Source organism: Synechococcus sp. WC10meta (assembly GCF_047461475.1).
Genome location: NZ_JANSHF010000012.1, coordinates 1 through 54,942, shown reverse-complemented (window position 1 = coordinate 54,942; position 54,942 = coordinate 1). Strand labels below are relative to the sequence as shown.

Below are 54,942 nucleotides of genomic sequence, written 5' to 3'. Positions count from 1 at the left end.
TGAGGTAGAGGGACTCCATAAGACTTAGCTGACCCAACTCCCCCTAGCTTAACATTTCTTAGCATCTTCTGCTGGGACAACCACCTGGGGCATCAGTTGCTCAACCAATAGGAGCAGCGTGTTGGCCACAGAAGCCGGCTCTTGAGCATTTAAGGTCGTGTGGGGAATTGAGCCGTCTTGGTTGTTCAGGATCAGCAAAATGTCTTCCGGATCCCAGGCATTGGGGTGATCGACGTGGGTGATCCCAATAACTGAGGGAGCATGGGTTCTGGACCTCATAAAGGCTTGAATGGCCTGGGCATTGCGAAACTGGCCAGGCAGGTGGGCAGGCACCAGAAGAACGTAGCCATGAGCGCGCTGGATTAAAATATCCCACATAAAGCTAAAGCGGGCCTGGCCGGGCGTGCCGTAGAGATGCAGCCACATCTCTTCTTCCTCTTCGCCAATTCTCAGGCGGCCAAAGTCCATGCTGACCGTTGTGCTTTGCTTTAGCTCTGCCACCTCATCGGTGGCCTTGCAATCGGTATCGACCACCTCTATCTCGCTGATGGTGCGAATAAAGGTGGACTTTCCAGCGCCCACGGGCCCGGTGACAACAATGCGGAGAATATTGTCCATGGTTAGCTTCCCCCCACGAAAGACCAGCCCGCTCAAACCCAATTGGTTAGGAAGAAGCTAAACTGCTAGCTCCGGTAGCGATCAAGCGTTTAAACAAGGCCTCGCTCATACCCGTTTCCTGTTGCACAGCGTTGTAGGCCACCTCAAGGTAGGCTTGCTCAATAAAAGAAAGGTCGATCATACAAACTTTGCCTAGGCTCACCCGCAGTTCCTCGGGCTTACCTTCCTTGACTAGCCGACGACTCACCTCCCGAACCACTGTGGCCATGGCGGGCACCACATGCTGAGGGCCAATGCCAACGCGCACGTGAACTAGGCCAATTTTCCAGCGGCGATCAGCGTACTGGGGGCCCCAGTTGTCCATGCCTGTAAACATTTCCCTAAACCACTCGGCAAAGGTCTGGCCCAGCCGCTGCCGGTTGTGCTTGGCTATCACTGCCGCCATCTCAGGGTCGCGATCCAGGTAGTTGTAAAAGGTATCCGACATCTCTGCGGCAATGCTGCTGCCCCAGTCGGCATTTTGCTGCAAAATCTTCTTATCTTCATCCGTAAATTCGGTACGCGAGATCAAGACTTGCAACAGCTCCAGAGGTTTGATGGCCATAGTTCCCTCAAAATCAGGTCAAAGTCAAACTCAGCCTATCTACTTCATGGCTTCCGCAATGCTTGCCGCAGATCGCTTCATCTCCAAAAACAGCAAGCCCTGCTTTACCTCATCGCTAGCAATCGTCAGCAAGACAGCATCGGGGCCGCAGCGGGTTAAAACTCCATATCCCTTTTCTCCCTGCACAAAGACCCTCTCTATAGTTCCACGACCCAGCTCTTTCCCAATCCTCTCCCCCAGAGCAAGCATGGCAGCAGACATGGCAGAGGTTCTTTCCTCGTCCATGCCTACGGGCAGTGCGGATGCCAATGGCAACCCATCGGGAGTGACCACAGCCGCTCCTTGAATTCCTGGCGTGCTGGAAATGTAGTTCTGGAGAATTGCCTGCAAAGAGGATAAGTTAGCCATGCTTTCTCTCCTTGCTTTGTTATCTTCCCGCCTATTTGCTGATGCTCCTGTCTGATGCAGAAGATACTGCCACAAAACTACTTATCACGGACTGCCTTCAGCAAAGTAGCCAGTCGCGCAACCAACGAGGGCTTGACCTGGCCGCTTCCCTCCGAGAAAGAGGGTAGCTTGGCGCTCAGCTTTTCCTTCGCCGTTTCCAAGTTGCCTGCTACCCCTGTCAACTGATCTGAAGCAGGCAAAGAGGGAGCAATAGCCGCTGGGCTCTCACAAGGGCTGATGAGTCCCAGCTTGGCCAAGCGAGCACAGGCATAGCGAACTTCCAGAAGATCTGCACCCAAAGCCCGGGCCACGTCAGTTAGCCTGCGCGAAGGCGAAACCTGCTCTAGGATCCCCCACTCCAAGGCAGAGAGCTTGTACAAGGGCAGCTCGGTGCTGGTGCGCCAGAAGTAGCTATCTGGTTGGGGCAAGTCTTCTTCCGGACGCTGATCCCACTTGATCTGCTGCAGCGCTTCTAGAACTGCAGCGGTGGCACTTTTGCTCAAGCCCGTCATCTCTCGATAAGGCATGGGTACGCCGGTCAGGAAACTGAACTGCCCCGCTTCCAGGGCAAAGAGGCAGTAGAGACCCACCTGGAGCTGATGGCGAAAGAGCTTGGCCAAATCTGCAGGCGAGATCAACCCCTGCCGCTGTAAACAGCGCCCCAAAGGCTCTTGCGCACCACAGAAGGAAGCCAACTTTTCCACGACCCGATCGCTAACAAGAGCGGAACGGGCTAACAAACTCTCTAAGCGGTGCTCCTCTTCGGGGGGCAGAGTAGCAATGACCCGACCTTGATAAAACCAGATTTTGTAGATGCCGTTTGGGGCCCAGATGGAAAGTTGCCCTGTTTTGCTGCCCCTTTCAACTAGCTGCAACAAGTCAGGCAGAGGAAATTCCCGGAGGTCTCCGACTATGGCCATGGCCAGCCTCCTTCGCGCAGTGTTTTAGGGATCCCCGCAGCCCATCCTATTCTCGACCAAATATTTTTCCCGGACAACTGTGCAGTCGCGGAAAAGGCTGACTTTCCCGCTACCCGACCTGGCAGCAGTTACACTGAATCCCGAGTCGTTGACTCGACCAGCTATTTCTCGCGAATGCTCCTAAGAAGCATGGAGAGGCGGCTGACCAAGGAGGGCTTAACCGGCTCCCTTGTCTCTCCACGGTTATTTGCTCCCGAAGCCTTAGAAGTGCCCACCAGAGAAGGCTGAGGCATAGCTATTGGGCCTTCACAGGGAGCGATGAGTCCAAGCTTAGCTAAGCGCGCGCAGGCATAGCGCACCTCCAACAAATCAGCCCCCAATGCCCGCGCTAGATCAGCTAGCTTGCGGGAAGGAGAGACCTGCTCCAAGATCGACCACTCCAGCGGCGAAAGCTTGTATAGAGGAAGCTCAAGGCTGGTGCGCCAGAAGTAGCTATCTGGTTGGGGCAAGTTTTCTTCCCGACGTTGATCCTGCTTCAGCTGCTGCAGCCCTTCCAAAACTACGGCCGAAGCCTCCTTGCTTAAGCCAGTCATCTCTTGATAGGGCAACGGTACGTTGGGTAAGAAGCTGAACTGGCCCGCTTCCAAGGCAAAGAGGCAGTAGAGCCCCACTTGCAGTTGATGGCGAAAGAGCTTGACCAAATCTACAGGGGAGATCAACCCTTGCTGCTGCAGGCAACGCCCCAGAGGTTCCTCCAGACCCCTGGCAACCAACTGGCTAATCACCTGGCTATCCACTAGCCTAGAGCCAGTCAGCAGGTTTTCCAAGCGATGCTTTTCTTCAGGGGGCAAAGCGGCAATCACCCGGCCTTGATAAAGCCAGATGCGGTAGATACCATTGGGCGCCCAGACAGACAATTGCCCCGATTTCTTACCCTTCTCCATCAAATGCAATAGGTCGCTCAGGGAGAATTCCTGAAGATCCCCTAGCATTGCCATACTTTTACTCCCCTTGCCCCTCTAGGATCAGTTTCTCCAGTATTTTCACGGATCTTGCTCTGTTAGGCAAAAAACCAAAGAGTGCCCTCATGGGCTAGTCTGGACTTAATCATAAGCCCAGGTTGCAAAAGATTAAAGCTGATACACTTTTTAGTCAGAGTTAGTCGAACTTGCTAAATTTTCCTAACTTGTATGCAGCAGTTGCTATGTCAGAAGCTCGGTAAAAACTCGGAAGATTAACAAATATTTAACAATCAATGTTCGGTTGTTCGCAGCCTCTAACACTTTTTAGCTGTAGCTACTCGAAAATTCACGGGGCACAAATGTTCTCCTCAAGAGAATCGAATTGAGGGTTACACTGAGGGAGCTCAAGGCCATGAGACCCCCAGCCATTGCCGGGCTCAGGCCAATGCCAAAGGCGGGCAGGAGCACCCCTGCTGCCAGCGGGATCCCCAGCAGGTTGTAGCCAATAGCCCAGAGGAGGTTTTGCTGGATCTTGTGAAAGGTGGCGCGGCTGAGACGGATGGCTTCCACTACGTCCCAGAGGCGGTTGCGCATGAGGATGATATCGGCAGTCTCCAGAGCGGCAGCAGTAGCAGAGTGCAGGGCAATGCCCACATCGGCCTGGGCTAAAGCCGGTGCATCGTTGATGCCATCGCCCACCATGGCAACTCTCTGGCCCTGAGCCTGCAGATCTCGGATGACTTGAGCCTTGTCGGCTGGCTGCACCTCGGCGATGACGCGGATCCCTGGCACCTGCAAAGCTTGGGCCACCTGGTGAGCCACCTCGGCTCGATCCCCAGTCAGTAAGACCACCTGTAGGCCCATTTTCTGGAGCTGTTGCAGCGTTGCCTGGGCATCAGGCCGCAAGGGATCCTGGGCCGCCAGCAGCCCTGCCAGGGATCCCTCTACAGCCACGCCCACCACCGTTTTGCCAGCTTGCAGCAACACCTCGGCTTGGGCCTGCGCTGGAGGGGAAATCGGGATCCCCAGGGTAGCCAGCCCCTCGAGGGAGGCCAAGATAACCTGCTTTCCTTCCACCCGCGCCGAGGCTCCCACTCCCGCCTGGGTGTAAAACTCGTCGGCAGAAAGCAGGGGCAGTCCTTGCTCGCGGGCGGCTCCCAGGATGGCTTGGGCTAGAGGATGGCAAGTGCCGCTTTCCACGGTGGCCGCCAGCTGCAGCAGCCGAGCCGGATCCAGGGAGGGGTCGAGGGCAAGGCAATCCGTCAGGTGCGGATCCCCCTGGGTGAGGGTGCCGGTTTTGTCGAAGACGACTGTTTGCAAGCGGTGAGTCTTCTCCAGGACGTCGCCGCCGCGGATGAGCAGTCCCCGCTCCGCTCCCAGGCCGGTGCCTACCAGAATGGCTGTCGGCGTGGCCAATCCCAACGCACAGGGGCAGGCCACCACCAGCACCGAGATGGCCAGCTTAAGGCTGAGGAGCAGGGGAGTTGAAGGAGGGGGGTGATCCCCCAGGTGCAGGTAGGAGTGGAGGCCAACTCCCATCAGGATCTCGCTTCCCCAAAGAGGGATCCCGATCCAGTACCAGAAGGCGAAGATGAGAAAGGCTAGCGCCACTACGGCGTAGGTGAAGTAACCGGCCACCCGGTCGGCCAGGCCCTGGATGGGGGCCTTGCGGGCTTGGGCTTCCTCCACTAGCCGGATAATCTGAGCCAGGATGGTGTCTTTCCCAGTGCGCGTAGACCGACACAGCAGCACTCCCGATTGGTTGACCGTCCCGGCCACAACCGGATCCCCTGGCTGTTTGAGCACGGGTAGGGATTCCCCGGTGAGCATGCCCTCGTTGACCATGGCCTGGCCGGCAATAACCTCCCCATCCACCGGGATCTGTTCGCCAGCGCGCACCTGCAGCCAATCCCCTACCTGGACTTGTTCAATGGGGCACCATTCTCCCTCCTGGGATACCCAGTCGGATCCCAGCCCTTTCTGGGCTCGCAGCCGGCGAGCTGAGGTGGGACACAGGCTCACCAAAGCCTGCAAACTGCTAGCAGCCCGCAGACGGCTCTGCTGTTCCAGCGCCCGTCCCAGCAAGATGAAGCTGAGCAGCATCACCGGCTCGTCGAAGAAGCACTCCCAACCCACCTGCGGGGCCAACAGCCCCACCAAACTGGCCAGGTAGGCGGATCCGGATCCCAGGGTAACTAGCGTGTTCATGTTGGGAGCTAGCCGCCGCGCCGCCCGCCAGCCGTCCAGGACAATGCCCCGAGCTGGGCCAAGAAAAGTCAACGTCGCCAACCCCCAGTGCAGCCAGACGTCGTTGAGAACGGGCAAGCCCAAACGGGTGAACAGATCCAGGTGGCTAGCGGCAGAGACAAGCAGCAAAAAAGCGGCGGCGAGGGCCTGGCGAATTTGGTCTTGGGTTTGCCGCCGCTGCCGGGCCAGGGGATCCGCGGGCGCGTCCAGGGCCTTTTCGCCCGCTACCAAGGGGGCCTGATTTTGGGGAAAAGTGCTGGGAAACCCCGCCTCTGTCAAGATCCGGGCCAGCTGTTCTGGGTCAGGCTGGATCCCGGGGGCAAATTCCACAAGGGCCGACTCGGTAACCAAGTTAACCCTGGCCTTGACCACTCCAGGCTGGCTTAGGAGCAGCTGCTCAACGGTCCGGACGCAGCCAGCACAACTCATCCCCCCTACTTGGAGCAGCAGGGATCCGTTCCCAGCCAATCCTAAAGGCCTATCCTCCACAGCGGGCTCGGCTAGCTGGGTTTCTTCCCCAGGGTGCGGCGCCTCTGCAGGGGCCATTACAGGGACTCCCTCGACCTCGCTTTTTGGCGCCATCGGCAAAATCAGGAATGAGGGGTACTCTCCCCATCCTAACGCTGGGATCCCCGCCACTACCCCCTTTGAACTCGCCGCTCAAACTCCTCGCGGGTGGCATCCACCAGTTGCACTGCCTCTGGATAGAGATTGGGGTGGTTTTGCTTGAGCCAACTCAGGAGGCGCGCCAACTGGGCTGTGCAGAGATCCAGATCGGCCTGAAAGATCACCGCCGCCGCCATGTGCTGGGCATACTCAGGCGGGTGGCCTCTTTGGGTTAGCTCTGCAGTCAGAGCAGCCAGGGCCTGCTGACGAATCGAGGGCAAGGGGCCTTCGGGGGTGGACATGGGCAAGATCCCCTAGTCGGCGGAATAGCGGCGCAGGGCCAGGGTCACGTTGTGCCCCCCAAATCCGAAGGCGTTGACCAAGGCCACGTCAACAGCCATCTGCCGCGCCTTATGGGGGACAAAGTCCAGCCCTTCGCACTCGGGGTCGGGGTTATCCAAGTTGAGGGTGGGGGGAACCCAGCCGTGGTAGATGGCTAGGGCCGTCGCTACGGTGGCAATGCCGCCTGCTCCCCCCAACAGGTGGCCGGTCATGGACTTGGTGGCGCTGATGGCTAGGCGAGGGGCATGCTCACCAAAAACTGCCCTGATGGCTTGCACCTCGGCAACATCCCCCACAGGCGTGCCGGTGGCATGGGCGTTGATGTGCTGCACCTGGTCAGGCTGGATCCCAGCATCTTTAAGGGCTAGCCGCATCGCACGGGCGGCACCTTCGCCAGCAGGAGCGGGGTTGGTGATGTGGTGGGCGTCGCAGGTGAGGCCGTAGCCGACGATCTCGGCATAGATCTTGGCGCCGCGGGCGCGAGCATGCTCCAGCTCCTCCAGCAGCAGGATCCCTGCCCCTTCCCCCATGACAAAGCCATCCCGATCCCGGTCAAAGGGCCGGCAGGCCTGCTCCGGGGCATCGTTGCGGGTGGAAAGAGCTTTCATGGCGCTAAACCCGGCCACCGACAGAGGAGTTACGGCTGCCTCCGTACCCCCCGCAATCACAGCCTGTACCTCTCCCCGCTGCAGGAGCCGGAAGGCATCACCAATGGCGTTGGAGCCGGAAGCACAGGCTGTTACCGTACAGAAATTGGGCCCCTTGGCGCCAAAGTGAATGGCCACGTGGCCTGCTGCCATATTGGCAATCATCATCGGCACCATAAAGGGGCTGCAGCGATCTGGCCCTTTCTGGAGATAAATGGTCTGCTGCTCTTCCAAGACCCGGATGCCGCCGATGCCGCTGCCCAGCACCACCCCCACCTGCTCAGCATTGAGATGGGTAATCCGAAATTGGGCATCCTCTAGGGCCTGCTGAGTGGCAGCCAACGCCAGGTGGACAAAGCGGTCAGTGCGCTTGACATCCTTGCGATCTAGGTAGTCGAGGGGATCAAACCCCTTCACCTCCCCCGCAATGCGGCACTCGTGGCGGGAGGCGTCGAAGTGGGTAATTGGCCCAATGCCAGAGCGCCCTGCCAGCAAGCCCTGCCAAAACTCAGCAGGAGAATTGCCAAGCGGGGTTATTGCCCCCAGCCCCGTGATGACGACGCGACGCTTGGAGGGGAGTGGAACGGACATAGGAGCAAGGGCAGGATCTGTAGACAACGCTAAATCAGGGGAAGGTCCCCATCCTCCCGCAGGTTAGGCAGCTTTCTTCTTGGAGAGGATGTAGTTGACGGCATCCTGCACAGTGGCAATGCCCTGAGCGTCCTCATCGGGGATCTCTAGATCGAACTCCTCCTCGAAGGCCATGACCAGCTCGACTGTGTCGAGGCTATCAGCCCCTAGGTCGTTCTGGAAATTGGCTTCCAGGGTTACTTTGTCGTCTTCCACTCCTAGCTGCTCGGACACAATCTTGCGAACACGCTGGTAAACTTCCTCGGCGCTCATCCTTGGAACCCTAGAGTCTCTTAGCTATGGCTATCGAAGCACCCCCTATTGTATCGGAGAAGGGCTCTCCTCTTGCGGGAGCTCTACCCGCTTTTTTGGCCGCAGAGGGGGGAGGTGGCTTTTCCGGTTCCAGAAAGAGCAGCTAGGATAGTCAACTGCACCTCAAGTTGGCTTCTCAAGGAGAACCTGCTTCCATGCCGCGCGCTTACGAAACGATGCTGATTGTGCGCCCCGACCTCTCGGAGGAACCCCTCGCCCAACTCCTTAGCGAACAGGAGTCCCTCTTGCGAGAAAACGGGGCAACTGAGCTAGAAATGACCAACCGTGGCAAGCGCCGCTTCGCCGGGTTTGAGATGAAGAAGTTTAAGGAAGGACTGTACATCCAGGTCAACTACAAGGCCGAGCCGAAGACAGTGGCCACCTGGGAGAAGAATCTGCGCATCAACGAGAACGTCCTGCGCTACATGACCCTGCGCCTGGATTGAGTCGACAGAATCCCGGCCAGAGCACAGACTAGAAATATAAGGCCCTAGCAAACTTCCCGTGGCTTTGTTATGAACTCGATTGTTTTGATGGGGGAGGTAGCGAGCGAGCCAGAGCTGCGCTACACACCTGACAACTTGGCAGTTGCCTCTTTGCTCTTGCGCTTCCCCAGCTTGCGCCCAGAGGAGCCGCCCTACCAGGTGCGGGTTTCCTCTTTTGGGGAGCTGGCCCAGCGGGTGGTGGATACCTGTCGGGTGGGGGATCAGATCACGGTAGAGGGTCAGCTGCACATGAATGTGGTGGAGCGAGATGGACGCAAGGAAAAGCTGGCGGAGATTACTGCCCGCCGCATTCATCAACTCAGCTCTGCTCGCGTTCTCTCCCTCACCGAGATGGGCGAGTCAAGCGGGGAGCCTGGGGAAGAAGATGCTGCCCCTCCGCTCAACCCAGACGAGGTTCCGTTCTAGCCCTAGGGATCTCCTACTTGGCTAGGTAAGGGGGTTTAGGTTTCGCCCGCCCCCCAGGAGGATAGGTTGCTCCTTATTGCCAAGAGAGACTCATGCGGTCGAGGAAATCGGTATGTTCAAAAGGATTCTGGTGGCAGTGGATCGGTCGGAGCTGAGCGAAGGGGTATTTCAAGGGGCTCTGCAGGTGGCAAAAGCCATGCAGGCCGAGATGATGATCCTCCATGTTCTGTCTCAGGAAGAGCCCGGTGCCCCAGAGCCCCCTATGATTCTGGGCATGGATTACAGCTCTGCTCTCAGTGCCGAGCTGTGGCAGTCCTACCGGGAGCAGTGCGCCATTTTCGAGCAAAACCAGATGAACTATCTGCGCTCGCTGGCGGAAAAAGCGACTGAGGAGGGAGTTCGGGCTGAATGCAACCTCAGCTACGGCAGCCCTGGCCGGGTTATCTGCGACTTGGCCCGCTCCTGGAAAGCCGACCTCATTGTGGTGGGTCGCCGTGGCTACTCTGGGCTAAGCGAGCTATTTTTGGGCAGCGTCAGCAACTACGTGCTCCACCGCGCCCCCTGCTCAGTTCTCACCATCCAGGGGGAGACCCTGAAGAAGGGATCCCAGCCCCAGGCAAACCAGGTGGCTGCCCCGCCCTCCTAGGGCGAAGCGGTGGGGGTTGGCGTTCCTTCCTCTGCCCCTTTCTCCTCCAGAAGACGCTTGACTTCTGTTTCAATGCTGTTGAAGGTGCTAAGGTCAAGCACGGCGATATCGGGCTGGCGGCTGCTGCGAGCGTAGGCCCGCAGGCCAGCAGAGCTTAGGCTCAGGGTCAAAGGCTCCTGCTCCGTCTCAGGCTTGGGTGCAATGTCAAGGGTAAGGTCGGGAGCAGCTAGGGCCTTTTGAGCCTCGGGATCGGTTGCGGGCACGAACTCCTTGGCGCGGGCAGCGTTGAGGCTGGCAAAGAGGGAGCTGAGGTTGACTACCTGGCCGGGCCGTTCTGGGTTTTCCCAGCGCACCTCCAGGGATCCCTTCTCCTGGGGCAGAGGGTTGAGGGTAACTCGCTCCTCCAGCAACTCCAGGGTAACTTGACCTACCTGGTTGGGGTTGAGGCGGGCGAGGCGGTGATCCCGCAGCTCCTCTAGGTCAGCGCGGAGGATGTCGGCAGTGCTGGTGAGGAGGGTAGCCACCGCCGGGTGCTCAGAGGTGATGACGTACACTTGGCCCTCTTTTTCCGAGCCCAAGGCTACGCTCAGGGTTTTGCCGTCCTTAAGCTCAACGGTTAGCTGGGCAGAAGGCTGCTCCAGACCATAGGAAGCTAGCTCCGTCTTGGTTTCAGCCGGAAACTCCACCGCTTGCAGGCGAGACAGCGTACTGAGCAGACGGTCGACATTGAGGTCATCAGCAGGCAGCACCCGGGGCTCGACGATCTGCCAAGTCTCTTCCTGCCGCTGCAAACGGACAACCTCTGCCTCGGCTAGTTGCACTTGGAGAGACTTCACCGCTGCCCTATCAAAGCTCAGCAGGGTTTTGTCCCGCAAAGCCAAGAGGGAAGGCAGCAGGGATCCCTTTTGGCTGCTGGCAAGAAGCACTACTTTTCCCCCTTCGGGCTGGGCGTAGAAGCCGGAGCCGTCGAAGTTGTCATTGCCGATGGCCAGCCGGTAGGGCTCCCCTTCTTTGGGGAAGAGGGCAATCTGCTGGCGCGGCTGATCCAGGCCAAAAGCAGCTAGATCGTTAGCTTCCTCCAAGGTTAGCTGAGGCGTGAGGCGGGAGAAGGTGTTGAGCAACTGCTCCACCGGGAAGTCCAGCGCCGCTGACTGGATAGGCTGGCGGATGCGCCAACGGGATCCCTTTTCTCCTTCCGGGGTCCGCTCCAGGAGGATAACTTCTGGCTGGCTGTCTTTCTGCTGGCGGATCTCGATGCGGGCAATGGTGTCGGGGGCAAAGTGGAAGAGCCGCGCCCGCTCCGCCTGCTGCTGCTGGCGCAGTTGCTGAAAGCTGTCAAGGAGGAAATACCCCAGAAGAGCAGCCACTGCCAAGCCCAAGAGAATCCAAGTGCTGCGCTTGAACATGCTTGTCCTCCTCCCGCTCTACCGCCTTTGCCACCAGAGCACAGCTCCCGATCCCAACGCCACCAGCGGCAGCAGCACTGTTGATCCCAGGATCAGCCAGCGGAAGTTTTGTTCCGTCAACGTGAGACGGCGGTCGGTAATGGACTTGGGGCGGATGGAGATTTGTTCCGTTCGCTCAGCAAGCCAGTTGAGGGTGTTGAGGAAAAGATCGCGGTTGCCCTGCTGCCGCAAGTTGCCGTTGAGGGCAAAGTTGACATTGCCAACCACCACCAAGCGGGCCTCTGGCGGCGCCTCCTGGGATTCTGACTCCTTCTTCTCGCTATCTAGGCGGCGGGTTAGGGCTACGCCGAGGGTTAGGGGGCCGGGCTTGTCTTGATCTGGCTCAAACTGCAGCGGGCCGCCTTCCAGATTGGGGCTGGTTTCCCCCCAACTCTGGGGGCTGCTGCGCAGCAGAGGGGTGGCTTGGATCCCTTGCCGCTCCTGGGTTTCCACCGAGCGAGCTAGAGGGAAAAGGGTCATCAGCCGCTGGGCAGCTAGCGGGGCAGTGATGGGGTGATCCCCGTAGTCCGTAACCAAGGCTACAGCTGGCCCTGTCCCCAGAAGCTGGCTGATGCTGCTGACCTCCAGGATGAGGTCATCCTTTAGAACCACGCCCCACTCTTGCAGCAAGGGATCCAGGCCGGCATCCACCCGCGGCCCAATCAAGACCAGCAGCCGCCCTCCCTTGGCCAGGTAGTTTTGCAGCTTCTCCACCTCGCCAGGAAACAGAGCCCGCTGCGGCCCCGCCAACACCAGTACATCTGCCTCCTCGGGGATCTCGGCCTGGACAAGGTTCAAGGTCTCTACTCGATAGCCCTCCTGCTTGAGAGCTGCCACCGCCTGGGCCAGGGTTGGGGTGCCCTCTCGAGCTTCCAGGCTTACTTCCCCATGTCCCTGGACAAAATAGGCCACCACCTCGCCGCGGTTGACCACCTTGGCCAGCACCGGGGTGAGCTTACTCTCCAACTCAGGGGCGGGTGGCTGGGGCAGTTGCTGGCGGCTGTTTCCAGCTTCCACCACCAGCGTGTTGTTCTGGGTTACCTGCAGCCGCTGGACGGTGAGAGGATCGCGGTTGGGATCGACAAACTCAAACTGGAAGCGGTCGGGGTTGAGGCGGCGGTAGCGCTCCAGCTGTTCCCGCAGGTTGGGATCGGGAGCGGTGGTTACCGCCCAGACTTTAACAGGTTGCGCCAGTCCCTGCACCAGTTGCCGGGTCTGAGGCGACAGGGTAAACAGGCCCTCCTCGGTGAGATCCAGGCGCAGGTCGTAGCGCACCGCCACCACATTCACTAGCACCAGAATGACGGCCATAGCCGCCACCGCCACCAGGATGTTGGCGTTGGTTTGAGTAGAGCGCAGGCCCAGGAAGACGCCGACTTCCCGTTGGTGGGTGAGGCCCCACACCACCACTAGGGCCAGGCCTGCTACCAGCAGGCTCAGCGGCACAGCCGTCCAGCCCGTGAGGATAGCCCCCACCACTAGCCCAATGGCGATGACGCCCAGCCCAAGGATCCCCGTCCAATCTGCAAGTACCCGCCAATCCTTCATCGGCGCACGCCTCCCAGGACAACCCTAGCTCTGCTGCCAGCGCAGGCTTTCCACCGCTTGCACCGTGGCAAATAACCCCAGCAGGATGATGCTGAGGAAAAGGACGATGCTACTGCTGCTGAGGATCCCTTGCACCCAGTTGCTGTACTGCTGCAGCAGCGAGACATGCCGCAGGGTAGCGGCAATCCACGTGTTTTCCTGGCCCGCTGCAGCGTCGATGACCCAAAGCAGCAGGATGAGCCCAAAGGTGGCCACTGCAGCAATGAGGGTGCTGTCGGTTAGGGAAGAGATGAACAACCCCAAAGCCATGACGCTGCCGGCCAGCAAAGCAAGCCCCACATAGCCCATCAGGGTTAGGCGGTAGTCCACTGCTGGGTTAGAACTGCTCAGCACCAGCACGTGGTAAACCAGCGGCGGCAGCAGCAAGGTAATGAAGAACACCCACACCGCCAGCCACTTGCCCAGGGCCACCTCCAGGTTGGTAATGGGGGAAGTGGCCAGCAGCTCCATGGTGCCCCGCCGCCGCTCTTCGGCATAGGAGCTCATGGTGAAGATGGGCAATAGAAATAAGGAAAGGGTGCCCAGCAGATTGAGAAACTGCTGCGACAGGATGGTGGCAGCATCAAAAGGGTTCTCCTGGCCAAACTGGGCAAACAGATCCACCTGCTGGGAAAAATTGATGACCCGCACCAAGATGTTGACAAAGAAAAACCCCGCCAGCCCCCAAAACACTGCCGCCACCACATAGGCAATGGGGGAGGTGAAGTAGCCGCGCAGCTCTTTGCGGAAAATGGCAACCACGCCGTTCATGCCGCTTCCTCCAACGCGCCTGCTGCTTCCTCTTGGGTGGTGAGCTGCAGGAAAATTTCTTCCAGAGAAGCCTGAGGACGGCCAATCTCGTAGAGGTCGATCCCTGCCTGCACCAGAGCCCTGGCCACCTCTGGGATCCAGCCCTCTGCGGAAGCATTGCTCTTGAGCTGCAGCTGCCAGCGAGGGGGATCCGCGGCCAAGGGCTGTACACTTACCACCTCCACGTGCAGCAGGTTCTGCAGGGCTGCTCGAATGGCCGCTTCCTCGGCTGCCCCCACCACCAGCTTTGCCTGCTGCCGATCCTGCAACTGAGCCGTCAGCTCAGCGGGCGTGCCGACAGCCGCCACCTGGCCGCGGTTGATAATCACCACCCGGTCGCAGGTCATGCTTACCTCCGGCAGGATGTGGGTGGAGAGGATGATGGTGTGCTCTCCTGCCAGGCTTTTGATTAGGTTGCGCACTTCGATAATCTGCTTGGGATCCAGCCCAATGGTGGGCTCGTCGAGGATGATCACCGGCGGGTCGTGCACCAGAGCTTGGGCCAGGCCCACCCGCTGCTTGTACCCCTTGGAGAGCTTGCGGATAAGGGTGTGGCGCCTGTCTTCCAGACTGCAGCGGCGGATGACCTCGTCTACTCGCCTAGGTCGGTCACCGGCACTGACCCGCTTGATCTGGGCCACAAAGTGCAGGTAGGCCTCCACCGTCATATCGGGGTAGAGGGGCGGGTTTTCCGGCAAATATCCAATGCGCTGCCGCACCGCCATCGGGTTTTCGTGCACATCAAACCCAGCCACCCGCGCCGTTCCTTCCGTAGCAGGTAGATACCCTGCCAAAATGCGCATCGAGGTGGTCTTGCCAGCGCCGTTGGGCCCCAAAAACCCCATGATCTCGCCGGCATTGACCTGGAAAGAAATATCGCGGATGGCGGTAAAGCGGCCGTAGGTTTTGCTGAGGTGCTCCACTTCAATGGCAGCTCTGGCTACTGGAGCCGTGGGTAAACCGGTCATTGGCGCTTCCTCGCCTAGAGAGTTAGCGGCAGTTGTTGGCCTAGAAGGCCTAAGGCAGACGCCGAGGCCATCTGCAAACTTAGCATAGCGACGCTCAGCAGGAGCACAGGGGATCCCCATCCCCCTTTTGGTGGGGACTCAAGGCGCTAGGGATCCCCACTCCTCCAGCCCCAAGACCCGGCTCTCCCCAGGGCGGGCCGCTACCACCTCCCCAATGGGGAAGGCTTCGGGGAGCAAGGACCTCACCCGATTCTCCTCCTCAGGAGGGATCACCAGCACGTAGCCCACCCCCAAGTTGAAGGTGTTGAACATCTCCAAGGTTTCCACCTGGCCCTGCTCCTGCAGCCAGAGAAACTCCGGCGGAACTTGCCAACTGTGGGGCTCTATCCGCGCCGCCTGGTCAGGAGCCAAACAACGGGGCAGGTTTTCCGGGATGCCGCCGCCGGTGATGTGGGCCATGCCGTGGAGCTTGACCCCTGCTGCCTGGAGTTTCTGCACTGCCTGGACATAGATGCGGGTGGGGGTGAGAAACACCTCTGCCAACGGTCGATCCCAGCCAGGGGGTTGGTAATCCCAAGGCCAGCGCCGCTCGGCCACAATGTGCCGCACCAGGCTAAAGCCGTTGCTGTGGAGGCCGCTGCTGGGCAAGGCCCACAGCCGATCCCCCAACTGCACCCGCGCCGTGTCTAGGATATCTGCCTTGTCCACGATCCCGACACAAAATCCTGCCAGGTCGTACTTTCCAGGCAGGTAAAATCCCGGCATCTCCGCCGTCTCCCCTCCCAGCAGTTGGCATCCGGCTTCCTGGCAGCCCGCTAAGATGCCATCGATGACTTGCCAAAGGGCTTCCAGCTCCAGCTTGCCAGTGGCAATGTAGTCCAGGAAAAACAGCGGCCTGGCTCCCACCGTCAGCACATCGTTGACACACATGGCCACCAGGTCGATGCCGACGCCGCGGTGCTGCCCCCACTGCTGGGCAATCTCCAGCTTGGTCCCCACTCCATCGGCAGCGGCAACCAGCACCGGGGCAAGGTAGCCCTTTGGCAACTCAAACAAGCCGGCAAAGCCGCCAATGCCCCCCAAAACTCCTGGGGAACCTGCACCAAACCGCTCAACGCGCTCCCGAATCCCTTGGACAAAAGCGCGTCCGCGAGCGATGTCAACCCCTGCTGATCGGTAGTCCAAGATGCCAAAAGGCCTTGTGATAACTGGGCTTGGGCTTTTGCGCCTGGGCGGGCAAACCCGTCACCTCAAAAATCCATGGTACATTAACTTCCGTTGTTTTAACCCTCGCGTTGGAAGTTGGACGAGTTGAAGAGGAGCGCGGCCTCATGCGAACTCAAAAATGGCTCGGACAGGGACTGGCTCCTGCCCCCAAGCTGGGCTTGGTTAGCTGTCTCTGTGTCACAGCCTTGAGCTGGCCCATGGGCCTGCTGAGTGAGGCAAAGGCCCAAGCGTCAGCCCGCAGGGGATCCGCCCCCACCCACACAACTTCGCTCTCCCCTACCGCCGATCTGGTCTTTGCTCCCCAGTCCAAGGCTTCCCTTCCCGCAAAACTTGGCACCTTGAACCTGCAGGACTTTTCCCCTCAGGCAAGTTTCTCCCCGCTACCTGCAGAGCCTATCCTCAAGATTGGCGAACAGCGGCAGTCTGCTCTTCAACCCATTGCCACCCTCTACTCCTACGCAATGGACGGGCGGCAGGCAGTAACCGTCTATGTGCGGGACTTGCCCATCGTCACCTTTATCGACCACCCTCGCTTGGAGCCGCCGCTGCTCCGGGCCAGTTCTCTTGTGGCCCAGCTCAACCAAATGGCGCAGGGATCCTTGAAAGACACCACCATCACCCTAGCTTGGACGGAGTTCCAAGGCGGGGATCCCCTCTATGCCGTTCAGGTCAACGACCAGGAACTGTTGCGCATTGACGAGGGCGTGCTGCTGGTGGATAGCCAACGCCCAGTGGATACCGCCCTTTTGGCCGCCAATCGGCTGCGCCGGCTGTTGCTGGATGCCCCTCCTCTCCCCGCTCCCGCCTTGCCGCAGCTTGCCACTCTACCTGCCAAGGCCGCTGCTCAGCCGCCGCAAAGGACAGCTCAGCAGGGTCCCCTTTTCACGGTCGAGCGAGTGCAGGAAGGGATCGCCTCCTGGTACGACCTGCACCCCACTCGGCAGGAGATGACGGCAGCCCACCCTACTCTGCCCTTCGGGACCGAGGTGCGGGTAACCAACCTGAAAAATGGCCGCCAGGCAGTGGTGCGCATCAACGATCGCGGCCCCTTTATCCCAGGTCGGATCATCGACCTCTCCTTGCGGGCGGCAGAAGCCCTGGGCATGGTCCGCGCAGGACTTGCCCCAGTGCGCCTGGAAGTGCTGCGGCGCCGCTAGAGTAGAGGCGAAGGTAGCTCAGTTAGTGGAACATGCTGCTGACGGAGCTATCTTCGTGGATACGCCAGATGGCTTCCCCTAGGACACTGGCCACCGAAAGGATGGTGAGGCCGGGAAACTGCTTCTCTGGAGGAACAGGAATGGTGTTGGTGACAATCACCTCTTCAAAGAGGCCACCCCGCAGGCGTTCAATAGCGGGATCGGAAAAGACGGGATGGATGGCACAGGCGTAAACTGCCTTGGCTCCTGCCTTGCGCAGCAACTTTGCCCCTTCAGAGATAGTGCCCGCCGTGTCGATCATGTCATCCACAAGGATGGCAATCTTGCCCCGCACGTCGCCGATGAGGTTCATGACCTCCACATCGTTGTGGGCCTGGCGGCGCTTGTCAATGATGGCTAGCGGAGCTTCCTTGAGTTTTTTGGCAAAAGCCCGAGCCCGGGCTACGCCGCCCACGTCAGGAGACACAACCACAATGTCTTCCTCCAGCAGGCCCTTTTCCTTGAGGTAGGCCTGAAGAACCGGCTGGGCATAGACGTGGTCAAGGGGGATGTCGAAGTAGCCCTGGATCTGGGCCGAGTGCAGATCCATGGCCAGCACCCGGTGGGCTCCCGCCTGAGTAATCATGTTGGCCACCAGCTTGGCGGTGATGGCTTCCCGCCCTGCAGTCTTGCGGTCGGCGCGGGCGTAGCCGTAGTAGGGCAAAACGGCAGTGATCTGGCGGGCAGAGGCGCGGCGGCAGGCGTCAATGATCACCAACAGCTCCATGAGGTGATCGTTGACTGGGCGGCAGGTGGGTTGGATTAAGTAAACATCAGCGCCGCGAATTGACTCCTGGATTTGAATGTACAGCTCGCCATCGGCAAAGCGCTTGCGCAGGATTGGCCCTAGATCCAAGCCCAAATATCGAGCTACCTCCTGGGCCAGGGCTGGATTGGCACTGCCGGAAAATATCTTCAGTCGGTTGCTCTCAGAAACAGGCGGCAGCGGGGAGGGACGAAGAAAGGGGGCAGAGCGAACCACAGATCGGTGTTGAACTCGTCCGTAGTAGCGCCCGAAGGCATGCTTCGCTATCGTAGCATCAGCTTTTCCCCCCTCAGCAACTAGGTTGAAGTCCCCCTAGGATGGAGAAAGTTTGCAGGGAGGAAAGCCATGCCTTCACTTGCCAATCAGGTGGTGCTGATTACGGGGGCCTCTGCCGGCATTGGGAAGGCCGTCGCCCTGGAAGCAGCCAAACGCGGAGCTTGCCTGGTGCTAGCGGCCCGCCGCGCGAAGCTGCTGCAAGAGGTCAAAACCTTGGTGGAGAAGCACGGAGTAGAGGCGCTGGCAGTGCCCACCGACATGGCCGATACCGCCCAGGTGGAGGCGCTGGCCCAAAAGGCCCTAGAGCACTTTGGCCGAGTGGACATCCTGGTCAACAACGCCGGCTACGGCCAAATGGGGCCCGTGGAAGAGGTGGATGTGGCGGCGATGCGGCGCCAGTTTGAGGTCAATGTGTTTGGCCTGCACGCCCTTACCCGCGCCCTCTTGCCCCAAATGCGGGAACGGGGCAGCGGCCGCATCCTTAACCTCAGCTCCGTGGCTGGCCAGATCTCGATGCCCTTCAGCGGCGTCTACAACGCCACCAAGTTTGCCGTGGAGGCCCTCAGCGATGCCTTGCGGGTGGAAGTAGCTCCCTTTGGCATCAAGGTTATCGTGATCGAGCCGGGGCCGGTGGCCACCGAGTTTAGCCGCGTGGCTGAAGAGACCTTTGCTGCCGTTGTCAATCCCAACGGCCCCTACAAGGCCATCTTGGGCAAAGCTGCCGAGCTGGCCCGCTCTTTTAACAGAATGGCCTGGCCAGTGGAAAAGGTGGTAGAGCCGATCCTACGGGCCATGACCGACCCTCATCCTTCCGACCGCTACACTGCTTTTACAGGCGGCAAGTTGGCTCTGGGGCTGATGCGGCTAATGCCGGCCGCTCTAGCTGACGCTATGTGGCGACGTGTCTATGGCCTCCCTCTCTCGGCCCCGGTGCCCGCTAGGGCAAAGGAACCTACTGCCGCCGGGATCCCCTAGCCTCTGTGGGGTTGTGCCTGGTAGGAGCAAGAGGTTAAGTTTGTTAAAGGACTTTTAATGATGGGGTGTCCTTCTTCCTTATGAACAAGCTGCTTTCCCCCCAGCGCTGGTTGATGGCTCTTGTGCTGGGCTTTTGTCTCTGGCAGGGCTTTAGCCTAGATCCTGCTCACGCCGCCTTGGCCTCTGCCCTTACCTACGACCGCTTCTTGCGCTATGTCGAGGAGGGGCGCGTTACCGATGTGCGCCTTCTAGACAACAACCTGGTGGCAGAAGTTACGGCTATTGATCCCCAGACGCAGCACTCCACCCGCTATCGGGTCAACCTACTGCCTACGACTGTGCCGCAACTGGTAGACCGCCTTACTGAGAAGGGGATCGAGGTGACGGTGGTGCCTAGCCGCGATGGCAGCGCCTTCTGGGCCATTCTAGGCAACCTGGTGATTCCCCTGATGCTTCTAGGGGGCCTGTTCTTACTCCTGCGCCGGGCAGGTGGGGGAGTGGGTGGCCCTGGGCAGGCCATCAACTTTGGCAAGTCGCGGGCACGCTTCCAAATGGAAGCCAAAACTGGTGTTACGTTCGACGACGTAGCCGGGATCGATGAGGCCAAAGAGGAGCTGCAGGAGGTGGTCACCTTCCTGAAGAAGCCGGAGCGCTTTACGGCCGTGGGGGCAAAGATCCCCAAAGGTGTGTTGTTGGTGGGGCCCCCGGGGACGGGGAAGACCCTCTTGGCCAAGGCGATTGCCGGCGAGGCAGGAGTGCCCTTTTTCAGCCTTTCCGGCTCCGAGTTTGTGGAGATGTTCGTCGGCGTGGGGGCCTCGCGGGTGCGAGATCTCTTCAGGAAAGCCAAGGAAAACGCCCCCTGCATCGTCTTCATTGACGAGATCGACGCCGTGGGTCGGCAGCGGGGAGCTGGCATTGGTGGCGGCAACGACGAGCGCGAGCAAACCCTTAACCAGTTGCTGACGGAAATGGATGGGTTTGAGGGCAACTCGGGTGTCATCGTTATTGCCGCAACCAACCGTCCGGATGTGCTGGATGCGGCTCTCCTGCGGCCTGGACGCTTCGACCGCCAGATCACGGTGGATCGACCCAGCTTTAAGGGCCGCTACGAGATCTTGCGCGTGCACGCCCGCAACAAGAAGCTGGCGGAAGAGGTCAGCCTCGAAGCTATTGCCCGCCGTACCCCTGGTTTTGCCGGCGCTGATCTGGCCAACCTGCTCAACGAGGCGGCCATCCTGGCGGCCCGTCGCCAGCATAAGGCCATCACCAACCAGGACATCGACGACGCCTTCGACCGCATCACCATCGGCCTGACCAAGCCGCCGCTGTTGGACGGGAAGAGCAAGCGCCTGATTGCTTACCACGAGTGCGGCCACGCCCTGTTGATGACCCTCTTGCCCCATGCGGATCCGTTGAACAAGGTGACCATCATCCCTCGTTCTGGGGGTGCCGGCGGTTTTGCCCAGCAACTGCCCAACGAGGAGCAGATTGACTCCGGCATGTACAGCCGCGCCTGGCTGTTGGATCGGGTGGTGGTCGGTTTTGGCGGTCGGGCAGCGGAGGAGATTGTCTTTGGCTACTCGGAAGTGACGACGGGGGCCAGCAACGACCTGCAGCAAAACACCAACCTGGTGCGGCAAATGGTGACCCGCTTTGGGATGTCCGAGTTGGGGCCGCTGATGTGGGATCCACCCAACAACGAAGTCTTTTTGGGCGGCGGCTGGATGAACCGCGTCGAGTACTCCGAAGATGTGGCGGCTAAGATCGATCGGCAGGTGCGGCAAATCCTGGAAAGCTGCTACCAGAAAGCCAAGCAGATCCTGCTCGAGCACCGCGCCCTGCTGGATCGTCTGGCCGACACCTTGGTGGAGCGGGAAACCCTGGATGGGGACGAGTTTCGGGCCATTGTGGCAGAGTACGTTCCCATTCCCGAGAAGATTGGCTTGCCCAGCCCAAAGACAGCCTAGGGATCCCCTCTGACTGCCGAATGGACTAGCTTAAGGGGGTAGTTGTCGGGGTCGTGGCCTGGCAACTGCCCTTTTGAGTCGGGTTCTCTCATGCGCTCTTTTCCGTCTGCTCTGCCAGCTCATCTTTACCGCTGCCTCAGCTGTGGTCAGGAAGGGCTGAGCCTGCCGCCAGCGCGGGAGCCAGGATTTGCTGTGGATCGGGTTTACTGTTCTCGCTGTGGCCAGGTTTACCCCATCCTCCCTTCCGGGGCAGTGGATTTTCTAGCCACCTCGCCAGCGCTGTCCCTCACTCCAGCCCAAGCCATTGCCCATCTGCCCGGCTTTGCCTGGGGCTACGACCGCCTCTGGCGGCCCTGGGCCCTGTCGCTGTTGTCGGGGGAAAGCTTTGGCAGCGAGCGAGAAGGCCAATTGCTGGCCGAGCTGGTGGGAGAGGCAGATCCGGTCTTGGACCTAGGCACGGCAGGAGGGTACTGGAGCCGCCTCCTCCTAGCCAGGGATCCGCAGCGGACGGTGATTGGTCTGGACAATGCGGCGGGGGTGCTGGCAGAGGCAGCCCAACAAGCCCAGCCCCAATGGCAGCACTACAGCCTGGTGCGGGCGCGGGCGGAGCAGCTTCCCCTGGCCTCTGGAGCCTTTGGGGCAGTAATTAGCGGCGCCACCTTAAACGAGGTGCCGTTGGATCCCTGTCTGGAGGAAGTGGCTCGCATCTTGCGTCCCGGAGGCGTCCTGGTGTCCATGCACAGTCAGCAGGTTCAGGGGTGGGGGCAGGTGGTGCAGCGCTGGCTGGAGACGACAGGACTCCGCTTTTTCTCTGCCGATGAGCTGCGCCAGCACCTGGAAGCAGCAGGGCTGCAGTTGGAGCGCTATCTCAGTTTTGGCTGGGTAGCTTTTGTGCAGGCGGTGCGCCGCTAAGGGATCCACTCCAGGCCAACTCCAAAGCTGGATTCCCGCGCTAGGGTGGAGTGGCGCAGGCTGTAGCGGGCAGCAAGACGAAAGGAAGGGCTGATAGCGTAGGCAGCTGTAAGCTCCGCCAGGGTGACCTGGACTTCTCCTGGCTCCTGAGGGGTCAGCCAGGTGTAGCTGGCGGTTAAGTCGGCAGCTTGGAGAGCTAGGGACAAGACAACGAAGGCCCCATAGCTCACACCCCTGAGGCGGCGGTTCTCTTGTTCCAATTCCAAGGCGCGGTAGCCCAGTTGGGGGGCTAGATTGAAGCGGGATCCCATAGGGGCAAGAAAGTAGCGCACCTCTAAGCCGTACTGGCGGACTACTGGGTTCTCAGAAGATTGGCGATAGTCGCCGCTGAGGGTGAGGCGATCCCCCAAGCGCAAGTCCTGCAAGGCAATTCGCCACGCAGAAGCCGACTCAAAACCCGCCTGCAAACGGGTGGGCAAAGCGGGAGTATTGCGGATTTCTTCCAGGAGATTGGGCGGGCCTTGCAGCCAGCGGCGCAACACGGGGCTATCGATTTGGCCCTCCAGCCCCAAAGTATCTCCCTGGGCGGTTGAGGTCAAATTGGCCCAGGCTGGCCACCGGGGCATCAGTCCAGCTCCAAGGAGCAACACACCCAAGCAAAGCCCTCTGCCCACTTCCCCCCTCCCTGCCAGCCCCACCTGGCCGAAAACTATTTGTTTCGGCTGTTGGCCATGATCCGCAGCCGCTGCGACAGGTTTTGCAGTTGCCGCTCAAGTTGCAAATCTTCCCGCTGCAACTGACTAATTTTTTCACAGCTATAGAGAACGGTGGTGTGATCTTTTCCACCAAAGTAGTCGCCAATTTTGGGCAAGCTGAGACGGGTATGTTGGCGCATCAAAAACATGGCGATTTGACGTGCATGACTGACGTCCCGCCTGCGGGAAGATCCCAATAAGCTCTCTCGGTCGATGCCAAATTCCTCACAGACTACATCAACAATCATATCGGGAGTAATTTCCTTGGGTTCGCTGGGAGGGTTGAGGATGGGCCGAATCGTCTCTACACTCATCGGCAAGCCAGAAATGGAGACGTAGGCAACGGCCCGGATGAGGGCACCCTCCAGCTCGCGGATGTTGCTGGTGTAGGTGGTGGCAATATATTCGATGACCTCCAGCGGCAAGCTCATCCCCTCATACTCAGCTTTTTTCTTGAGGATGGCCATACGGGTCTCGATGTCGGGCGGCTGAATTTCTGCAATCAAGCCCATTGAAAACCGAGAACAGAGCCGCTCCTGCAGCCGCGGGATTAGATGAGGGGAGCGGTCGGCGGCCAGCACAATCTGCTTGCCCGATTCATGGAGGGTATTAAAGGTGTGAAAAAACTCCTCCTGGGTGTACTCTTTGCCCTCAATAAATTGGATGTCGTCCACCAACAAAATATCCACATCTCGGTACTGCTCCCGAAAAGACTGCATACTGTCTCGCCGGATGGCGTCGATGAGATCGTTGGTAAAGCGCTCGGTGGACACGTAGAAGACCTTAGCCCGGGGATTGGCCTCTAGCTGGTAGTGGCCGATTGCCTGCATCAGGTGAGTTTTGCCTAGCCCTACGCCACCGCAGAGAAACAGAGGGTTGTAGGCCCGCCCCGGCTTGTCAGCCACGGCCAGGGCTGCAGCATGGGCCATGCGGTTGTTGGGGCCGACCACAAACCGCGAGAAGGAATACTTGGGGTTGAGCTCTGGTGCCCGCATAGGTAAGCTGCTGCCCCCCTCCAGCCCCCGAGGAACAGAATCCGGGAAACTGCCAGCGCAGTAGGAGCTTGGCCTCTCAACTGTCGAAGGAGGCTCTTCCGCAGCCAAGGCTTGGGGAGCAACGGAAAACTCTACCTGCAAAGGGATCCCTGCTACCCGCTGCACCACCTCGGTGATGGTAGAGGCATAGTGCTTCTGCAGCCAGCCTCGTGCCCATTCGCTGGGAGTGGAGATGGTGAGGCGGTTGCCCACCAACGACTCAGGCCGTGCTGTTTTGATCCAAGCCTCAAAGGTTGGCCGGCTGAGCTGCACTTGTAGATGGCCCAGAGCCTGATCCCAGAGCTGATCTAGGGAGATATCCACGCCACACACCCAGAGCGACACACCACAAACCCCGAGAGCTAAGCAGTGCCTCCACTCTCGGGATTCCCAATTTAACTGCTTGGCGTGGGGCCTCCAATCTACCCATTTTCCGATAGGTTTGCTAGCATGGCTTCTCAGTGACTGTCTTTAGGTGAACTGGATTGCCCCCTCGCCAGCCGCGGTGGGCTGTGTTGAAGTTGCGAGTTAGTTTCTCACCATGCCTCAGCGTACCCTTCGTGGCACCAATCGCAGACGCATTCGTGTTTCTGGGTTTCGAGCCAGAATGCGCACCCCAGGTGGGCGGCGAGTCTTGAAGCGGCGGCGGGCCAAGGGGCGTTATCGCCTGGCTGCTTGCTGAGGCACCCAACTCCCCTGCTAGAGGCACAAGCAAGTGTTAACTTGGGGTGGGATCTGGGAGCCGCCACCATGCTACCTGCTCCTTATCGCTTGCGGGATCGGCGGGCATTTCAGGCACTTTACCAGGCAGGTCAGCGGCGTTCCACGGCGGGCTTGACCCTGCTGTTTCAGCCAATGCCGGCAGGAGGTGAAGGGATCCCTAGCCAGGTGGGGCTGGCGGTTAGCAAAAAGGTAGACAAGTCGGCGGTACGGCGAAATCGGCTGCGACGTCGCTTACGGGAGGCCATACGGCTTCTCTGTCCCCAGCTAAAGCCCGGCTATCAGCTGCTGTTTATCCCCAAGCCCAATTTGCTTACCTACAAGTGGCCGGAGCTGCAAGCAGAGGTGCGCTACCTTCTCCAGAAGGCCGATTTACTCGCTAGCCCAGAGGCGAATTCCTAGGGGCTTGGGTGGGCAGGCTGGGCTACTGCTACTGGCTGTCCTAGAGAGCAGAGTAACCCCTTCCAGGAGATTTTGGAATGCCAGCTCTTCGACCTATGCCCGGTGTAAACCGGCGCAGTCGTTGTTGCCGAAAACTATGCTCTGGCTGAAGTCTCAGCCAGGGATCCCAATCCGCTAACACCCGCCGTATTTGCAGGCAATGTTGTCGGTCAACTGCCCAATGGCACTGAAGTGCAGGTCATGGTCGCCGATACCCTGGTGCGATACCTCCGTTGGGGTGCAGAGGGATCCCTTGCCGAAGCAGCGCTGGCCCACTTCAACGAGCTTGCCATCAACCGGTTTTGTGCTCTGAAAATGGTGCTTGACAGGCACACTGAAGAGGTGCGTCGTCAGGTATTGCAGCAAGCCATCGCAGCAGGGATCCATCCTCAAGCCCGGACACACTTCGAGCAGGAAATTGCCCAGAGCAAGACTCTCTCCCCTACTCTCAAGACCTGGAAAACGTTGAATCAGAGCCAAACCAGACTGAGACTTTATAAACTTAGAGCCAGGGCTCCCAATTGCTTCCTATTGCCCTTCAGCAGGGGGTTATTCTGGAATCCAGTTTTGCATGGGAATGTCCAGTTCATGCCATGACGGCCTTGACGCTCAATCTCAGCCCCTTGATGACTCTGACGCGAGAGGATTTTATCCGGCTATGTGCGGCCAATCCTGAGCTAAAGCTAGAGCGCACTGCCCGAGGAGAGCTGGTGATCATGTCCCCCACTGGCGGTGAAGTTGGCCACTGGAATGCAGAGATCACCACAGAGCTAACCCTCTGGAATCGCCAATCAGGCCGAGGCAAAACCTTTGATTCTTCCACGGGGTTTTCTCTGCCCTCAGGCAGCGACCGCTCTCCTGACCTGGCCTGGATCCCGCTGGAAAAGTGGGAGGCTCTGGATCCCCAGACCCGCCGGGGATTCTTGCCCCTGTGTCCTGACTTTGTGGTGGAGATCCTCTCGCCCACCGATTCTTGGGTTCAAGCCCAGGCCAAGATGCAGGAGTACTTGGACAACGGCTGTCGCTTGGGGTGGCTTTTGGATCCCAAGGCCAAGCGGGTGATGATCTACCGGGCAGGACAGGCGCCGGAGCTAGTGGAAGACCCAGAAACCTTGTCGGGAGAAGACGTGCTCCCCGGCTTCACCCTGCCCATCCGCAAAATTTGGTCTGCCGAGAGCTAAGGGATCCGCAAAAGGGGAAACAACTGGTAGTGTCTTAATGGCTTAAAAAACAAGCATTTGGCCCTGCCGACAGGGTGGAGCAGATTGCCCAGGGTTTATCCTATTCACAGCATCTGCAAACAAGGGCGGGCCACCATGAAGGGGTTTACGCGGGCAATTCGGGTGTGGGGCACGGTCGTGGCGCTCAGCGGAGCCCTTCCTGGCAAAGTGATGGGACAGCCAGGCTTGCCGCCGGTGCCGGTCGTCCCCTCTGTTGAGGAGCCGAGAGTCGATCCAGTTCCTCCGTCCCCAGAGGTGTCCCCTGCTTCCAGGATACCGGCCGCTTCCCCGCCAATGGGCCAGGATCTGCGCTACCTGGTGAAGTTGTTCATCAACGAGTCTTGGCAAGCGGGCAAGCAAGCTGCTGCGGTCAACTACAACGACCTCTACAGCCGCCTGTTGACCCGCACCTACAGGGATCCCCGCCCGCCTATCGAAGTCGAGTACGAGCTGATTCGAGAGATCCTGCGCGAATACGGGGATCCCGCCGATCGCTTCTGGGATCCGCAAAGCTTTAGGGACCTGCTCAGCCGTCCTCGCCCACCTCTCCAGGCACGTCAGATTGGCCCGCGCCAGGTTTACTTAGCGGTGCCGGAGCTCACCCCTGCCACTGCCCAGCAGATCCGCCAAGCCCTCTACACTCAGGATTACAGCCAGGGCATTGTCCTCGACCTGCGCGGGTCGGTGGGCTATGACCCGCAAGTGATAGCGGATGTGGCGCGCCTATTTTTGCCTCGCTCCGTGCAACCGCTGCTGGTTACCGAAGACCGCTTTGGTCAGTCCACCCGCTGGAACAGCGAAAACCTGCCGCTAGCGGCCGGGATCCCCTTGGTCGTTCTTGTCGACGGCAACACCCGCCAGGGGGCCACCCTCCTGGCAGCTCAGTTGGGAGCTAGCGGCAACACCGTTATTGTGGGACAGACCGCCCAAGGCAGCGAGCGCCAGACCCGCTTCTTTGCCCTTCCTTCTGGCGCAGCGGTGGAGCTGGCCGTGGCCACCTGGAAGACCGGCGATGGACGCTCCTTAGCCCAGGGCTTGGTGCCCCTGCAAAAGGTAGAGGGAGATGAGGACGCTTGGCTAAAGGCCGCTCTAGAGGCCCTGGCCCTACCCCCCCGCCAGCCCAGCCCCCCGCCCCGCCCCACCGTCCTGGTTCAAGAGGGCCGCGTCGGTCGCTTTGTCCTGGGCATGGATACCCGCAACGTCGACACCCACCTTTTGGGCAACGTGGATCTCATCCCCGCCGAGTCACGGGCCAACGTCTTTCAGCCCAACAGCGACCTGAAGATCTTCTACTTGCAGGACTACATCCTCTTTGCCTACCGCCGTCCGGGCGTCCTCAATAGCTTTTTTGCCGACCGCATCTACACCACCCACCCCGAAGCCATGACTGGCGAAGGGATCCGCATCGGCTCCACCTACTCGGAAGTCATTGCCACCTACGGCGGCCCCGGGGAAAATGGCTACAACGAGGTCGTGCCCTATCCCAAAGGGAGCCGGGAATACCTGCGCGACGACCGCTACTATGTCAACTACGACGCCCTCGGCCTGTCTTTTGCCTTTGCGGTGGGCTCTAACCGGGTTACCGCCATTGGCCTGTTCAAGCCGGGGAGTTGAGAGAGCAAAAAGTTAATCGATTGTTAACCTTTTTGTCAAAGGCCCTCAACACCAGCCGGAGCAATGGGGTAAATTAGTGCAGCGGCCCCGGAAGAGGGGTTTTTGTGCTGTTTACATTACCGACTGGGGGAGAAGCCTTTGGCAAACGTTGTAGTTGTTGGTGCCCAGTGGGGCGACGAGGGAAAAGGGAAAATTACCGACCTCCTCAGTGAAAAAGCCCATGTGGTCGTCCGCTACCAAGGCGGCGTCAACGCCGGCCACACCGTGGTGGTGGGGGGCCAGACCTTTAAGTTGCACCTCATTCCCTCTGGCATTCTCTATCCCGATAAGCGCTGTGTCATCGCCAGCGGCACGGTGATCGATCCCGAAGTCTTGCTGGCCGAGATCGACCAGCTGCACCAATTGGGGATCTCCACCCACAACCTCTACATTGCCGAAACGGCCCACGTAACCTTGCCCTACCACCGCCTCATCGACGTGGCCGAAGAAGAGCGGCGCGGCATCTACAAGCTGGGCACCACCGGGCGAGGCATTGGCCCCACCTATGCCGACAAGGCCGAGCGCATGGGCATCCGCGTCGTGGACTTGATGTACCCCGACCAACTGCGGGAGCGCCTCAGTTGGGCCATTCCCTACAAGAATGTTTTGCTGGAGAAGATCTACAACCTGCCCCCCTTAGATCCCGAGCCGATTATCGAGCAATACCTGGCCTATGCCGAGCGGCTGCGCCCCTATGTTACCGACGCCGCCCTGCTTCTCACCCAAGCCATTGAGGAGCGGCAGAACATCCTCTTTGAAGGGGCGCAGGGTACGCTGCTGGACATTGACTATGGCACCTACCCCTACGTCACCTCCTCCCATCCCATTGCCGGCGGCGCCTGCGTGGGGGCTGGAGTTGGCCCCACCAGCATCGACCGGGTGATCGGGGTAGCCAAGGCTTACACCACCCGCGTCGGCGAAGGCCCCTTCCCCACCGAACTGAAAGACGAGATTGGCGCCTATTTGCAATCTGCCGGCGGCGAAGTCGGCACCACTACCGGGCGGCAGCGGCGCTGTGGGTGGTTTGATGGCGTCATCGGGCGCTACGCTGTGCGCATCAACGGCCTCGACTGCCTGGCCATCACCAAGCTGGATGTCCTGGATGCTCTAGACGAGATCAAGGTGTGTGTAGCCTACGAGTACCAGGGCCGTGAGATCCACCACTTTCCCAGTGACGCTCGGGTCTTTGCCCAGTGCAAACCCATCTACAAAACCCTGCCCGGCTGGAGGTGCTCCACCAAAGGCTGCCGCTCCGTTGAGGACTTGCCCCCCGAAGCCTACGACTACCTGAAGTTTTTGGCCCAGTTGATGCAGGTGCCGATTGCCATTGTCTCGCTGGGGGCCAGCCGCGACGAGACCATCATTGTCGAGGATCCCATCCACGGCCCTAAGCGCGCCCTGCTCTACCCCAACGGCAGCAAGCAGGTTCACGCCCTCATGCCGGACTGAGGCTCGGCGGCTAGTCCCCTGGGGAGCACTGCTTTGGCAAAGCCAGCCCCAGCTTGGGCCGCTCCAAGGGGTCGAGGGAACCCTTGGAGTTGCCGCTACTGCCCCACCAGGATCCGCTAAGCTCAAAGGTAGAGATTGCTTGCCCTGTCTTCTGGTCTTCCCATGGCTGCTCCCACCTACTCCATCATCACCTTCGGCTGTCAAATGAACCGGGCTGACAGCGAGCGCATGGCCGGGATCCTGGAGTCGCTGGGGTATGTGCGCGCCGAAGACGCGCTGCAGGCGGACTTGGTTCTCTTTAATACTTGCACCATCCGCGACAACGCTGAGCAAAAGGTGTATTCCTACCTGGGCATCCAGGCGCAGCGCAAGCGGAAAAACCCCGCTATCAAGCTCATCGTGGCCGGCTGCGTGGCCCAGCAGGAGGGAGAGCGGCTGCTGCGCCGCGTCCCCGAGCTCGATCTAGTCATGGGCCCTCAGTACGTCAACCGCCTTGGGGATCTGCTGGCCCAGGTGGAGGCCGGCAACCAAGTGGTGGCCACTGAGCCCGTCGAGATCCCAGAAGACATCACCAAACCCCGCCGCGACAGCCGGGTAACAGCCTGGATTAACGTTATCTACGGCTGCAACGAGCGCTGCACCTACTGCATTGTGCCGCTGGTGCGGGGACGGGAGCAATCGCGCCAACCCCAGGCCATCCGCGCCGAGATGGAGGACGTAGCCCGAGCTGGCTACCGCGAGGTAACCCTACTGGGGCAAAACATCGACGCCTACGGGCGGGATCTGGATCCCAAGACCAACTTGGCCAGCTTGCTGCGCTTTGTCCACTCAGTGGAAGGGATCGAGCGGATCCGCTTTGCCACCAGCCACCCGCGCTACTTCACGGAAGAGCTCATTGCCACCTGTGCCGAGCTGCCTAAGGTGTGCGAGCACTTCCACATTCCCTTCCAGGCCGGCAGCGACGAAGTCCTCAGGCGGATGCGGCGCGGCTATACCCAGGAGCGCTACCGCCAGCTCATCCAGCTCATCCGCCAGTACATACCTGAAGCCACCATTAGCGCCGATGCCATCGTTGGCTTCCCCGGCGAAACAGAGGCCCAGTTCCAGGAAACCCTGCAACTGGTGAAGGATATCGGCTTCGATTTCCTCAATACCGCTGCCTACTCCCCCCGCCCTGGCACGCCAGCAGCCGAGTGGCCCGACCAAGTGCCGGAAGAGGAAAAAAGCGATCGCCTGCAACGACTCAACCGCCTGGTAGCCGAGGTGGCTGCCGCCCGCAGCGCTCGCCTGCTGGGCCAGGTGCAGGAGGTGCTGGTGGAGGGCCCCAACCCCAAAAATCCTCGCCAAGCTATGGGACGTACCCGCGGCAACCGCATCGTTTTCTTCGACGGCGATCCTGAACAACTGCTGGGATCCCTGGTGCCAGTGCGCATCACCGCCACGCGGGCCTTTTCCCTCAGCGGCGAGATTGCCAAGCCTGGGGAAGAGAAACCCCAAGCCGCAGAACTTGGGGCTTGCGCCTAAGCCCACGACGAGGATTGAACTCGTGACCTCCCCCTTACCAAGGGGGTGCTCTGCCACTGAGCTACGTGGGCGGCATGGTGGGCCGAGTTGGATTCGAACCAACGTAGGCGTAAGCCAGCGGATTTACAGTCCGCCCCCTTTAACCACTCGGGCATCGACCCATAGACGCTGGTCCTCCATGGTAGCAGAAAAAAGAGACTAATGCCCAGGAGCAATCTCTGCCCAGGGGGGTAGAGGGGATCTCCCCGAGGCCAAACTGGAGAGAAAACTTGGTAGGGTGGAAGACAGTCTTTTAGCTGGCAACTATGGTTTCAACCCTCGGCACGCCCCCTTCTGTGGTTTCTCCCAACCAGTCGCTGCAGCCGTTAACCAGCCGCGTCAATAGCCAGGGCCACCTGGAAATTGGCGGCTGTGACGTGGTGGAGCTCGTGCGCCAGTTTGGCTCCCCCCTCTACATCCTGGACGAATGGACCCTGCGGCAGGCCTGCCGTCTCTATCGCGACAGCTGGGCCCGCTGCTACGCCGGCAGCTATCGGGTGTTGTATGCCACCAAAGCCTGGAGCTGCCTGGCCATCTGCGCCTTGGCGCTGCAAGAAGGGCTAGGTCTGGACGTGGCCTCTGGCGGCGAGCTGTACACCGCCCTGCAAGCAGGGGCCAAGGGGGAAGATCTCTACCTGCACGGCAACGCCAAGTCGGCAGAGGAGCTAGCCATGGCCCTTGAGGTAGGCTGCACTCTGGTGGCAGATAGCCTCCACGAGCTGCAGCAGCTGGCCGCTCTGGCCACCCCTGACCGGCCGGCCCGTCTGTTGGTGCGGGTTAACCCTGGTATTGACGTCCACACTCACGAGTACATCCGCACCGGCCAAACCGACAGCAAATTCGGCATTGGCCAATGGCAACTGCCGGAGGTGTTTGATTTTCTGGCAGCCCATCCCCAACTGCACTGCGTCGGGCTCCACGCCCACATTGGGTCTCAGATTTTTGACCTGCAAGGACACCGGGATCTGGCAGGAGTGCTGGCCCGCATTTGGCAGCAAGGGCTAGACAGAGGTCTGCCCCTTCAGGAGCTCAATGTGGGCGGCGGCCTGGGGATCCGCTACGTCGAGTCCGACGATCCCCCGTCTATCTCCGAGTGGGTGGAAGCGGTGGCCACGGCAGTGCAGCAGAGTTTCACCGCCGCCGGGATCCCACTGCCCAAGGTGCTCTGCGAGCCTGGGCGCTCTGTGGTTGGGCCAGCGGCGGTAACCGCCTATACCTTGGGGGGCAAGAAGTGGATCCCGCCCAGCGACGACCTTCCCGAAGGCCGCCTCTATGTCACCATCGACGGCGGCATGTCTGACAACCCTCGGCCTATCACCTACGGGGCCCGCTACACCGCCCTCTTGGCCAACCGCCCCGAGGCCGAGGCCACCCAGCGGGTGACAGTGGCCGGCAAACACTGCGAGTCGGGAGATGTGCTCTTGAAAGATGTGCTTTTGCCCAACCCAGCGCCCGGCGAAGTCCTAGTTGTGTTGGCCACTGGGGCCTACAACTACAGCATGGCCTCCAACTACAACCGCTTTCCTCGGCCAGCAGCGGTGCTGGTTAACCAAGGGAAGGCCCAGTTAATCCTGCGGCGGGAAACTTATGCCGATTTAATCCGTCTGGATATCCTACCAGAGCAGTTACGGCGCTAGGGGGCTGCCCCAACCTGCCAAGGGGGATCTAGCCCGCTGGTCTCAACAGGGAAGAGCTGGAGGCCAGGGAGGAGAGCAATGGTAGGCTGGTCAGGGAACCAAAGTCCAGCAAGATTCTCACTGCAGGACAGCGCAGGCAGAAGGTCTGGAGCACGAGGGGAGCGTGAACGGGGTTTTTCGGCATGCGGGCGGCCTTATGGGCTTGGCTACAGCAATTTAACCCTCTCAGCCTCTTGGACGGGGCTCTGGCTGTCCTGCTCTTGGCTTTGGCCCTCTATTCCACCCGCAAGAGCCGGGCTGGTGTCCTACTGCGGGGATTTACGGTACTGTTGGTACTTTACCTGGCCTCAGCCTCGCTGCCGCTGGTGCACCTCATCTTGGATCGCCTGCTCCTGGCTGCGGCCGTGGCCATGGGGGTGCTCTTTCAGCCGGAGCTTCGGCAGCTCTTGGAGCAGTTGGCAAAGACCATTCCCCTGGAGTGGTCAGATTCGCCAGACGAGGAGGAGGAAGATTCTGAGGAGGGCTTGGTGGAGGAGGTGGTGCAAGCGGTGCGGGAGCTCTCCCAAAGTCGAACGGGGGCTCTGATTGTGATTGAGCCGGATCAGCCCATTGACTCGCGGGTGTTTACGGACAAGGGGGTCTCCCTTCAGGCACGAGTATCGCGGGAACTCTTGCAGACGATTTTTCAGACCTCGACCTTGCTCCACGACGGGGCAGTTCTTATCCATCGGGATCGCATTCGGGCAGCAGGGGTAATCCTGCCAGTCTCGGAGCGGCCTGCTGGGAGGCACCTGGGCACACGACACCGCGCCGCCATGGGGATTACCGAGCAAGCCAATTGCTTGTGTATCGTGGTTTCAGAGGAAACTGGCTCCATTTCTCTAGCAGAGGGTGGACGCATCGAGCGCCCCCTGACCAGTGCCAGGTTACAGGAGCTGCTGCTGGAGCGGCTGCGCCATTCCCGCCAAGCCAAAAAACGAGAGGCTCCTCTGGGGAAACTGGGGATCCACCCTTGGGTTTGTAACGGACTGTTGGGCTGGGGGAGATCCCTGATTGAACTGGCAAAACGCTTTCGCAAACCTAAGAAAACGCTTCCCAAAGGATAACCTCCATGACCCTTTCTCCTGCTCATCTTCTGCAGTTGCCTGCCGATCTCGATCCGCAGTTGTTACCCCGCCACGTGGCCGTGGTGATGGATGGCAACGGGCGGTGGGCGCAAAAGCGAGGGCTTCCTCGCAGCGTCGGCCATCAGCGGGGGGTGGCGGCCTTGAAGGAGCTGGTTCGCTGCTGCCACGACTGGGGGATCCCCCTTCTGACCGTCTACGCCTTCTCCACCGAGAACTGGGGCCGCGCCCGCGAAGAGGTGGATTTTCTCATGACCTTGTTTGAGCAGGTGCTGTGGCAAGAGCTCGAGGAAATGATGGAGCAAGGGGTGCGCCTCCAGTTTGCTGGCCAGCTATCAGCCCTGCCCCCCTCTTTGCAGGAGGCCATTGGGCAGGCAGTGGAGTGTACCCAGCACAACGAGAGCCTTTGCTTGACGGTGGCTCTCAACTACGGAGGAAGGCAAGAGATTCTGGAGGCTTGCCGCTCCATTGCCACCCTGGTTCAGCAGGGACTGCTGCAGCCGGATCAGATCGACGAGGCCCTTTTCTCCCAGTTTCTCTACACCAACGGCCTCTCGGACCCTGACTTGTTAATCCGCACCAGTGGCGAGATGCGCCTCAGTAACTTCTTGCTCTGGCAGATGGCCTACACTGAGCAGTACTTCACCCCCATCCTTTGGCCAGATTTTGACCGCGCTGCTTTTCACCAGGCTCTGCTCAGCTACCAGTCGCGCCAGCGACGATTTGGCAAATGAGAAAACCCCCACTTCTAGAAAAAGGTGAGGGATGAGAGCTCCTTTAGGCGGCACTAGCGCAAAAAGCTGGTTACCAGCCACATCAACCCAAACGTCATCCCCACCAACAGGATGCCAGGAGCATCGCCGCCAGTAAGGGGCAAAGCAAGGGCATAGGCCAACGCCAGCCCCAGGATCAAGGCTGCCAGCGCTAGGAGGAAAGAGCGAAGGAAGCGGCGTTCCTTGCGGTACAGGAAATAGGTAGAGGTCATCAGCCCCAGCGCTAGTTGTAGGGAGGGATACTCTTCAGGGGAGAGGACAACCCAACCCAACAACCCTCCCAAAATCGCTGCCGGCCAAAGGACAGCGGCTACCGAAGGAGTGTCCAGCCAGCGACTCTTCTGGACGGGGCGGGGTAAATTCAACGCTGGCTCAGGAGGAGCAGTGCGCTGTTCAGCGTAGCGAATGCGATCCGGGACAGGGATCTTGCCCTCTTTGCGCAGGCGCAGGCGCTGCATCAGAATGGCGTCGTAGGCTTGTTCCACCCGCTCCTGCTGCTCTTCATCGGCAGCCAAGCTGGCCAGGAGCCGTGCTCGCGCCGACTGGATCTCCTCAAAAGAGGCTTCTTCACTGACCCCCAGCACTTGATAGGGACTCATCTCAGCCATGGCGACCAGTCTTGTAACTCTCTATCACCTTAACCTAGCCGCCAATTCAGGAAGGGGTTGGGGAGCTGGCTCGGAAACAGAAAGGAGCACCGCCCGCAGCGATTGGGCCACTTGCTCAACTGCTGCTTGAGTGGTGGCTCTGCCAAGGCTAAGGCGAATAGACCCGAGGGCCTCGGCTTCAGAATAGCCCATGGCTAGGAGAATGCGGCTAGGGATCTGTTGGCCGCTGCTGCAGGCAGAGCCGGCACTGATAGCGATCCCCTGGCGGCTCATCTCCCGCACCAGCACGTTCCCCGAAATCGCGGTAGTGCAGTAACTGAGGTGGTGGGGCAGTCGTTGCTCCAGCTCCGCAGGGCCAGTTAGCCGCAAACTGGGCACGGCAGCTAGTAATTGTGCCAAGTGCCGTTGCAGCTGTCGCAGGCGGGCCGTCTCCTGCTGCAGCTCTTGGGCTGCCAGGGCCGCCGCCACCCCTAGACCGACAATGGCAGGGATCCCTTGGGTGCCGGGCCGCAGCCGCCGTTCTTGCCCGCCCCCCCCTAGCAGCGGCTGCAGCTCTACTCCTGGCCGGACATAGAGCGCTCCCACCCCTTGAGGGCCATAGAGCTTGTGCCCAGAAAGGGAGAGCAGATCCACCGGCAGCTGCGCCAGATCCAAGGGGATCCGCCCCACCGTCTGCACCGCGTCGGTGTGGAACAGGACCCCCGCTTGGCGGCAGATCTGCCCCAGCTCGGCAATGGGCTGCAGGGATCCCACCTCGTTCTGACCATGGACAACGGAGACCAAAACGGTGTTGGGCTGGAGTGCCTGGAGCAACGCTTGGGGATCCACCTGGCCGGCAGCATTTACCGGCAGGCGGGTCACCTGCCAGCCCTGGGCCTGCAAGCGGCGGGCGGCATTCTCCACCGAGGCATGCTCAACGCTGGAGATGATTAGGTGCTGCGGCTGGGAGTAGCGCTGCGCCACCCCAAATAAGGCCAAGTTGTTAGACTCCGTCCCGCCGGAAGTAAACACCAATGCCTCCGGCTCACAGTTGAGCAGCCCAGCCACCTGCTGCCGCGCCCGTTCCATGGCCATGGCAGCCCGTTCTCCCCACCCGTGCAAGCTGGAGGGGTTGCCCCAACTTTCCTGCATCGCCAGCCGCATGGCCTCGATCACCTCCGGACGCGGCGGGGTAGTGGCGCTGTGATCGAAGTACAGGGCGGGATCCAGATTGGGCATGGGCAGCTCAGCTTCTAGGATTTGCTGTCCCCATCTTAGTGTTGGCAGCAGCTTACTGGGGCTTTGTCCTCCCTCGCGACGGCTAGGTTACTTTTTCCTGAAAAGGCTAGGGGGTTGGCGGTGCAGAACCACCGATTCCACCAGGCCAATGGCCAGAAAGTTGGCTAGCAAAGCCGAGCGGCCATAGCTCAAAAAAGGCAAAGGCAACCCCGTAATGGGAGCTAGGCCAACGGTCATGCCGATGTTGATCACTGCCTGAAAGAGGATCATCGCCAGCACCCCAATGGCGATCAGAGACCCGAAGTTGTCCTTAGCTCCTTGGGCAATCCAAATTAGCCGTGCACACAGAATCCAAAGCAGGATCAACACCGTCAAGGTGCCGACAAAGCCCATCTCTTCCCCGATGGCGGAGAAAATGAAGTCGGTGTGTTGCTCGGGGATGAAGTCCAGTTGGGTTTGGGTGCCCTGGTGGAGGCCGCGGCCCCAGAGCCCGCCAGCGCCAATGGCAATGCGAGACTGGATGAGGTGGTAGCCAGATCCCCAGGGCTCTTGGGTGGGGTCGAGGAAGATCTCCAGCCGCCGCCGCTGGTAGGGCTTGAGGAGGTTCCAGGCCACCTGGCCTATCTGCCCCGAGAGCAGGTTAATAACACCAAAGGTCACTGCTCCTGTCCACCGCCAAGGCAGCTTCCAAGCGGCTAGGCTTGCCATGCCCAGACACCAGAGTAACCAAACCCAGATCATCCAACTCAGCTCGGGGCGGGTGTGCAGGCCGTAGAGAATGGCTCCCACCCCTGGCGACACCAGCAAGAGGATCCAACTGCCCTTGGCTCCAGCCCAGTAGAGCATGGCTAGCAAGATAGCCACAAACACCAGGGCCGTACCCAAATTGGGCTGAAGAAAGATCAAAATCCAAGGAGGGGCGAGGACGGCAACAGCTACCCAAATCTGGCTGAAGTACCTGATTGGCCAGTGATGCAAAATGGCCGCCAGGGTAATAATGACCCCCACCTTGGCAAACTCGGACGGTTGCACCTGAACGCCGGCAATGGAGATCCACCGCTCGGCTCCCCCTGCTGCTTTGCCGAAAAAAAGCACCGCAATCAAGCCCGCCAAGCTTAGGAAGTAGGTCAACCAGTGCCAGCGCAACAACCGCTCATAGGGGATCCGGGCCACCATCCCCAAGAGCACCAGGCCGATGCCAGCCATGATCAACTGCTGCAGCCAGTAATGGCTGACGGGGCGCCCCCAGACCGCGCTGCGGATGGCAATGATGCCGATGCCCGTCAAGGTCAGCACCGTAGCTAGCAAAATGCCGTCAAACTCCTGCCAAGGCGACAAGATTTGCTGCAGGCGCTGTTTCCAGCTTGCCCGGGGGGGCACTTTCGGCTCAGCGCTGTGCAGGAAGCGGGTCATATCCAGGGAGCAACGCCGGCACCAGTTTAGTTGTCCCCACCAGGCAGCAGCAAGTAATCGGCATCGACAGCCATCCCTGACCCAGGACGCTAGGCCACAACCTCGCCCCCAGTTGCCCGTAGGTTTCGGTATCCAGGCGGGTACTGAAGCCGATAACGGCTTTATTCACACCATCACACGGTACTCCTCGTGCGGCCGCCCTGGTTTTGACCAATTTTTAGCGGAGGCCAGCTAGTGCCCACTGAGGCGATAGACCGGCAGGGTGAAATGAAAACTGCTGCCCTTACCTGGGATAGATTCCACCCAAATCTGGCCGTAGTGGGCACGCACGATGCGACGGCAGAGGGAAAGGCCAATGCCGTAGCCCTCCTGCTGCTGATCGCGCTCTAGGCGCACAGCCTCGGAGAAGATCTTCTCTTGCTCAGCTTCAGGGATCCCAGGGCCAGTATCGCTGACAGTCACTTGGATCTTTTGACTGGTGCGGTGAAGGATGGCAAGGCGAATAGATCCCCCGGCAGGGGTGTACTTGATGGCGTTGTCCAGGAGGTTAAAGATCACCTGGCGGATTTTGTCGGGATCCACGTGAACCGTGGGCAGATCCAGGGGAATATCGACTTGAAACTGCAACTGCTTGGCCTGGATACGGGGCTGCAGCTCCTCAATAAGCGGCTGGCATAGGCTAGCCAGTTGGGTTTCTACCGCCCGGATCCTCAGCTCCGAAGCGCTGCCGCGGGCCGATTCAAGAATGTCGGTGATCATGCTGTCCATCTTGCGCAACTGCTGGCGGGCGTGCTCGAACAGTTGCCGCTCCAGAGCCTTGTCCAGGGATCCCTCGCGCGCTTGCTGCAGGGTTTCCACCGCTAGAGCTGTAGCCGTCAGGGGGCTGCGCAAATCGTGAACCAGCATCGCCAGAACGCGGTCTTTAAAATCCAGCTGTTCCCGCAATTGGGCTCGCTCTTGCCGCAGCAAGAACACCTCCTCTGACAGCTGGAGCAGCGCCTCGGTGATGGGAGGAGGGGTGGGATCCTGACCCTCCTTTTGTTGGTGGGAGGCAAGAGCCGCCTGACCCTGCCAGCGAGGCCACCACACTTCCAGTTGCGTCGCCAAGTCCTCCCCCGCCAAAACCTGGGCTGGCAAGGGCTCTGCCTTCACCAAAGCGGGGGTCACCACCAGCTTGTAGTGCTCCGCCAGGTAGGGGTGCTCTTCTAGCGGCACCACTTTTAGATGGGCAGGGTATTGGCCAGGTAAGCTCTGGATGTGCCGACGGAGTTGCTCTGCCAGTTCTTCGACGTTGGCTCGGCCTTGGGCAAACAACAGCAGCCGAATGGTGGAACGGGTAGAAGCGCAATCTAGCGAGGTTTGCATAGGCCAAAGTCCAAAGGGCGGCGGGTACCTTGAGCTCACCCTCCACGCCGTTGAGCTTAGCGAAACAGGTAGGCCAGACCCACCAGCACAGCCACTAGCCCCACCGTGGTCAAGCTGAAGTGCAGGAGAGAGGTTCTGCCTTTGCGCACCATGTTGCGCATGGCCAGGCGAACATAGCTGGGCGAGGATCCCTTCTCGCTCTGCGAGGAGCTAACCGGCGAAGGCTGGGACATTGGGATGTCGGAAACGCGGGCCGATACCTCTAACCTAGCTCAAGCTGCCCCCGTTAATACACCTGCGGCCACCAGCTCATCAGTCAAACCGGCAAGGGATCCCTAGGCACTGCTGCAACAGCTTTCGGTACTCTTGGCCATCCACGAGAAAAGCCCCAAAGCGGGCCAGGTGCGGGTTCATTAGCTGGGCGTCAAAAAGGCGAAAGCCCCGCTCCCGCAGGTGTTCCACCAACTTCACCAGCGCCACTTTGGAGCCATTGGGAATGCGGTAAAACATCGACTCGCCAATGAAAGCCGCCCCCAAGGTAATGCCCAGGATCCCGCCTGCGAGAACTTCTCCCTGCCAGGTCTCAAAGCTGTGAGCAAACCCCGCTTGGTGCAGAGCTAGGTAAATCTGCTTTAACTCCGAGCTAATCCAGGTTTTTGGTCGAGCAGCGCAGCCCTCCACCACCTGCTCAAAAGCGCTGTTGATGCGCACCTGAAAGCGACCGCTGCGCACTAGGGGCCTCAGGGAGCGCGGACAGTGAAACCGCTCGTCCAGAGGGATTAGCGCATGCTGCCTACAGCCATACCACCCCAGGGATCCCGTCTCTTCATCGGCCATGAGAAAGTAGCCCTGGGCATAGCCGGCCACAATGGCGGTTATGTCTACCTGCATACTCATTGCCAGTTTGGCGAGAGGGTGGCGAAATCCCCCGCCTCGACCTTGGGGTGACAATCCACACAGCCACTTACTCGCACTGGGGTAGGAAAGTCCACCTGCAGGTGCAAAGCCCGGAAGTAGCGAGACTCGGCTAGACGATAGGGCACTGGCTCCCCCTGCCGCAGCGGACGAGAGTTGGGCCGTAAATAGCCCCAAGCCAGTTGGAAAGTCACACCGGTCAAGGGCTGGATCTGCTGGCCGTAGTGGTTGGGATCCTGCAGCAGCCGTTGCCAGGTTTCGGTGGGCAACACCTGAGCGGGCAGCGCCACGTGGCAGGTGCCGCAACTGCGCACGTACTGAGCCTGCGCCAGCTGGGTCGGGGTGAGATCCTGCTGCGCTTGTACCCCAGCTAGCAGGGATCCCATCAAGCCAGCCAGCAGCGCAATCCAGCTGACAAGCCAAAATTGCCGCCGTCGTTTTAAGGAAGCCATGCTCTTGCCTTGAGTTTCAATAGATCCCCTAGTGAGTTTCCAGGATGAGCCTCTCCTGCCAGCCAGTAATCTAGAGCAGCCGGGTGCTGTTTGGCTGGCCTAATCCCGGCAGAGGGATCCAAGACGAGCCCGGCAGATGGCAATTTCCGCGGGGGTAAGGCTATCCCAGCGGACATCGCGGCGCAGAACCAAGCCATTGTGACTGGTGAGGAAGCGAGGTAGCTCAGCCTGGTTGATCACGCTTAGATCCCGCATGTCGTAGGTTGTGTAGTGGGTAATCTCTGGGGAGGCGAAGTCAATGTCGATGAGGGTAAGGGTCTTGCGGGGTGGCAGGGGGCTGCCCAACAGGGGGCGGGGCCCAGAGCCGAGAGCGCCACAGTGAAGCAGCTGCAACTGTCCCTTGTAGCCAGGATAGTAGGCGTGGTGGTGGCCGCTGATGTAAACATGGACGCGGTACCTTTCCAGCAGAGCTCGCTTGGCTTCAGCATCCAGCAGCACTTCTCCCGGATTGTCGCGCCCGACGGCAACGGCATAGAGGGGCAGGTGACCAATGACGATGCGCAGCTTGGCCTGTTGAGCCCGCTCGCTGGCTAGCGCTGCTTCTGCCCAAGCCATCTGTTCAGAGGGAATGAAGTTGCAGCTAGCGTCCCAAACTAGGTAGAAAACCCCATCTTTTTCAAAGGTGTAATAGAAGGGGAAATCGCCCCGATCCACAAAATTCAGGCCAGGATCATGGGCGGGATCGTTCCAAAACTCGCGCGCCAGATCCCGTTCCTTTTGAAAGAGAAAACCACCGCGGGCGTTGCGGGCACAGGAAGCATCGTGGTTGCCCAAGGTAAAGCCATAGGGCAGCTGGGCAGCGCGCAGCGGAGCTGCCACATGTTGGTCAAAGGCTGCCCACATGGCGCGGATGCGCTCTTCAGAAAGGCGGGGATCCTGCCCTGCCACCATGTCCCCTCCTCCCAAGACGATATCCGGCTGAAAGTAGGGGATGAGGCGGATGGCCCGATCCACCTCTGGGTCATAGTCCACCGAGCCGTAGAGGCCATTTAGGTCACTAATCACCACGAGGCGCAGATCTCGGCGGGGAGGGATGTAGAAGCCGCGAGGAGCTTCGGGATGGGGGACAGCCGTAGGGGTGGGCTGCGGCAGCAGAGGTGGCGCTTCCCTTGTCGGCTTTGGCTGAGAAGCCAGGGGCTGCCGACTGGCCCAGTAGGCCCCTGCCCATGCGCTGCTAACGGCTAACCCCAACAAGCCTAGGAGCAGCTTGCGCCGCCTCATCCTAACTCCTCCTCCACACCCCAGCGGTATTGTAGAAAATGGGCAGGCTGCTGTTGGCGCCACGACCTGGAGAGATCGATGGCTGGGTTTTTGGTTGGAGGCTTCGGGGTGGCTTCTAGAAGCCAAATCGCGGATGCTAGGCTAGGTTGAACCGGCAATTGGATATCTCGAACTCGGTATGGCTTGAGGTTTTCCCATGCCTCGCCCTGTGGATTCCTTGGAAGCTGCGCTAGAGCGATGCCGGGAGTGCAATCTTCGTCTTAGCCGGCAGCGCCGCTACATTTTGGAACTCTTGTGGCAATGTGGCGAGCACCTCTCGGCGCGAGAAATCTACGACCGTCTTAATCGGCAAGGCAAGCCCATTGGCCACACTTCCGTCTATCAGAACCTAGAGGCTCTGGCTAGGCACAACATCATTGAGTGCCTGGATCGCGCTGATGGGCGCCGCTACGGCAGGTGTACCCACCCCCACAGCCATGTCAATTGTCTAGATAGCAACCGCATTCTCGACGTAGAGGTAGAGTTGCCGCCGGAGTTGCTGGCTGAGGTGGAGCAAAAGACCGGCACCCGCATCCACAGCTATCGCATCGAGTTCTTTGGTGTGGAAAATCCAGGAAGAAGCTAAGTCAGTAGGAGCGGTTTTGTCCCCTGTTGATCTGAGACTGGATTTGTTCCAGCGAGCTAGCCGGAGCCAGGCACTTGCTGCCCCAGCACACTAGGCCCACCGTCCCGGCAGGCAGGGGCTCTGCTTCTGCGGGCAAGCTAAAGACGGCAGTGGGCCAGGAGCGCTGTTGGAAGGTGGGAATGTGCTCAGCTCCTAAGGTCACCTTCACCCAGTTGCTGTACCAGTCTAGCCCAAGGAATAGAGTGGGACAGACCCGCGGCTGGGTGCTCATGAGATGGGCAAAAGTTTTCAGGGCCTGCTCTGCTCGCTCCAGATAGTCCAGATCGCCCGTGAGGGCAGCCAGACGCACCAGGTTGGCGATGGCCACACCATTGGCTGACGGCATGGCGCTGTCCTGGAAGTCTTTCTCCCGCACCAGGAGTTCAGCGGCGCTCTGGGCATCACTGACAAAGTAGCCTCCCCTGGCCGTATCCCACAGTTGCGCGTCCATCTCCTGCTGCAACCGGATGGCAGCCTCCAGCCAGTGCTGGGAACTGGGATCCCCTGCTCGACCTAGGCAGGCCTGGTGCAGATCCAACAGGGCCTTGATGAAGAGGGCGTAGTCTTCGGATTTGGCAGGCACCTGGGGTGTGCCGTCGTAGTTCAACCGCAGCAGGGATCCCGTGTCGGGATGGCGCTGGCGGCTAAGGATGAACTGGGCAGCCCGCAAGGCCAACTGCAGGTACTCCTCGTCGCCAAACACCTGGTAGGCCCGTGCCAGCCCCGAGATCATCAGGCCGTTCCAGGAGACGATCATCTTGGTGTCCGTAACAGGCGGGATCCGCCCTGGCCAAGGGTGTTGGCGGGCCGATTGGGCATCTACTGCCGGCGGGAAGGGGATCCTGCGCTCGGTGGAGCCGTAGCGAGCCCGAAACAGATGAGTGGTCAAGGCGGTCTCGACTTCCGGCGGCAGCTCTCCCCCCTGTTGGCGCTGGAGGACAATGCAGCCGGGCCGGTCGGGGAAATTGCCCCCTGGCAACAGGAAGAAAGCCTGCTGCAGAGCGCGGAAGGTTTCTTCATCGAGCAAATCTTGCAGCTCCTGCCAGCGCCAGACATAGAACTCCCCCTCCTCGGGCTCCGCATCTTCTCGCCGGGCAAAACTATCGGCATCCTGGGCCGCATAGAAATACCCAGCAGGAGCTGTCATCTCCCGCGCCACCCACTCCACCGTCAGGCGCACCGCCCGCTCGATGGCAGCGTCCCGGATGCCGTGGGCCCACAGCTCTGCCAAGAACTCCAAGATCTGCCCGTTGTCGTAGAGCATCTTTTCAAAGTGGGGCACCGTCCAGGTGGGATCCACGGTGTAGCGGTGAAAGCCACCGGCCACATGGTCGAAGATCCCGCCCAACACCAGGGCCATGGCCCGCTCCTTGGCCCGTTCCAGAGCTGTCGGCAAGCCGTCGATCCCTTCCGGCGGGTCGAAGCGGGCCGAGCGCAGCACCAACTGGGCATAGGGCATCATGGGGAACTGCTGCACCGCCCCAGCGTTGGTGAGCAAGGGCTGGATCTTGGCGATCCCGGAGCGCAGTAAGTCGGGTGGAATATGGTCCTCTGGCACTAGGTCGCTGAGGGTGGTCAGGGCCGTCAAAATCTGGCCCTTCATCTCCGCAATTTTTTCTTTTTCCTGCCGGTAAAACTGCAGGACGCGCTGCAGCACCGTTAGAAACCCTGGCCGGCCAAAGCGGGGCTTCACGGGAAAATAGGTGCCTGCATAAAACGGCACCAGGTCATTGGGTGTGAGAAAGACATTGAGAGGCCACCCTCCCTGCCCGCTCATGAGTTGCAGCGCCTGCATGTAGATGCTGTCCAGATCGGGCCGCTCCTCGCGATCGACCTTGATGGGCAAAAAGTGGGCATTCAAGAAAGCGGCAATCTCGGGGTCGGAAAAGGCCTCTCCCTCCATGACCGTGCACCAGTGACAACTGGAGTAGCCAATGGACAGAAAAATTGGCTTATCCTCAGCCCGGGCTTTCTCCAGGGCCTCCGGGATCCAAGGCCACCAATCCACTGGATTATTGGCGTGCTTGCGCAGGTAGAGGCTGGAACACGTGGCGAGGCGATTGGCCATAGGTAAACCCTCTCACCTTTTTTGCTCAGGCTAGCGCGTCCTCCCCTCGAGGCCAAGCCAGACCCCTGTCCCCCCTTGCCCCGGGGATTAGACCTGCTCCTGTTTGGCGGCTGGGATTAAAAACTCCAGCGATCGCCCATAGAGAACCAAAGTGGTGCTGGGGTTTTCCACAAAACCAATCCGCTCGTAAAAGCCGCGCTGATGGGTGGTGAACACGTAGATGCGCTCCACCGACTGCAGGTGGGGATGGCTAATTAGGGTTTCCACCAGCTTGCGCCCAATGCCCTGGCGGCGGTAGTCGGAATCCACCACGATATCCCAGAGGACGGCCCGGTAAACTCCATCGGAGGTGGCGCGGCCAAAGCCAATCAGGCGCTCCCCGTCCCAGGCGCTGACCACCGGATGGCTGTGGGCAATGGCCCGCTCCATCTCGTCCCGACGGCGGTTTTGCGCCCAAAAGGCATTGCGGTTCAATAGCAGCAGAAGCTGCTCCAAGTCCAGCTCGCCCCGCTCTAGAGAAAAGCGAATGTTGCGGTTGTCAACAGGCTGAGAAGAAGAGGCAACAAGAGGCTGAGGAGGGGGATCGGGCATGTTCAAATCTTTGCCGCAGCGAGAGTGGTCAAGCAAGAAGCCGAGAAGACAGCTCGCCCAACCAGGCGGAGCTATCTGGCCGAGGCGCTGTCAGAACTTAGCCTCGCCTGCTCCAAGGCATAGGCTTTGAAGCGCTCCAAGTCCGCCTGGATGGTGCTTTCCACTACCTTACCCACGAACAGGCCATCTAGAATTTTGCCCAGAATGCCTGGAATCTTGTAGGCCACTGACAGCTTCACAATGGTACTACCCTTGCGATCATAAAACCGCAGCGCCCCCCGATTGGGCAGCCCTTCCACCGATTGCCAGGCGATGCGTTGGTGTTTCACCACCGTGTGGGTGCGGGAGATCCAACTAAAGGTGAAGCCGCGCGTAGCAAGCGTCCACCGCGATAGGTCGTGATCCAGCAATTCCACCGAGCGAATCCACGGCATCCAACGCGGCATGAGGGCCAGGTTGGACCATAGCTCCCAAACCTGTTCAATGGGAACCGGCACCTCCACCTGACAGGTGTGCTCTAACCAATCTGACTCCGCCATGGCGCCTCCCACACAAGATGCAGCAGGAAGGAGAAGCCACCCTCAGCCCTGGCCACCAAGCCGCTGGGGGATCCCTGCCTTTACAAAATTTTATATCGGCCTAAGATAGCATTATCAGCCCAAGGCAAAATCGGGGGCTTTGCGCCTTTGGCCAGCAAAGTGCGGTCGATGCCTATTATGAGGTGAGGCAGAAGGGGGGTATCATGATTGCCACCTGCAAGCTTCACCTGCATTGGCCCGCTGCACTCAGCTGTTTGACTTGACGGGACGACCTCACCATGGTTTCTCAGTGGAAACAGCATCTTAAAAACTACTTCGTGGCGGGATTGCTGGTGGTGATTCCTCTAGCAACCACCATTTGGCTGATGGTGGAAGTGGCCACCTGGAGCATCGGTTTTCTGACCAGCATTCCTAAGCCGTTTAACCCCATCCAAGGGCTGCACCCCATCCTGGTTAACCTCATCAACCTGGCGGTGGGCTTGCTGACGCCAATCTTGCTTATTTTGCTGATTGGCTTCATGGCCCGCAACATTGTCGGCCAGTGGCTGCTCAACCTAAGCGAGCAGCTGCTCCATGCCATCCCAGTGGCGGGGCTGGTGTACAAAACCCTAAAGCAATTGCTCAGTGTCTTATTTGCTCCCAACAACCAGGGGTTTCGGCGGGTGGTGCTGGTAGAATACCCCCGGCCAGGGATCTGGGCTTTGGCTTTTGTAACGGGCAGCATTCAAACTCCCATCCGACTGGGCGGGCCCCAGCGTTCCCTTAGCGTGTTTATCCCCACCACTCCCAACCCAACCACTGGCTGGTACGCGATCGTGCCAGAAGATCAAGTGGTGGAGGTGTTCATGCCGGTGGAGGATGCTTTTAAGATGCTCATCTCCGGTGGGATCGTGACCCCGGAAACCTTTGAGGCTGGGCTGCAGCGGCGCGAGGGAGCTCTGGCGGTAACCATGCCCAGCTTGCGGGAGCTGGTGGAACAAGAGCGGGCGGCAGCCTCTGCTAGGACGGACTCAACGGCTGCCGAGGTGGGCTTTGAGGCTTCTTAGCTGGCCGGTTCCTCTCCTAGGAGGTTGGGCTGCCAGAGCTGGTATTCTTTGGCTTGCTCCAGGCGCATGTAGAAGGGCTGCATCTGCCGATCCAAGGCTTCCGCCTGCTCTGGGGGGAAAGCTTTCCAGGCGGCGCGGCTAGCCCAGCGAATGATGAGGTGAACAAGTTCGGGATCCTCGGCGTCAAGCCAGACTTCCTTGCCCAGAAAACCCGGCTGTTGGCGCAGGGCAGCTCCCCAGATCCGCTCGTCTTCCCGAAGGAAAGCCACCTGGCCGCCGGGGGGGACTCGAAAGCAGAGGTGTTCGATGGCAATAGGCTGGTCGGACATCGGCAAAAGTTGTCTTAAGACGCTAATGAAGGGTTGGTCAGCCGCTGCAGGGTGGGAATGAAGTCGGGGTAGGAGATGCGGGCGCAGTCGGCACCGCTGAGGGTGGTGGATCCCTGGGCGGCCAGGGCAGCTACCATCAAGCTCATGGCGATGCGGTGGTCGGCGTGGCTGTCCACCTCTGCTCCCTGCAAGGGGATCCCTCCTTTGATTTCCAGGCCGTCGGGATATTCGGTTACCTGGGCACCCATGCGGCTGAGTTCCTGAGCGATGGCCGCCAAGCGGTCACTTTCTTTTACCCGCAATTCCGCTGCATCGCGAATGACCGTAGTTCCTTCGGCAAAGGCTGCTGCCACCGCCAAAACCGGGATCTCGTCGATTAGGGTGGGAATCAGCTCGCCGCCGATGCTACAGCCTCGCAAACGGGCCGAGCGCACGCGCAGATCCCCCAGAGGCTCGCCGGTCACTTCCCGCTGGTTCTCCACTTGAATGTCGGCCCCCATCTCCTGCAGCACCTGCAGCAGCCCGGTGCGGGTGGGGTTGAGGCCCACACCCTCTAGCAGCAATTCGCTCTCGGGCACAATCGAGCCCGCCACCAACCAGAAGGCTGCCGAGCTGATGTCCCCGGGCACCTGCACCGTCTGGCCCACCAGGCGGGATCCCCCCACCACCGCCACGGTTTTTGTCGCCACATCGACCTGGATCTCGGCTCCGAAGGCCCGCAACATCCGCTCCGAGTGGTCGCGGGAAAGGGCCGGCTCCGTAACCTGAGTGGTGCCTTCTGCCAACAGGCCCGCCAGCAGCAGGCAGGACTTGACCTGGGCCGAGGCCACAGGCGAGTGGTAGTGGATCCCCTTTAAGGATCCCCCCTGCACAGCCAGAGGTGCCAGGTTGCCCCCCGCCCGCCCCCAGATCTGAGCCCCCATCTGCCGCAGCGGCTCCACCACCCGCCCCATAGGCCGCGAGCGCAGGGAGCGATCCCCAGTGACGGCAAAAAAGCGCCCCCGCTGGCCAGCCAGGATCCCCAACATCAGGCGCAAGGTGGTGCCGGAATTGCCGGCATCCAAGACATCTGCCGGCTCCTGCAGGCGATCCAAACCCACTCCCCGGATGCGCACACACTCGCTGTTGAGCTCAGGGATCTCGACTCCCAAAGCCCGAAAGCAAGCCGCTGTGCTGCGGGGGTCTTCCCCTAATGACAGACCCTGGATGACCGTTTCCCCTTCCGCCAGGGATCCCAGCATCAGAGCACGGTGGGAGATGGACTTGTCCCCTGGAACCTTAATCTGGCCGCGTAGGCCCCTGGCAGGGGAGAGCGTCAGGACGTTGGGAGAAGCAGCAGTGGTTAGCACGGCAGCCGTAAGGAGACTAGGGGCAGTCTCAATGATACGTTGAACCCACACCGCTCTTGCCGCAAAGACAGCCTGTCTTTTGACAGCAGCCCTCCTCTTTCAGGATGAGCTTAACAACATGGATTCCTCGGTTGAGGCCGGGCCTCGGCCTTTTTTCTGGGAATCTAACAGGCTGTAGCGGGAAGCCTCCAAATTGTAAGGCTCGGCTAAATGGTCGACTGCCTTTGTCTGGGCTGCTCAGCTGCGCGGTAGCAAGGATTGCCTGCAGATTCCCGATGGCCTGGTGGCCCGGGAAAAAGCCTGGATAGAATCATCGAGGTTGCCCCTCTGCAGCCACTGACCTCATGGACTTGCCGGAAACTCGGCTCGGGGAGAGCTCTCCGTATCACCACGAGTCCGTTTTGACCGAGGAGGTGATGGCCTACCTGCAGCCCCAGCAGGGCGGCACGTTTTTGGACGTAACCTTGGGAGGAGGCGGACACACCTTGGCCCTACTGCAGGGGGGAGCAGAACGGGTGGTGGGGCTGGATCGGGATCCGCTGGCTTTGCAGGCAGCTCGGGCGCGCTTGGCAGCAGCAGGGATCCCCCAGGAGCGCATCCAGCTTTGGCACCTCAACTTCGCCAATTTCGATCCGCAGCGGCACGGCTGGCGCGACGAGGAAGGGCGGCCTATCCTCTTCGATGGCATCGTGGCCGACCTGGGGGTGAGCTCGCCCCAGCTGGACTGCCCTGAGCGCGGGTTTAGCTTTCGCGCCGAGGGGCCGCTGGACATGCGCATGGATCCCACTGCCGCTCAGGAAACCGCTGCCGATTGGGTCAACCGGCGCCCTGCCGAGGACTTGATCGACATTTTCGTTCGCTATGGCGAGGAGCGCTTTGCCCGCCGCATCGCCCATCACATCGAACGCTCCCGCCCCCTTTTCACCACTACCCAACTGGCCCAGGTAGTCTGGCAGGCAGTGCCGCCGGCGGCAAGGCGGGGCCGCATCCACCCAGCTACGCGGGTCTTTCAGGCCCTGCGCATTGCCGTGAACCGAGAACTGGAAGCCCTAGAAACCCTGCTGGCCCAGGCTCCTGCTTGGCTAAAGCCCGGCGGTAGGTTGGCTGTAATCAGCTTCCACAGCCTGGAAGACCGTCTAGTGAAATGGGCCTTCCGTACCGATCCCCGCTGGCAGGTACTCACCCCTAAACCTCTGCGCCCTTCCGAGCGGGAGCAGCAACGCAATCCCCGGGCCCGCTCTGCCAAACTGCGAGTAGCTGCCCGCCTCGGATAGAGTGGGATCCAGTTGGCAGCAAGTGCTTGGTGGGTGAGGTGTAGACTCTATGGTTAGCCAAAACACAAGCCGTGGTTGCAGCTTTCTCCTCCTCCAGCCTAGAACTGCAACTTTGGCTCCCTCTCCTCACTCTGAAACGGCTCTGTCTCCTGCAGCTTGCAAAGGCAGCCCCCCTCAACCTTTGAAATCCGCCCATCCCCGCCGTTGGGATCCCACCTGGAGAGAGCATCTCATCTGGTGGCACCAGGTCTCCACCGGCCTCGCCATCGTCTCGGGGTTAGCGGTGCTAGGTGTTTATAGTTGGACAGTGCATACCCAAAGCCAATGGAGCCAGCACTACCAGGTTTGGCAGCGGCTGCAACGCCATGAGCAGCAGTTTCTCCTCACTCAAGAATCCATCGTCAATTCTCTGCGAGAGATTGCCGAGCGCTCCGATATGGTTTCTCTAGCGCCAGAGCGGGTGATCGAGGTTCCCATCGCTCCTACCCGCAGAGATTCTGGGCAAAGTCAAAACACCCCTCAGCAAGCCAAAGCTAGCCCCTTTTATCCAGTTGGGTATTGAGCAGCCAGTTGCAGCAGCTGCAGCTAGTCACCTAGGGCGCCCCTTGATTTACTGGAAACTGCTGCCATTCCTGGCGGACTCGCTGCAGCTTCTGGAGCAGCTCTTCCCACTGTTCGCCCTCGATTAGCTGCTCTAGTGCCTTCAACTCAGCTTGGTAGCCACGCAGAGCAGCTAGCAGCGCTTGCCGGTTGTAGCGGGCCATCTCTAGCCCTAACTGCGGGATCCCACCGCCAACCCGACTTGTATCTCGAAAGCCACTGCTGGCCAAAGTGCGGGCCAGTGCCAGAATATCGGGGTTTCCCTCCTGGCTAACGGCGGCAATTAAGCCAGCTCCCACCATGACCGGCAGATGGCTAACCCAAGCTACTGCCTGATCGTGACGGACAGGATCGGCAAGGACAACTTCGGCACCCACTGCTGCCACTAGCTCCTGCATCACCGCAAGGGCTTGGGGTTGCGTCTGGGGAATGGGAGTGAGCACATAGGGTCGCCCCAGAAACAAGTTAGCTTCCGCTCCCTGGATCCCTTGTAACGTCTTGCCGGCCATGGGGTGCCCCCCCACGAATAGGGGCCATAGCGCTGTTGCCGGCCCAACAATTGGCTGCTTGACGGAGCCGACATCGCTTACCACTGTCTGGGGCGACAGATAGGGCACCAGGGCTGCCAGGGTGGCCAACACCTGCTCCAGGGGAGTACAGATCACCACCACCTGAGGGTTGAAAAGCGTCAACTGGGCCAACTCGGTTCCGCAGCCCTGAACCGCTCCACGTTCTAGGGCCTCTTGACAGGTAGCCGGATTGCGGCTGATCCCCCAGACGGAGTACCCTGCTTCGGTAAGCTTAAGAGCCAGGGATCCGCCGATCAACCCCAACCCGACAATAGCGATGCGCATACTGTCTCCTTGAAGATCAAGGCTTTGCCAAAGCCGGCGGCAGAGGGAGACTGCCTTTTGGGATTTCTTCCGGATTAGAAAGTTAATTCTGCCCCATGAAGGGCATACAGGGGAGGGATCCAGCCGCTAAGATGGAAGGGTGAACTGGGTAACCCCCACAACAGTTCGCCCGGATCTTTTATCGCAGGAGGGAACCGTGCTTCATCGTAGGATCTATCAACTCAGCCGCGAAGGCAAGGAAGTGTGGATCTACCTGCGCGATCAGGGACGCTGGCTGGAACGAGCCAAGATCCTCGATATCGAGGGGGACACTATCCTGGTTCGCTACGAAACAGAAGATGAAGAGGAGATTTGCTCCTGGGAGGAGATGATTCGTCTGGAGAGCATCGGGGCTGTCGCCCAGCGCCTCTCTTCCATCCCAAAAGGAGTGCTTAGCACTTCCGACCTGCCCACAGCCGAGGATTGCCCTCCTGCTGAACTTCTCCGTTTACCACCCTCTCTTCGCGCCGCAGAGCCCCTTAACGGAGAGCGTGCCGGCAGCGAGCGCCTTGGGGAAGACCTGGAGCGGGAGGCCTCTCCCCTTCGCGAGAGCGGAATGGAGTCCCTGAGGCCGCTGCGCCCGAACGGAGAGGAGCTCAAACGGGTAGATCGGTTCCGGAACGACCCAGAAGGCCAGCGGGAGGGTAACCACGACTAGGTTGAAGTTTTCCGGAGATCGACAGGAGGGCGTCCCAACGTCGTCCTGGACAGGGGCAAATGGCAAGGAGGCCGTAGAACTCCTCTGCATAGGGCTCTAGCTGACAAGGGGAGGTCACTTGCCCATCGCGCGGGTCGAGCTCGGCCTGTAAAGCAACTGATTCTTCGCCCAGTCAAGGGCTTTAGTCCTCGTTCGCAACAGCGGTGCGGAGCACCTCTCTTGTCGAGTGTTGTAGCAGCAGTGGTACAATAGAAATTAGCTTTAGCAAACTCTAGAAAGGCAAGGGCGGTTAGCGCAGCGGTAGCGCACTTCCTTCACACGGAAGGGGCCACAAGTTCGAATCTTGTACCGCCCATGAGTTTCGCCCTTTGGCGGGCAAGCTTTCCCTGCAAGGTGTTGCTTCTATCTACAGGCTCCCTTGAGGAGGGGCCACTGGTTGTCTGACGGGCAACTTCTGACACACCCCCCTTTGCGCAAGTGCTTCGAGCTGGGTGGACTATGCAGCTACGGGAATCCCACTGCTGTAACCAGAAGCTAGAAGATATCGATTCATGAAACCCTTTGCCAATCCTCCTCAGCCATTGACTGCCAGCGAGTTTTTATCCCACTTAGAGGAGATAACGAGAGCTTACGAAGTCAAGACATCTATCATCACCTTCTACAGCAGAATTTGGAGCCAGGTATTCGACCTCAAATTTTCTAGGGGCCAATGGATTTTTGGGAACAGCCCCCACTGGAGAGCGCTTCTGGAAGCTAAGCTCCGGAAAAGCGAATACTATCCAATATCTTGCGTTGTCAGAACCTTCACTGATGAAAAGCACAAGCGCAGGACCCCAAACGGCGAAACTATCTTGATCCCAACCAAAGAGCTGAGAATGTTTTTTCTTCCGGCTCCAGGTCAGGTTATTAAGCTAACTCCGGAGGAGTGCTTTGCCTGCCACAACACAGGTGCCCAAACAGGAAAGCCACTCCCCATCGAGCAAGATGTCAAGTTCTTGTAGTGGCGGCAGTGAGAGTTAGGAAACCCCGTTGGGGCTAGTCCTACAGAACTAGGGCGCCATTTGACCTCAATCAAGAGCTTGGCTCCAAGCGCAACAGGGATCCGTTGGGGGCGTCAGTCAACAAGTAGAGCAAGCCATCCGGCCCCTGACGCACATCCCGGATACGGCCGACAGCTCCCTCTAGGAGACGCTCCTCAGCCACCACCCGATTCCCTTCCAAAACCAGCCGTGCCAAATGCTGGCCAGCCAGTGCTCCCACAAAGAGGTTGCCCCGCCATTCGGGAAAGACGTCTCCCGTGTAAAAGGTCATGCCAGAGGGAGCAATGGAGGGGGTCCAGTGAAGCAGCGGCGAAGCCAATCCAGGAGCTGCTGCTAGTCCCTTGCCAACTGGTTCGCCGCTGTACTCGCGGCCATGGGTGATTAAAGGCCAGCCGTAGTTCACGCCGGGAGCGAGGATGTTGATCTCATCTCCCCCTTTGGGCCCATGTTCGTGTATCCAAATAGCCCCTGTTTCCGGGTGGCGGGCCATTCCCTGAATGTTGCGGTGGCCATAGGTGAAAATTGCTGGCAGAGCCCCTGCTTGCCCAACAAAGGGGTTGTCTTTCGGGATCCCGCCCGTGTCGGTAAGGCGCAACACCTTGCCTGCTGCATCCCCCAGATCCTGAGCCCGATTCCGTTCTCCGCGATCCCCAGTACTGATGTAGAGAAACCCTTCTTCGTCAAAGACCAAGCGGGAGCCGAAGTGCTGCTGGGCAGGCGTCTTGCGCTCCATGTCAAAAATCACTTCCAGGTCCTGGAGTCCCTTTTTCCCTAGGCGGGCCCGCGCCACTCGTGTCCCCCCTCCACCCGGCCCGGGAGCCGCGTAGGACAAGTAGATCCAGCCGTTCTCCGCGTAGTTGGGGTGCAAAGCGATATCCAGCAGTCCCCCTTGGCCGCGGGCAAACACCTCCGGCACCCCGGCTATGGGCTGGGGATCCAACCCTCGGTCGGTAACCCGCCGCAGGCGGCCCGGACGTTCGGTAACCAAAATGGTTTCATCTGGCAGAAAAGCCATCCCCCACGGATGCTCCAGGCCGGTTGCCAAGGTTACCACCCGAAAGCGTTGCTTCGTTTTGGCTCTAGGCAGCGCTTGAGCGTGATCCCCCCGTTGCAGAGACATGACCGTTTTGGGGCTGACCGGATAGGCCCCTACGGCAACAGGGGCGGACAGCCCTCCCAAAAGCAGCAGTGAGGAGAGAAGCTTTATCACCGAGATCCTCATAGCGATTGCCGCCTCGTTTTCGCAATAGAGCTAAGGGCAGGCGTTGTTCTCTCGCGGCTTTAGGTTAGCCTTGAGGGCGGCAATCTGTCCCTAAACCATTAGACCTGTGGATCCCTCTCGAGACTCCCCAAAGCTCCTCCGAAGAGTGCATAACCTCTACGGTCTCCTGAGGGCCCACGCCTCCCGCAAGGGTCTACAACAGCTCGACTCCGACCAGTGCCCCTTTGTCCTTACTCGCTCCGGCTTTGGCAGGATCCGGCGCTGGGCGGCCGTCTGGACGGGCGATAACCAGGCTGGATCCTTGAGCTCCTCGGCCCCAAACCCTCTCCTCTTGCTCGACAGCAACTAGGCACAGCAGATTCTGTTCTGTCCAGCCCAGTAAGGATCCCGCCCCTACTCAATTGCCCTCACCACTTCCAGCAGCTCGCGGTTGTCACGCTTGAAGATGGGCAGCCACTCCACATGCTGGTAGCGTAGGATCCCATGGCTGTCCACTACAAAATAGGCCCGCCGTATCCCCAGCAAGCTATCCACCCCGTACTGCTGGCTTACCCTCCTGTCCACGTCACTCAGCAGAGGGAACTCCAGCTTGAGCTGCTCGGCAAAGGCTTCGTGTCGAGAGATGGGGTCGCTGCTGATCCCCAAGATCTCACACCCTGCCGCCCGAAAAGCTCCCCAGTCCTCCCGAAAACAGCGCATCTCGCTCGTACACACCGGCGAAAAGTCTGCGGGGTAAAAAGCCAGCAGCACCTTGCTCTTGCCCCGATAGGCCCCCAGCGAAATCTGGGCCCCCTTGGGAACCCCTTTCCCAACCGCAGGCAGGCTAAAGTCGGGAGCTGGCATCCCAATCTCAATCCCCATTTGTCCGAATCCCCTCCGAACTCACTTTCTCAGTCTAGCGGTGGCCTGTTCCCAAAAGCCCCTTATGGGTCTTGACGATGTGGGTGAGTGTGGGATAGGGTAGTGAAGCGCTGACAAGGCCACCAGGCCCAGCGCCCCAGAACCTTGACAAGCGCATACCAGTCAA

At 59.9% G+C, this 54,942-nt stretch carries 57 protein-coding genes, 3 tRNA genes and 1 pseudogene (1 of these 61 only partly in view); 24 read left to right on the top strand and 37 right to left on the bottom strand.

All coding sequences use genetic code 11. From position 1 onward, the window contains the following. The 10 genes from NW804_RS07710 to NW804_RS07665 form a co-directional block, all read right to left on the bottom strand. A protein-coding gene (locus tag NW804_RS07710; RefSeq protein ID WP_414393658.1) for a hypothetical protein crosses the window boundary here: on the bottom strand, positions 1–19 show its beginning. Its footprint begins 410 nt before the window's first position; the window shows 19 of its 429 coding nt (coding positions 1–19); its start codon is at positions 17–19; the stop codon falls past the left edge of the window. Positions 20–48: 29 nt separating this feature from the next. Next, the gene (locus NW804_RS07705) at positions 49–618 is read right to left on the bottom strand and encodes a GTP-binding protein (RefSeq protein WP_414410482.1); all 570 of its coding nucleotides are present in this window, start codon (positions 616–618) and stop codon (positions 49–51) included. Between the two features lie 46 nt (positions 619–664). Continuing rightward, positions 665–1,222, bottom strand: a complete 558-nt coding sequence (locus NW804_RS07700) for a protoglobin domain-containing protein (RefSeq protein ID WP_414423237.1) — start codon at positions 1,220–1,222, stop codon at positions 665–667. Positions 1,223–1,261: 39 nt separating this feature from the next. After that, positions 1,262–1,630, bottom strand: a complete 369-nt coding sequence (locus NW804_RS07695) for a roadblock/LC7 domain-containing protein (RefSeq protein ID WP_414423236.1) — start codon at positions 1,628–1,630, stop codon at positions 1,262–1,264. Between the two features lie 77 nt (positions 1,631–1,707). After that, on the bottom strand, positions 1,708–2,589 hold the full coding sequence (locus NW804_RS07690) for a DUF4388 domain-containing protein (RefSeq protein WP_414423235.1): 882 nt from the start codon (positions 2,587–2,589) through the stop codon (positions 1,708–1,710). Between the two features lie 161 nt (positions 2,590–2,750). Further along, entirely contained in the window at positions 2,751–3,587 is an 837-nt protein-coding gene (locus NW804_RS07685) for a DUF4388 domain-containing protein (RefSeq protein ID WP_414423234.1), read from the bottom strand. Positions 3,588–3,875: 288 nt separating this feature from the next. Continuing rightward, positions 3,876–6,344 (bottom strand): heavy metal translocating P-type ATPase, encoded by a 2,469-nt coding sequence (locus NW804_RS07680; RefSeq protein ID WP_414423233.1) that lies wholly within the window; start codon positions 6,342–6,344, stop codon positions 3,876–3,878. Between the two features lie 92 nt (positions 6,345–6,436). Further along, positions 6,437–6,706 carry a hypothetical protein gene (locus NW804_RS07675; RefSeq protein WP_414393669.1) on the bottom strand — a complete coding sequence of 90 codons (270 nt, stop codon included), beginning with the start codon at positions 6,704–6,706 and terminating at the stop codon, positions 6,437–6,439. A 12-nt stretch (positions 6,707–6,718) separates the two neighbouring features. After that, positions 6,719–7,984, bottom strand: coding sequence for a beta-ketoacyl-ACP synthase II (gene fabF / locus NW804_RS07670; protein ID WP_414410485.1), 1,266 nt, complete (start codon positions 7,982–7,984; stop codon positions 6,719–6,721). 63 nt (positions 7,985–8,047) lie between these two features. Then, entirely contained in the window at positions 8,048–8,296 is a 249-nt protein-coding gene (locus NW804_RS07665; RefSeq protein ID WP_414393674.1) for an acyl carrier protein, read from the bottom strand. Between the two features lie 194 nt (positions 8,297–8,490). On the opposite strand from NW804_RS07665, the gene rpsF reads away from it, so the two are divergent. From rpsF to NW804_RS07650, 3 genes are all read left to right on the top strand, one after another. After that, positions 8,491–8,781, top strand: coding sequence for a 30S ribosomal protein S6 (gene rpsF, locus NW804_RS07660; protein ID WP_414420002.1), 291 nt, complete (start codon positions 8,491–8,493; stop codon positions 8,779–8,781). A 69-nt stretch (positions 8,782–8,850) separates the two neighbouring features. Then, entirely contained in the window at positions 8,851–9,246 is a 396-nt protein-coding gene (locus NW804_RS07655) for a single-stranded DNA-binding protein (protein WP_414411225.1), read from the top strand. Between the two features lie 112 nt (positions 9,247–9,358). Beyond that, positions 9,359–9,892 (top strand): universal stress protein, encoded by a 534-nt coding sequence (locus tag NW804_RS07650; protein WP_414410487.1) that lies wholly within the window; start codon positions 9,359–9,361, stop codon positions 9,890–9,892. Here NW804_RS07650 and NW804_RS07645 read toward each other — a convergent pair. From NW804_RS07645 to purM, 5 genes are all read right to left on the bottom strand, one after another. Further along, positions 9,889–11,298, bottom strand: coding sequence for a DUF4340 domain-containing protein (locus tag NW804_RS07645; RefSeq protein ID WP_414410488.1), 1,410 nt, complete (start codon positions 11,296–11,298; stop codon positions 9,889–9,891). The genes NW804_RS07650 and NW804_RS07645 overlap by 4 nt on opposite strands. A gap of 18 nt (positions 11,299–11,316) precedes the next feature. Then, entirely contained in the window at positions 11,317–12,885 is a 1,569-nt protein-coding gene (locus NW804_RS07640) for a GldG family protein (protein ID WP_414423232.1), read from the bottom strand. Between the two features lie 24 nt (positions 12,886–12,909). Next, entirely contained in the window at positions 12,910–13,695 is a 786-nt protein-coding gene (locus NW804_RS07635) for an ABC transporter permease (RefSeq protein ID WP_414423231.1), read from the bottom strand. Continuing rightward, complete coding sequence (locus NW804_RS07630; protein ID WP_414393691.1) at positions 13,692–14,702, bottom strand: ABC transporter ATP-binding protein; 1,011 nt, start codon at positions 14,700–14,702, stop codon at positions 13,692–13,694. The genes NW804_RS07635 and NW804_RS07630 overlap by 4 nt, the downstream gene beginning before the upstream one ends. 138 nt (positions 14,703–14,840) lie before the next feature. Beyond that, complete coding sequence (gene purM / locus NW804_RS07625; RefSeq protein WP_414423230.1) at positions 14,841–15,887, bottom strand: phosphoribosylformylglycinamidine cyclo-ligase; 1,047 nt, start codon at positions 15,885–15,887, stop codon at positions 14,841–14,843. Between the two features lie 146 nt (positions 15,888–16,033). Between purM and NW804_RS07620 the strand changes: the two genes are divergently transcribed. Then, positions 16,034–17,086, top strand: coding sequence for a septal ring lytic transglycosylase RlpA family protein (locus NW804_RS07620; RefSeq protein WP_414423229.1), 1,053 nt, complete (start codon positions 16,034–16,036; stop codon positions 17,084–17,086). A gap of 22 nt (positions 17,087–17,108) precedes the next feature. On the opposite strand, the gene NW804_RS07615 is transcribed toward NW804_RS07620, so the two are convergent. Then, positions 17,109–18,107: a ribose-phosphate pyrophosphokinase gene (locus tag NW804_RS07615; protein ID WP_414393698.1), complete on the bottom strand. Its 999-nt coding sequence runs from the start codon at positions 18,105–18,107 to the stop codon at positions 17,109–17,111. Positions 18,108–18,236: 129 nt separating this feature from the next. Between NW804_RS07615 and NW804_RS07610 the strand changes: the two genes are divergently transcribed. From NW804_RS07610 to NW804_RS07600, 3 genes are all read left to right on the top strand, one after another. After that, entirely contained in the window at positions 18,237–19,142 is a 906-nt protein-coding gene (locus NW804_RS07610) for an SDR family oxidoreductase (protein WP_414423228.1), read from the top strand. Between the two features lie 80 nt (positions 19,143–19,222). After that, on the top strand, positions 19,223–21,109 hold the full coding sequence (ftsH, locus tag NW804_RS07605; protein ID WP_414410494.1) for an ATP-dependent zinc metalloprotease FtsH: 1,887 nt from the start codon (positions 19,223–19,225) through the stop codon (positions 21,107–21,109). A gap of 90 nt (positions 21,110–21,199) precedes the next feature. Beyond that, positions 21,200–22,021: a class I SAM-dependent methyltransferase gene (locus NW804_RS07600; protein WP_414423227.1), complete on the top strand. Its 822-nt coding sequence runs from the start codon at positions 21,200–21,202 to the stop codon at positions 22,019–22,021. Here the strand turns inward: NW804_RS07600 and NW804_RS07595 are convergent. Beyond that, positions 22,018–22,647 (bottom strand): hypothetical protein, encoded by a 630-nt coding sequence (locus NW804_RS07595; protein ID WP_414411232.1) that lies wholly within the window; start codon positions 22,645–22,647, stop codon positions 22,018–22,020. The genes NW804_RS07600 and NW804_RS07595 overlap by 4 nt on opposite strands. A gap of 83 nt (positions 22,648–22,730) precedes the next feature. Next, a complete protein-coding gene (gene dnaA / locus NW804_RS07590) occupies positions 22,731–24,134 on the bottom strand; it encodes a chromosomal replication initiator protein DnaA (protein WP_414405375.1) in 1,404 nt (467 codons plus the stop codon). Between the two features lie 217 nt (positions 24,135–24,351). Here dnaA and rpmH point away from each other — a divergent pair, with 217 nt between their 5' ends. Together rpmH and rnpA are read left to right on the top strand one after the other, a co-directional pair. Then, the gene (gene rpmH, locus NW804_RS07585) at positions 24,352–24,492 is read left to right on the top strand and encodes a 50S ribosomal protein L34 (protein WP_414393711.1); all 141 of its coding nucleotides are present in this window, start codon (positions 24,352–24,354) and stop codon (positions 24,490–24,492) included. A gap of 68 nt (positions 24,493–24,560) precedes the next feature. After that, a complete protein-coding gene (gene rnpA, locus NW804_RS07580; RefSeq protein WP_414393714.1) occupies positions 24,561–24,932 on the top strand; it encodes a ribonuclease P protein component in 372 nt (123 codons plus the stop codon). 174 nt (positions 24,933–25,106) lie between these two features. Here the strand turns inward: rnpA and NW804_RS07575 are convergent, their stop codons facing one another. After that, complete coding sequence (locus tag NW804_RS07575) at positions 25,107–25,358, bottom strand: hypothetical protein (RefSeq protein WP_414423226.1); 252 nt, start codon at positions 25,356–25,358, stop codon at positions 25,107–25,109. 206 nt (positions 25,359–25,564) lie between these two features. On the opposite strand from NW804_RS07575, the gene NW804_RS07570 reads away from it, so the two are divergent. The 4 genes from NW804_RS07570 (at position 25,565) to miaB (ending at position 30,817) form a co-directional block, all read left to right on the top strand. After that, positions 25,565–26,152 (top strand): Uma2 family endonuclease, encoded by a 588-nt coding sequence (locus NW804_RS07570; protein ID WP_414401362.1) that lies wholly within the window; start codon positions 25,565–25,567, stop codon positions 26,150–26,152. A gap of 135 nt (positions 26,153–26,287) precedes the next feature. Beyond that, a complete protein-coding gene (locus tag NW804_RS07565) occupies positions 26,288–27,805 on the top strand; it encodes a S41 family peptidase (RefSeq protein WP_414410499.1) in 1,518 nt (505 codons plus the stop codon). 138 nt (positions 27,806–27,943) lie between these two features. Further along, on the top strand, positions 27,944–29,293 hold the full coding sequence (locus tag NW804_RS07560) for an adenylosuccinate synthase (protein ID WP_414393723.1): 1,350 nt from the start codon (positions 27,944–27,946) through the stop codon (positions 29,291–29,293). A gap of 162 nt (positions 29,294–29,455) precedes the next feature. Continuing rightward, a complete protein-coding gene (miaB, locus tag NW804_RS07555) occupies positions 29,456–30,817 on the top strand; it encodes a tRNA (N6-isopentenyl adenosine(37)-C2)-methylthiotransferase MiaB (protein ID WP_414393726.1) in 1,362 nt (453 codons plus the stop codon). Here miaB and NW804_RS07550 read toward each other — a convergent pair. Both NW804_RS07550 and NW804_RS07545 read right to left on the bottom strand, forming a co-directional pair. Beyond that, positions 30,817–30,888: transfer RNA gene (locus NW804_RS07550), tRNA-Thr, on the bottom strand. The two genes, miaB and NW804_RS07550, sit on opposite strands and share 1 nt — an antisense overlap. Positions 30,889–30,892: 4 nt before the next feature. Next, a tRNA-Tyr gene (locus NW804_RS07545) sits at positions 30,893–30,978 on the bottom strand. A 144-nt stretch (positions 30,979–31,122) separates the two neighbouring features. Between NW804_RS07545 and lysA the strand changes: the two genes are divergently transcribed. From lysA to NW804_RS07530, 3 genes are all read left to right on the top strand, one after another. Further along, on the top strand, positions 31,123–32,493 hold the full coding sequence (gene lysA, locus NW804_RS07540; RefSeq protein WP_414393729.1) for a diaminopimelate decarboxylase: 1,371 nt from the start codon (positions 31,123–31,125) through the stop codon (positions 32,491–32,493). A 182-nt stretch (positions 32,494–32,675) separates the two neighbouring features. After that, complete coding sequence (gene cdaA / locus NW804_RS07535) at positions 32,676–33,599, top strand: diadenylate cyclase CdaA (protein ID WP_414393732.1); 924 nt, start codon at positions 32,676–32,678, stop codon at positions 33,597–33,599. Between the two features lie 5 nt (positions 33,600–33,604). Next, positions 33,605–34,351 (top strand): isoprenyl transferase, encoded by a 747-nt coding sequence (locus tag NW804_RS07530; protein ID WP_414393735.1) that lies wholly within the window; start codon positions 33,605–33,607, stop codon positions 34,349–34,351. A gap of 53 nt (positions 34,352–34,404) precedes the next feature. On the opposite strand, the gene NW804_RS07525 is transcribed toward NW804_RS07530, so the two are convergent. From NW804_RS07525 to NW804_RS07490, 8 genes are all read right to left on the bottom strand, one after another. Beyond that, the gene (locus NW804_RS07525) at positions 34,405–34,998 is read right to left on the bottom strand and encodes a CPP1-like family protein (RefSeq protein ID WP_414423225.1); all 594 of its coding nucleotides are present in this window, start codon (positions 34,996–34,998) and stop codon (positions 34,405–34,407) included. 24 nt (positions 34,999–35,022) lie between these two features. Beyond that, a complete protein-coding gene (locus tag NW804_RS07520) occupies positions 35,023–36,216 on the bottom strand; it encodes a cysteine desulfurase family protein (RefSeq protein ID WP_414405323.1) in 1,194 nt (397 codons plus the stop codon). Between the two features lie 87 nt (positions 36,217–36,303). Next, positions 36,304–37,629, bottom strand: coding sequence for a rod shape-determining protein RodA (rodA, locus tag NW804_RS07515; protein WP_414423224.1), 1,326 nt, complete (start codon positions 37,627–37,629; stop codon positions 36,304–36,306). A 231-nt stretch (positions 37,630–37,860) separates the two neighbouring features. Next, entirely contained in the window at positions 37,861–38,994 is a 1,134-nt protein-coding gene (locus NW804_RS07510; RefSeq protein WP_414393744.1) for a histidine kinase, read from the bottom strand. A 56-nt stretch (positions 38,995–39,050) separates the two neighbouring features. Further along, positions 39,051–39,227, bottom strand: coding sequence for a DUF3285 domain-containing protein (locus NW804_RS07505; protein WP_414393745.1), 177 nt, complete (start codon positions 39,225–39,227; stop codon positions 39,051–39,053). A gap of 79 nt (positions 39,228–39,306) precedes the next feature. Further along, the gene (gene aat / locus NW804_RS07500; RefSeq protein WP_414393747.1) at positions 39,307–39,885 is read right to left on the bottom strand and encodes a leucyl/phenylalanyl-tRNA--protein transferase; all 579 of its coding nucleotides are present in this window, start codon (positions 39,883–39,885) and stop codon (positions 39,307–39,309) included. A gap of 2 nt (positions 39,886–39,887) precedes the next feature. After that, positions 39,888–40,361 (bottom strand): hypothetical protein, encoded by a 474-nt coding sequence (locus NW804_RS07495; protein WP_414410504.1) that lies wholly within the window; start codon positions 40,359–40,361, stop codon positions 39,888–39,890. 99 nt (positions 40,362–40,460) lie between these two features. Then, positions 40,461–41,642, bottom strand: coding sequence for a metallophosphoesterase family protein (locus NW804_RS07490; RefSeq protein WP_414423223.1), 1,182 nt, complete (start codon positions 41,640–41,642; stop codon positions 40,461–40,463). 196 nt (positions 41,643–41,838) lie between these two features. Here NW804_RS07490 and NW804_RS07485 point away from each other — a divergent pair, with 196 nt between their 5' ends. After that, the gene (locus NW804_RS07485; protein WP_414405319.1) at positions 41,839–42,267 is read left to right on the top strand and encodes a Fur family transcriptional regulator; all 429 of its coding nucleotides are present in this window, start codon (positions 41,839–41,841) and stop codon (positions 42,265–42,267) included. A gap of 1 nt (position 42,268) precedes the next feature. Here the strand turns inward: NW804_RS07485 and NW804_RS07480 are convergent, their stop codons facing one another. The 3 genes from NW804_RS07480 to NW804_RS07470 all read right to left on the bottom strand — a co-directional run bounded on the left by NW804_RS07480 (position 42,269) and on the right by NW804_RS07470 (position 45,504). Further along, positions 42,269–44,374: a thioredoxin domain-containing protein gene (locus NW804_RS07480; RefSeq protein WP_414423222.1), complete on the bottom strand. Its 2,106-nt coding sequence runs from the start codon at positions 44,372–44,374 to the stop codon at positions 42,269–42,271. Positions 44,375–44,461: 87 nt separating this feature from the next. Further along, positions 44,462–44,965: a GNAT family N-acetyltransferase gene (locus NW804_RS07475; RefSeq protein WP_414410507.1), complete on the bottom strand. Its 504-nt coding sequence runs from the start codon at positions 44,963–44,965 to the stop codon at positions 44,462–44,464. A gap of 71 nt (positions 44,966–45,036) precedes the next feature. Further along, complete coding sequence (locus NW804_RS07470) at positions 45,037–45,504, bottom strand: SRPBCC family protein (protein ID WP_414410508.1); 468 nt, start codon at positions 45,502–45,504, stop codon at positions 45,037–45,039. A gap of 278 nt (positions 45,505–45,782) precedes the next feature. Here NW804_RS07470 and NW804_RS07465 point away from each other — a divergent pair, with 278 nt between their 5' ends. After that, on the top strand, positions 45,783–46,550 hold the full coding sequence (locus NW804_RS07465; RefSeq protein ID WP_414393761.1) for a DUF502 domain-containing protein: 768 nt from the start codon (positions 45,783–45,785) through the stop codon (positions 46,548–46,550). On the opposite strand, the gene NW804_RS07460 is transcribed toward NW804_RS07465, so the two are convergent. Continuing rightward, positions 46,547–46,879: a TIGR03792 family protein gene (locus NW804_RS07460; RefSeq protein WP_414405314.1), complete on the bottom strand. Its 333-nt coding sequence runs from the start codon at positions 46,877–46,879 to the stop codon at positions 46,547–46,549. The two genes, NW804_RS07465 and NW804_RS07460, sit on opposite strands and share 4 nt — an antisense overlap. A gap of 14 nt (positions 46,880–46,893) precedes the next feature. Further along, complete coding sequence (gene aroA, locus NW804_RS07455; protein ID WP_414423246.1) at positions 46,894–48,228, bottom strand: 3-phosphoshikimate 1-carboxyvinyltransferase; 1,335 nt, start codon at positions 48,226–48,228, stop codon at positions 46,894–46,896. A gap of 344 nt (positions 48,229–48,572) precedes the next feature. On the opposite strand from aroA, the gene rsmH reads away from it, so the two are divergent. Together rsmH and NW804_RS07445 are read left to right on the top strand one after the other, a co-directional pair. Beyond that, a complete protein-coding gene (rsmH, locus tag NW804_RS07450) occupies positions 48,573–49,502 on the top strand; it encodes a 16S rRNA (cytosine(1402)-N(4))-methyltransferase RsmH (protein WP_414423221.1) in 930 nt (309 codons plus the stop codon). 181 nt (positions 49,503–49,683) lie between these two features. Next, positions 49,684–50,064: a hypothetical protein gene (locus tag NW804_RS07445; protein ID WP_414393767.1), complete on the top strand. Its 381-nt coding sequence runs from the start codon at positions 49,684–49,686 to the stop codon at positions 50,062–50,064. A gap of 31 nt (positions 50,065–50,095) precedes the next feature. Here NW804_RS07445 and NW804_RS07440 read toward each other — a convergent pair whose 3' ends face one another. Further along, the gene (locus tag NW804_RS07440) at positions 50,096–50,956 is read right to left on the bottom strand and encodes a prephenate/arogenate dehydrogenase (RefSeq protein ID WP_414405311.1); all 861 of its coding nucleotides are present in this window, start codon (positions 50,954–50,956) and stop codon (positions 50,096–50,098) included. A gap of 196 nt (positions 50,957–51,152) precedes the next feature. Between NW804_RS07440 and NW804_RS07435 the strand changes: the two are divergent. The 3 genes and pseudogenes from NW804_RS07435 to NW804_RS07425 all read left to right on the top strand — a co-directional run. Continuing rightward, a pseudogene (locus NW804_RS07435) lies at positions 51,153–51,434 on the top strand (DUF6679 family protein); the annotation flags it as partial. A 502-nt stretch (positions 51,435–51,936) separates the two neighbouring features. Next, a tRNA-Val gene (locus NW804_RS07430) sits at positions 51,937–52,008 on the top strand. A gap of 196 nt (positions 52,009–52,204) precedes the next feature. After that, on the top strand, positions 52,205–52,654 hold the full coding sequence (locus NW804_RS07425; protein WP_414423220.1) for a hypothetical protein: 450 nt from the start codon (positions 52,205–52,207) through the stop codon (positions 52,652–52,654). A gap of 70 nt (positions 52,655–52,724) precedes the next feature. Here the strand turns inward: NW804_RS07425 and NW804_RS07420 are convergent, their stop codons facing one another. Then, entirely contained in the window at positions 52,725–53,915 is a 1,191-nt protein-coding gene (locus NW804_RS07420) for a PQQ-dependent sugar dehydrogenase (protein ID WP_414423219.1), read from the bottom strand. 106 nt (positions 53,916–54,021) lie between these two features. Between NW804_RS07420 and NW804_RS07415 the strand changes: the two genes are divergently transcribed. Next, positions 54,022–54,264, top strand: coding sequence for a TIM-barrel domain-containing protein (locus tag NW804_RS07415; protein WP_414423218.1), 243 nt, complete (start codon positions 54,022–54,024; stop codon positions 54,262–54,264). A 44-nt stretch (positions 54,265–54,308) separates the two neighbouring features. On the opposite strand, the gene NW804_RS07410 is transcribed toward NW804_RS07415, so the two are convergent. Then, positions 54,309–54,776: a peroxiredoxin family protein gene (locus NW804_RS07410; protein WP_414419974.1), complete on the bottom strand. Its 468-nt coding sequence runs from the start codon at positions 54,774–54,776 to the stop codon at positions 54,309–54,311. Between the last annotated feature and the right edge of the window lie 166 nt (positions 54,777–54,942).

Bases quoted from the DNA above. Each gene is read 5' to 3' on its own strand.
- NW804_RS07705 (WP_414410482.1), bottom strand. From the start codon at position 618: ATGGACAATATTCTCCGCATTGTTGTCACCGGGCCCGTGGGCGCTGGA.
- NW804_RS07700 (WP_414423237.1), bottom strand. From the start codon at position 1,222: ATGGCCATCAAACCTCTGGAGCTGTTGCAAGTCTTGATCTCGCGTACC.
- NW804_RS07695 (WP_414423236.1), bottom strand. From the start codon at position 1,630: ATGGCTAACTTATCCTCTTTGCAGGCAATTCTCCAGAACTACATTTCC.
- NW804_RS07690 (WP_414423235.1), bottom strand. From the start codon at position 2,589: ATGGCCATAGTCGGAGACCTCCGGGAATTTCCTCTGCCTGACTTGTTG.
- NW804_RS07685 (WP_414423234.1), bottom strand. From the start codon at position 3,587: ATGGCAATGCTAGGGGATCTTCAGGAATTCTCCCTGAGCGACCTATTG.
- NW804_RS07680 (WP_414423233.1), bottom strand. From the start codon at position 6,344: ATGGCCCCTGCAGAGGCGCCGCACCCTGGGGAAGAAACCCAGCTAGCC.
- NW804_RS07675 (WP_414393669.1), bottom strand. From the start codon at position 6,706: ATGTCCACCCCCGAAGGCCCCTTGCCCTCGATTCGTCAGCAGGCCCTG.
- fabF (WP_414410485.1), bottom strand. From the start codon at position 7,984: ATGTCCGTTCCACTCCCCTCCAAGCGTCGCGTCGTCATCACGGGGCTG.
- NW804_RS07665 (WP_414393674.1), bottom strand. From the start codon at position 8,296: ATGAGCGCCGAGGAAGTTTACCAGCGTGTTCGCAAGATTGTGTCCGAG.
- rpsF (WP_414420002.1), top strand. From the start codon at position 8,491: ATGCCGCGCGCTTACGAAACGATGCTGATTGTGCGCCCCGACCTCTCG.
- NW804_RS07655 (WP_414411225.1), top strand. From the start codon at position 8,851: ATGAACTCGATTGTTTTGATGGGGGAGGTAGCGAGCGAGCCAGAGCTG.
- NW804_RS07650 (WP_414410487.1), top strand. From the start codon at position 9,359: ATGTTCAAAAGGATTCTGGTGGCAGTGGATCGGTCGGAGCTGAGCGAA.
- NW804_RS07645 (WP_414410488.1), bottom strand. From the start codon at position 11,298: ATGTTCAAGCGCAGCACTTGGATTCTCTTGGGCTTGGCAGTGGCTGCT.
- NW804_RS07640 (WP_414423232.1), bottom strand. From the start codon at position 12,885: ATGAAGGATTGGCGGGTACTTGCAGATTGGACGGGGATCCTTGGGCTG.
- NW804_RS07635 (WP_414423231.1), bottom strand. From the start codon at position 13,695: ATGAACGGCGTGGTTGCCATTTTCCGCAAAGAGCTGCGCGGCTACTTC.
- NW804_RS07630 (WP_414393691.1), bottom strand. From the start codon at position 14,702: ATGACCGGTTTACCCACGGCTCCAGTAGCCAGAGCTGCCATTGAAGTG.
- NW804_RS07620 (WP_414423229.1), top strand. From the start codon at position 16,034: ATGCGAACTCAAAAATGGCTCGGACAGGGACTGGCTCCTGCCCCCAAG.
- NW804_RS07610 (WP_414423228.1), top strand. From the start codon at position 18,237: ATGCCTTCACTTGCCAATCAGGTGGTGCTGATTACGGGGGCCTCTGCC.
- ftsH (WP_414410494.1), top strand. From the start codon at position 19,223: ATGAACAAGCTGCTTTCCCCCCAGCGCTGGTTGATGGCTCTTGTGCTG.
- NW804_RS07600 (WP_414423227.1), top strand. From the start codon at position 21,200: ATGCGCTCTTTTCCGTCTGCTCTGCCAGCTCATCTTTACCGCTGCCTC.
- NW804_RS07595 (WP_414411232.1), bottom strand. From the start codon at position 22,647: ATGCCCCGGTGGCCAGCCTGGGCCAATTTGACCTCAACCGCCCAGGGA.
- rpmH (WP_414393711.1), top strand. From the start codon at position 24,352: ATGCCTCAGCGTACCCTTCGTGGCACCAATCGCAGACGCATTCGTGTT.
- rnpA (WP_414393714.1), top strand. From the start codon at position 24,561: ATGCTACCTGCTCCTTATCGCTTGCGGGATCGGCGGGCATTTCAGGCA.
- NW804_RS07575 (WP_414423226.1), bottom strand. From the start codon at position 25,358: ATGGATCCCTGCTGCGATGGCTTGCTGCAATACCTGACGACGCACCTC.
- NW804_RS07570 (WP_414401362.1), top strand. From the start codon at position 25,565: ATGACGGCCTTGACGCTCAATCTCAGCCCCTTGATGACTCTGACGCGA.
- NW804_RS07565 (WP_414410499.1), top strand. From the start codon at position 26,288: ATGAAGGGGTTTACGCGGGCAATTCGGGTGTGGGGCACGGTCGTGGCG.
- miaB (WP_414393726.1), top strand. From the start codon at position 29,456: ATGGCTGCTCCCACCTACTCCATCATCACCTTCGGCTGTCAAATGAAC.
- lysA (WP_414393729.1), top strand. From the start codon at position 31,123: ATGGTTTCAACCCTCGGCACGCCCCCTTCTGTGGTTTCTCCCAACCAG.
- cdaA (WP_414393732.1), top strand. From the start codon at position 32,676: ATGCGGGCGGCCTTATGGGCTTGGCTACAGCAATTTAACCCTCTCAGC.
- NW804_RS07530 (WP_414393735.1), top strand. From the start codon at position 33,605: ATGACCCTTTCTCCTGCTCATCTTCTGCAGTTGCCTGCCGATCTCGAT.
- NW804_RS07525 (WP_414423225.1), bottom strand. From the start codon at position 34,998: ATGGCTGAGATGAGTCCCTATCAAGTGCTGGGGGTCAGTGAAGAAGCC.
- NW804_RS07520 (WP_414405323.1), bottom strand. From the start codon at position 36,216: ATGCCCAATCTGGATCCCGCCCTGTACTTCGATCACAGCGCCACTACC.
- rodA (WP_414423224.1), bottom strand. From the start codon at position 37,629: ATGACCCGCTTCCTGCACAGCGCTGAGCCGAAAGTGCCCCCCCGGGCA.
- NW804_RS07510 (WP_414393744.1), bottom strand. From the start codon at position 38,994: ATGCAAACCTCGCTAGATTGCGCTTCTACCCGTTCCACCATTCGGCTG.
- NW804_RS07505 (WP_414393745.1), bottom strand. From the start codon at position 39,227: ATGTCCCAGCCTTCGCCGGTTAGCTCCTCGCAGAGCGAGAAGGGATCC.
- aat (WP_414393747.1), bottom strand. From the start codon at position 39,885: ATGCAGGTAGACATAACCGCCATTGTGGCCGGCTATGCCCAGGGCTAC.
- NW804_RS07495 (WP_414410504.1), bottom strand. From the start codon at position 40,361: ATGGCTTCCTTAAAACGACGGCGGCAATTTTGGCTTGTCAGCTGGATT.
- NW804_RS07490 (WP_414423223.1), bottom strand. From the start codon at position 41,642: ATGAGGCGGCGCAAGCTGCTCCTAGGCTTGTTGGGGTTAGCCGTTAGC.
- NW804_RS07485 (WP_414405319.1), top strand. From the start codon at position 41,839: ATGCCTCGCCCTGTGGATTCCTTGGAAGCTGCGCTAGAGCGATGCCGG.
- NW804_RS07480 (WP_414423222.1), bottom strand. From the start codon at position 44,374: ATGGCCAATCGCCTCGCCACGTGTTCCAGCCTCTACCTGCGCAAGCAC.
- NW804_RS07475 (WP_414410507.1), bottom strand. From the start codon at position 44,965: ATGCCCGATCCCCCTCCTCAGCCTCTTGTTGCCTCTTCTTCTCAGCCT.
- NW804_RS07470 (WP_414410508.1), bottom strand. From the start codon at position 45,504: ATGGCGGAGTCAGATTGGTTAGAGCACACCTGTCAGGTGGAGGTGCCG.
- NW804_RS07465 (WP_414393761.1), top strand. From the start codon at position 45,783: ATGGTTTCTCAGTGGAAACAGCATCTTAAAAACTACTTCGTGGCGGGA.
- NW804_RS07460 (WP_414405314.1), bottom strand. From the start codon at position 46,879: ATGTCCGACCAGCCTATTGCCATCGAACACCTCTGCTTTCGAGTCCCC.
- rsmH (WP_414423221.1), top strand. From the start codon at position 48,573: ATGGACTTGCCGGAAACTCGGCTCGGGGAGAGCTCTCCGTATCACCAC.
- NW804_RS07440 (WP_414405311.1), bottom strand. From the start codon at position 50,956: ATGCGCATCGCTATTGTCGGGTTGGGGTTGATCGGCGGATCCCTGGCT.
- NW804_RS07425 (WP_414423220.1), top strand. From the start codon at position 52,205: ATGAAACCCTTTGCCAATCCTCCTCAGCCATTGACTGCCAGCGAGTTT.
- NW804_RS07420 (WP_414423219.1), bottom strand. From the start codon at position 53,915: ATGAGGATCTCGGTGATAAAGCTTCTCTCCTCACTGCTGCTTTTGGGA.
- NW804_RS07410 (WP_414419974.1), bottom strand. From the start codon at position 54,776: ATGGGGATTGAGATTGGGATGCCAGCTCCCGACTTTAGCCTGCCTGCG.